This is a genomic window from Rhodanobacter ginsengiterrae (genome assembly GCF_050026815.1).
In the GTDB taxonomy this organism is placed as follows: Bacteria; Pseudomonadota; Gammaproteobacteria; order Xanthomonadales; family Rhodanobacteraceae; genus Rhodanobacter; species Rhodanobacter ginsengiterrae.
Genome location: NZ_JALBWO010000050.1, coordinates 1 through 56,302 on the forward strand (window position 1 = coordinate 1; position 56,302 = coordinate 56,302).

A 56,302-nucleotide genomic window follows, 5' to 3' on the forward strand; every position below is an offset into this window, starting at 1 on the left:
ACACGCTCTTCGCCAAGTCCACACCCAGGGTTATAGTGCTCATGGAGACTTCCTCTTCTGTTGACGGTTGTGTTGCAACACCATCATGGCCCTCGAGGCCAAAGGGGAGGAAGTCTCTTTTTACTCGTTCAAGGCGGAGGGCTGCATCGCCGCCTAACAAGCGTTAGGCCGCACAAGGAACACCATGCCCACGCAAGCGCCGATTCAAGACCTCAATCGCTTTTGGAGCCAAGCGCGTTTGCCCGTGGTCTTCCAACGTCAGCGCCCGGCGCCACTTCTTGTTCGCCTTCCGTACGCCGTCGACAATAAGGTCTGGTTGCGCGACGGCCAGAGAAACAAACCTGCCTGGGATAAAGAGCACGGCGCTTGGGAAGTGCCGCAGGCTTGGTTTGAGCGAACAATTCGCCTGTCGTTTGGCCGATATATGGCCTGCTATGTGATTCAACTCTACAGGGAGAAAGAGGTATGCGCTCCCGCATGTTGGAACGCGTTGGGTGCCGACTGCGAATGTTCCTGTATGGGTGCCAATCACGGGTCAGGCCAACCCAGCGGACGCTGGTATGAGGTCGGCGAAACGTTTGCTGTAATGTGGGGCGTACAGCGCTACTCGGTCCGCCTGCTCAAGGTACCGGGCGCGGCCTAGCCATTCATCGAAGCGGACGGCTCCGCCGCCGCTTAATTCCAGCGTTAGAGGGCACACGTGACGACACCCAGCGACCGACACTGCGCTGCTCTAGAGAGGAACCTTGCGGAGCTTCAGAAGGCCATCCTCATCCGCACAACCATGCTGGGCTATGAAGATGCGCAACATTTCGGGCACATGTTCCTCCGTGTCTCCTACGACGCCCTGTTCAACGCATATATGGCGCACTGTCTGCGTGTGTTCGAGCGCGGCTCAACTGCTTCCTTCTGGTACATGCAACGCTCGTGGCCAAACCTGATCGGCAAGTACCTATCTGAGAACGGCTACGCCATATCGGCGCTCGAGGACGTCTCCGACAAGCTCAAGCACATCCGCGATAAGACCCACTTCCATGTCGATGCAAACGCGGTCTTAGACCCGGCCGCTGTGTGGCATCACGCAGCCATTCGAGGCAGCGACCTTTCCCGGGCGGTAGACGCCGCCTGGGGAGCGCTATCCGCGCTCGCTCCACATCTAGGCTATGGCGCCATCGCATTGCCCGATTACACTCGCAAAGACTCGCACGCGGCAGTGGTCTTGGTGGAGTCTGGGCCGCCGCATGGTGCACTTTAACCATTCGTCCAAGCGAACGCGCGAAAAGCCGTGCGCCGCTTAACTCCAGCGTTAATTCTCACGGCAATGGCTGCTTTTCGGCATGCATTTGTAGCAGGCGACCGGCCGTTGTTGGCCGATGTCTGCCAGCTGCGCACGGCTTTCGCCAGAAATGCTGGGAAGTGTCAACGTGCTGGTGATGATGGGCGGCGTTGTCGCCAGTCATGGTTAGCATCGCTGGCGAAGCTGGAGGTTGCTGTGGCGAAGACGGGCCAGCGTCCGGCCGTCGCTTGAGTCACGTAAGACCAGTTCATCGGAAGCGTAGCGAGCGGCAGGGCGGTCATGCGTTGGCCTGAGCGGGTGAGGGAAGCAGTGAATCGCGGAGCCATCTCAGTGAGTGAGATAGCTTCGAGTGACTCTGGCGCTGAAATCGCCTTCGAAGGCGAATGCGATCACCGCGCTAAACCCTTGATCTGTCTCAAGCAATCTGGCGAGGCTTTTTTATTTCTTTCATGTTCACCTATTTAGGTGAAACTATACGAACTATGACCATCCAGATCACGCACCGTCAATCGAACGTTCTTGCCTTCATCCGCGCCCGGATTGCGCAGGACGGACAGTCGCCTACCCTCGAAGAAATCGGCGAGGCATTGGGGATTGGCAATGTCAGTGCGGTGCTCAAGCATGTTCGGTCGTTGGAAGCGAAAGGCCGGCTGACGATCGAGCCCAACCACGCCCGCAGCATTCGGCTGGTGCGCGAGTCTGACCCGATGGATGCCGATACCTTGGAGCTGCCGCTGATCGGGCGCATTGCGGCCGGTGAACCGTTGTTTTCGGAGTCAAGGGTCGATCGGAGCCTGCGCGTCTCCCGTTCGCTATTCCGGTTGCGACCGGACTATCTGGTGAAGGTGGTCGGCGATTCGATGCGCGACGAAGGGATTCTGGAAGGTGATCTGGTGGCCATCCATGCCACGTCGGTGGCGAGGCACGGGCAAGTTGTCGCCGCGCGTGTGGATGGTGACCGCTTCACGATCAAGCGACTGCATTGGAAGGGCGATGTGATTCGGCTGATGCCGAACAGCCCGGGTTTCAAACCCATCGACGTCGACCCCACCGAAGACTTTGCGATTGAAGGTCTGTTTGCAGGCCTGCTGCGGGGCAGCTGATGAACGCCGTGGTTCCACTGTCCGCGTTGCTCGACGCCCGTCAGGTCTGGCGTGGTCGTGCTCCCGAGGTGCCAGTCGGTGATTACCCCACCGGCTGGCGCGCACTCGACGAGGTATTGCCCGCAGGTGGTTGGCCCGAGGCCTCGCTGTCCGAGATCCTGTTGCCCGTCGATGGCGTGGGTGAACTTCGCCTCGTGCTCCCGACGCTCGCACGGTTGACCCAAAGCCAGCGCCATGTGGTGGTCATTTCGCCACCGTATGCGCCGTGTGTCGCTGGCTGGCGCCAACAAGGCGTGGACATGCGCCGTGTCGAATTCGTGGATGCCGGCGAGAAGGATGTGCTTTGGGCTACCGAGCAGTGCTTGCGATCAGGATGTTGCGCCGCGGTGTTGGCATGGCCGCATCACGCTGACGATCGCGCCTTGCGTCGTCTGCAGGTCGCCGCGGTCACCGGACAGGCCCTCGCTTTCGTCTTCCGCGATCGCTCCCATCTTTCCAACGCATCGCCTGCCGCGCTGCGTCTGGAATTGGAAGCGCCGCCGCGTCCACAGATTTGGGTGCGCAAATGCCGAGGCGGGGCCGTGCCCGCCCACGCCATTCCCTTGCCGCGTTCAGTCCATTGATGGCATCCAGACATGCTTTGGGCCTGCATCAACCTGCCGAGTCTGGCGTTGGATGGGATTCTCCGACGCCGTCCCCCGGACGAGCCGTTGGTGCTCGTCGACGGGCCAATCAACGCACGCACAATCGTTTCGGCCAATGAAACTGCCCGAGCGGCAGGTTTGCATGTCGGGCAGCGACTGAGCGCTGCGCAAGCGCTGTTGTCGCAATTCGAAGCGATCCCCTATGACCACGCGTCGGTGGAGCGGTGGCACCGGTTTCTGGCCGCCGTGGCTTACCGCTACAGCTCCGAGGTCAGCCTGTTACCGCATGCGATCGTGCTGGAGGTCAGCAAGAGCATGGGCTTGTTCGGGCCGTGGCCACGGCTTGAATCCATGCTGCGGGCGGACTTCACCGACCTGGGATTTCGTCATCGCATGGCGGCCGCGCCGACGGCTCATGCCGCGCATGTGCTGACCACGGTTTCGGATGGGCAAGCAGTGCTGTCATCCGACACGTTGCGCAATGCCCTGCAGCGGGTGCCGATTGCGAAGAGTCGGTTACCCGCGAATGCCATCGCAGCGTTGCCGAGCATAGGCATTCGCACCTTAGGTCAAGTGCTGGCGTTGCCGCGCGATGGGCTGCGTCGACGTTTCGGTGCGGAACTGTTGGCGTCACTGGATCGACTGACCGGAGACCTTCCATCTGGCCTGGAGTTGTATCGGCCGCCGGACACGTTCGATCTGCGCATCGAATTGCTTCACGAGGTGGAGAACCAATCCGCACTGATCTTTCCGGTGCGGCGCATGGTCGATGATCTGGCCGCGTATCTGGCCGGCCGCGATGGTGGAGTGCAGCGCTTCTTGCTGCGCTTGGAGCACCGCGAGGGTCGTTTCACCGACGTGCCAGTGGGCTTGCTGGCCTCGGAACGCGACGGTGCCCTGTTGTTCGAGTTCGCACGTGGTCGGCTGGAACACGTGACGCTGCCTGAGCCGGTGCTGGCGTTGCGCCTGATCGCCCGCGATCTGCCGGCGTTCGTGCCCGCGGGGCGAGATCTGTTCGACGAACGACCCGCGAATGCACTGCCGATCGAACAACTGCGTGAACGATTGCGTGCGCGGCTGGGCGATAGGGCGGTCTATCGGTTGGGCAGCACACAGGACCCACGGCCTGAGCGTGCGCAGCGTGAAGCGACGCATGATGAAGTGCCGATCGAGCCGCACCCGCGACCCACGTGGTTACTGACCCGACCCATTCCCCTGTGCGGTGGGAACCCGATCATCTTGGCCGGTCCGGAGCGCGTCGAAACGGGGTGGTGGGATGGCGGTGAAGTCTGTCGTGACTACTACGTCGTCGAGACCTCGTTGGGGCAGGAGGCCTGGGCGTTCTGCGCGCCCGACGAGCAAACCGGCTGGATGATTCACGGGTGGTTCGCATGACTGCCTACGCAGAGCTTCACTGCCTGTCGAACTTCTCCTTTGGTCGCGGCGCATCCAGTGCACGCGAACTGTTCGAGCGTGCGAAGACGTGTGGCTATGCCGCCCTGGCGATCACTGATGAGTGCTCATTCGCCGGCATCGTCCGCGCGCTGGAAGCCTCGCGACAAACGGACGTCCCATTGATCGTTGGTTCGGAGATCCAGCTCGATGATGGCCCGAAGATCGTGGTGCTGTGCGAAACGAAGGAAGGCTACACGTCGTTATGCAGTCTGATTACCACGGGGCGACGCGCATCCGTGAAAGGCACCTACCGCCTGACGCGCGCCGACGTGGCCACCGGTTTGCCAGGCACGCTGGTCCTGTGGGCACCTGAATTGGTCGTCGACATGAATCACGGTCACTGGGTGCGACAGACCTTCGGTGATCGTGCGTGGCTGGCCGTCGAGCTGCACCGTGGACCGAACGATGCACGGCGGGTGCGTGAACTGGATGCGATCGGTCGCGAGCTGGGTCTGCCCTTGGTCGGGGCGGGCGACGTGCATATGCATGTCCGGCGACGGCTGGCCTTGCAGCACACCCTCACGGCGATTCGGCATCGCGTGCCCGTCGCGGAGGCGGGTGCATTGATCGCGCGCAATGGCGAACGGCACCTGCGTCGCCGGCATGTGCTCGCGAAGCTCTACCCCCAGGCATTGCTCGAAGAGAGCGCACGGATCTCGGCGCGGTGCACCTTCACGCTCGACCAGCTGCGCTACCGCTATCCAGCAGAACTCGTTCCGAAGGGCCATAACCCCACCAGCTGGTTGCGCCAGCTGGTGGAGGAGGGTGCGCGATGGCGTTGGCCCGAAGGCGTGTCAGAGAAGGTGCATAAGCAGATCGAGCACGAGCTGGGGCTGATCGAAGCGCTGCGCTACGAGCCCTACTTCCTCACCGTGCACGACATCGTGCGTTTCGCGCGAAGCCAGGGAATTCTCTGCCAAGGTCGTGGCTCGGCGGCTAATTCTTCGGTGTGCTTCGTCCTCGGTGTGACCGAGGTGGACCCGATGAAGATGAGTCTGCTGGTCGAGCGGTTCATCTCGAAGGAGCGCAACGAACCGCCCGACATCGACATCGACTTCGAGCACGAGCGCCGGGAAGAGGTCATCCAGTACATCTACCGAAAGTATGGGCGGGAGCGTGCCGCTCTGGCGGCTACCGTCATCTGCTATCGCGGCAAGAGCGCCGTGCGGGATGTGGCCAAGGTCATGGGGCTGCCGCTGGATCAGGTCGACCAGTTGAGTCAGGTGTTCGCGTGGTGGGATGGCGACGAGTCACTCGCCGAACGGTTGCTTGAGCGAGGCTTCGACCCGGAGAGTGCGGTCATCCGGCGCATCATCAAGCTGACGGCGGAGATATTGGACATGCCGCGTCACCTGTCGCAGCACGTCGGTGGATTCGTGGTCTCCGATGCGCCATTGAGCGAACTGGTGCCGGTGGAGAACGCCGCGATGCCCGACCGCACGATCATCCAGTGGGACAAGGATGACCTCGACACGATGAACCTGTTGAAGGTCGATTGTCTGGCCTTGGGCATGCTCACGTGCGTGCAGAAATGCTTGAACATGCTGCGCGATCAGCGCGGACGGGATTACTCGATGGCCACGTTGCCATCCGAAGATCCCGCTACCTACGCGATGATCCAGCGGGCAGACACGGTGGGCGTGTTCCAGATCGAGTCACGCGCGCAGATGGCCATGTTGCCGCGACACAGGCCCGAGAACTTCTTCGATCTGGTGGTGCAAGTCGCGATCGTTCGACCAGGCCCCATCCAGGGCGACATGGTGCACCCGTATCTGCGGCGACGAAGGGGCGAAGAGCCCGTCGACTACCCCTCGGAAGAATTGAAGGAAGTGTTTGAGCGCACACTGGGTGTGCCGCTATTCCAGGAACAGGTCATGAAGCTCGCCATGATCGCGGCTGGCTACACGGCCGGAGAAGCGGATGGGCTACGGCGCGACATGGCCGCGTGGAAGCGGCGTGGCGGCTTGGAGAAGCACCGCGAACGCATCCTGACCGGCATGACCGATCGCGGCTACACCACGGCGTTTGCCGAGAAGCTGTTCGAGCAGATCAAGGGCTTCGGCAGTTACGGATTTCCTGAAAGCCATGCGGCCAGTTTCGCTGGCATCGTCTATGCGAGCTGCTGGCTGAAGTGCCATGAGCCCGCGGCATTCGCCTGCGCGCTGCTGAACAGTCAGCCCATGGGCTTCTATGCACCGAGCCAGATCGTACAAGACGCCCGTCGTCATGACATCGACGTTTTCCCTATCGACGTGCAGTGCAGCAATTGGGACAACGCGCTGATCACTCGCGAAGAAGAAGCTCCAGCGATCCAGCTTGGCTTGCGCCAGGTGCGTGGGTTCAGCGAAGAAGCCGCACGACGGATCATGGTGGCCCGCGCACAGCGCCCGTTCGCAGACATCGCCGACCTCTGCGCGCGGGCGGCCGTGGACAAGCGGCACCAGGACTTGCTGGCGCAGGCCAGTGCCTTGCGGAGTCTGTCGCGGCACCGGCACCATGCACACTGGGAGATCGCCGGTGTAGAAAAGCAGCTGCCGCTCTTCGGCAATGTCAGTCCGGCAGAGATCGAGGTGGCGTTGCCGAAGCCGACGCAGGCTGAGGACACCCTTGCGGACTACGCGCGAACCGGCCTGACGTTGGGGGTGCATCCCATGGCGCAGATCAGGGATCGGTTGCGCGCTGCTCGGTGTACCGACTCACGAACGCTGCGCAAACGACCCCATAACAGCTATGCGCGTGTCGCGGGCGTGGTCACGATGCGCCAGCGACCCCAGACGGCCAGCGGGGTCACGTTCCTGACGATGGAAGACGAACACGGCCTGGTCAACGTCATCGTTTGGCGCGATGTCGCCGAAACCCACCGACGGGTGCTGCTGGAGTCAGAGCTGCTCGGCGTCGATGGAAATTGGGAGGCGGTCGATGGCGTATGTCATTTGATTGCCAGCCGCCTCCTCGACATGAGCGAGCTGCTCGGTGGACTGGACGTGCGGTCACGAGATTTTCATTGAGACATCGCAGACATCGCGGTTGGTGACTGAAATGAACAATACGCCGCAGTTGCGAAAAGCGCTGAATTCGATCAGCAGAACCGAACGTCTGCGATCAGCTCGCTGGCATACTGATCAGTTTCAAGCCCAGCGGCTGCAGCCGGCGGCGGAAACGGTCATTCGAGAAGAAGAGCTTTCGGCCCACGGTCTTCTTGGAAGCGTCCACGTCAAAAGGGTTAGGCCCGACACGTACGAAAGCTTGCAAAGCTGCTTGACGTCTGACTGCGCATCGGAACAAGCGGTCAGTGATTGAAAGAGGCTATGACCGAGGCTAATACGCGTCCAACCAGTTGACATCTGATGCGCTAGGTCACTCTTTGCCGCGGAGCTCGGGCGGAAAGTCATCAAGGGTCGCGAGATCTAGTTCCAAGACGGTGCGGCCATCGTCGCACTCCACGCCAACGACGAAGGCATCCGCTGTGCATATCTCGGTTTGGGCTCGTGAGCCGACAGCGTCGACCTTGATGATTGGCTCCACAAACGTTGGATGAAGGTAGAAGGTGACTCTCCCTTTCAACGGGTCCTTGACGGGGTCGGTGCTCCATACGGAGAGCGTCACATCGACGCCCCTTTTAGTCACCTTGCGAATGGCGGCCGACATAGTCCGCGTGGCAGTACTACTTGCACCACCAAATTTGCCTTGGTTGAAGTCGGTGTTCCAGATCTGAGCACGGCTCATGCCCTTCATCTCGCCGAGCCATGGTGCTTCGCCAATGGGACGAAAGGTAGGGGGCGCCGTCGCAGCCGCGCCACCAGCATTGAGGGCGCCATCCTGCCCCAGGGTCTTTTGCGTGGACAGTTCATAAAACCCGCTATCTCTGCGGGGTTGATTGATCTCCTTTTCCCGATCATCTGGGTCGCCAGGCTGCTCTGCTCTGTTGAGGAGCCTCGGAAGCTCGTTGCGCGTCCACAGGTACATGGATATGAAACCTCCGACGAGACCTGTGGCAGCGGCCCCAACGACCAAGCTCGCTCCAGCAGCCGGGTTGTCCTGGCCAAACGGGAGCATGCTCTTCGCGAGCTGCCATACGGCTTTAAGCGCACCCTGCAGACCGACCAGTGTGGCGCCGACAATGACCTTGGTCAGCCAGTCTGAGATCTCCTCGAAATTCGAGTTCCCCCCATAACCCATCGGCGCAATGCCTGCGCCGATGGGTTGCTGGGCATTGCCATTGGCGTTGGCACCGGCGTCCGCCGCACCCTTGCGGTCTCTGTTCCTTTTGGGCACGCCAAAGAGGAGGCCAAGAAAAGCACCACACCCAACGCCAGACACGAGCCACACCACTACCAAGCCGATAAAGCGCGCTCGCGTGCCGGCAAGCGCGATCAGACCTCCGGCGAACACAATCAGGAGGGCGAATGAGGAGATCTTGTAGATTGGCTTAAGTAGTTCGCGAGGCGATACGTACGTAGCCGCGGTTTGGGCTTTTGCTTCGTCTGCCATATGGACTCCAGATGTCTCCTTTCGGACGCCCAGGAGCACCCGAGCGAGTAGGGCGAACATTGACGGGCGCGCCGCTGGCCGCCTGGTGGCCCAGGCAAGTCCCTCAGGCGTTCGTGGCCACCTGCACGAGATTTTTTGCGGCAGTGAAGGCCAAAGCGGCGCCGGCGGCTCCCCCGGTGGCTATCCCCGCGTAGACCGTGACCGCCGCCGTGGCGATTTTGAACACCTTCTCGACTGTCTGGAGGTTAGCTACGGCATTCTTCATCGCCGCCGTTGATGCCGCGATCGCATTGGTCGGCAGGTCTGCAAGCCTCTTAGCCATGTCGTCGTTGAGCAAGTCGTTGGCTTTGCTCATCAGCCCTGAGGCGTTTATCGCAATGGAGTAACGCTGGTCTGAACTCAAATCGATGTAGTGGTCATAGACGTACTGAGTCATTGCAGTCGAAAGCACGCTGAACTGATTTGACAGCGCAAAGAGTGTGGTCGGATCGTTGGGGTCCAACGGGTTGTAACGCATCGGCGCCGGCGGAGCGGCGGCATCGGTGTTCTCTGACGCGGCTACTGCGGCGGGATTGCCCCGTGTCTTGTCGTTCATGCGGCACCTCAATGTTGGGTGGCAAACGCATCGTCTACGGTCTTCCACACTGGCGAAGCGGTCTGGTAGAAGTCGTTCGCTACCTTGATGGCGTCCGCACCAGTCAGGTCGTTCGCCTGGTGCATCAGCTGCGTGTTCGTCTCACCGATTTTCTTGATCTGTCCGGCCAATGCCGCGCTCGAAGTCTGCTTGGCAGAGTAGTCGGCTTGTCGCTTTTCGAGGTAGTCATTGAAAAGCACGCGCACGGCATAGGGCGGCCTGCTCTTGGAATCCCCTTCACCCAAAAGTTGGAGCGTGGGGATGGCATCGACGTGATTTCTGTAGACCTTCGATATTTCAGTCATGAAATCCGCGATAGCGGCCGAAACATCGACAATCTGCGCATTGCTGGCATCGAGGGCTTGGCGAATCTTCTTTTCACGATAGCCTTCTTCAGCCCAGTGGAGCATCAGGTCACTCAGAGCGCCTACCGCATCAATGCGCACCTTATCGTTCGCAAACCCTGGCAGGTTCTCGGCCGCGCCGACAACGTCCGCCGTCTGACCTTTGTACTTGACACCTTCGCTCGCACTCAGCGCGGATAAGGCGTCCGCATACGCAGATATGAAATCGGCCATGGTATTGAAGGGACCAGCTAGTTTGGCCACATCCTTGCACTGCCACTTCTCTTGAGTGGCGTCCGAGTGCAAGAGGGGTAGCTGCCTATCGCCACAATCGTCGACGTAGTCCTTCACGACAGGCTTGGCGCGCTCTATCGTCTGCTTTGTCGTGTCCGCGTATTGCTTAACGGACGATGGCGCCACACAGGCGCTCAAAAGCAATACGAGAACCGAAACAAGACACAAGCGACGGGCCATATCCCTTTCCCCCACGTAGCGTATCCGCTGGCTTGAGGTGGCTTATACGCCCATTGCGCTCGCTTGCCTATCGGGGAAATTTCGTATGTACCCTATCGCCTCCCGTCGAGTCCGCGACCGGCAGAAATGGTGACTTCGGCCAGTTTCAGCTTGCCCGGACGGCATCGCGCCCGCGAGGTCCGTGATCGACCCGTAGGAGACGGTCAACGCTGCTTGAGTAGGCAGCGGCCTCGCCGTGCGCCTTGGAATTGTTAGCCGTGATGTGCCTTTTGGTGGTCATATTCGAAAGTCGCAAACAACGTACCCGGAATCTTGATCTTGAAGCAGTTCTGGGAAGCGACATTTGAAACCGCTTGCTGAGTGACTCCGGGCGCGAGTGAGAACTGATTCTCCAGTGCTGCATAGTCGACATGCACGTCGTCCGGAAAGTAGCCGGTCGCCTTTGGCCACCATGAAGCGACGAGCGAGGATGCGTCGGCGATGCCATGCACAAGTGACTTCGTGGGTGTGAGTGCAGGCTTGGGTTTACGCCTTGGGCGTATATGCCAAAACCCAAAGGCGGCGCTAGCGACTAGCAATAGGAGCAGCCACGCGGGCAGGACAATAGGTGACGCGATGAACCCCACTGCTTTGGAAAAGCTAGCCGAGCTAACTGCTTTCCATATCCCAAGAGCCGTGCCGATAATGGCTGCCGAAATGACCTTGCTCCATACGGGGTCTTTCCATGCCACTTTCGCTCTTTTCACAATGAGTGTCTTCATGGTTCCGATGTTGTGTGTGACTAACGATCTGATAGTTGGACCTTGGTCTTTGGATCGTCATTGATCCGAGATTCAGCCGGCTAGTCCAGTTGAGCCGTGTGATGTTGTTCAATCTGAGTGGGCTAAACGCCCGGAGCAAACTCCGACAGAGATCGTCGCACACTAAGCCTCACCGAGTCGCCATACATCGACCTCCCATCCGGCGGCTTTGTGTCGGTTCAGGCCGTTGACCTCAGCTCCAGCCTGGTCCGCTCACACGGTGGGCAGCACTGGCACAGTGGTTGGCAATTGGCGGAACAGGTGGTCAGTCAGACCGGAATACATAAGGAACGCCTCCGCGCGCCGCCCGGGTGCATCCAGGCATTGGCTGCATAGCGTCTTACTCCCTCGGCGGTCGGGTCGGTTTAGGAAAGCATAGATGCCCCAGATAAGCGCGGGAAGGACGGCAGTGATGACGACATCCAATCTGTCCAGCATCAGCTTCGGGTTGTCGCGGTAGGAAGCAGCAATCTACTTCTGCTGCACCAGCTGATGTTCGTAGTAAGGCCGTACCCGTCGGTCGAGGATCGCATACAAGGTCGCGTAGTGATTCGGGCTTGGACCGAGCCATGCGTCGATGTCTTCTTCCTGAATCGGAACGGGACAGCGGTCGTGGCCCGCTTCAACAACCTCAAAGGGCGGGTCATCGGTGATCGCGGCGAATGTGTAGAACCCCGGATCGTCGCCAGCTGCCTCGACATAGGTCCAGAGACAGGCAACGAAGAGGCTTTCACCGGTCGATGGCGAAAAGAGGATTTCAACGCTCTGCTCGCGCTCACCCGGTACTAGCGGCCGTTGCTGCAGATTGTGGAGATACACGCTTTCGTAGAACCGATCCACGATCATGATGCCGTGGTTGTAGCCGAACACCTTTCGCCAGACGGTCGAAAGCTTGTCGCGCCGCGCGTTGTACGTGCCCGGCTTCTCCATCTCGTCGGCCTCTGTCCAGCCCGGCAGGCGGCAGCGGTAGCGCATCGGGACGACCATACGCCCGCCCGTTTCAGGATCACGAATCAGCACGGGAGCGAAGTAACCAGGCCAAATTCTGTCGATGCCATCGGCCGATGCTGGTAACGCCAAGTCTTCCAGCTTCTTCCTTCCTGCCTCAATCTTGTTGGTCGCGACGCGGCGATCGTTGTCGGCCTTTTTGGTCGGCTTGCTTGACGCTAGTTTCGCGTTCGCTTCGAAGAGGCGCGCTTCCTGGACGCCAATCTCGGACGCGATCAACGCGATTGCCTCATTTTCCGCTTCGCGCGCCAATTCGATCGTGCCAATGTTCAGCACGGCACTCGTGGCGTCGGTCATGGCGCGTCGCATCGCCTTCGGGACAACCTTGACCCAGTTGCCCTTCTTTTTGGTCCAGCCCGCGAGATTGGTGAATTCCTTGATGGCGAGCTTTCCGCCAAAGCGCTCGTATTCTCTGAAGTCCGCCAAAATCTGCGCCGAGTAGCACATGTCGAAGCCTGCTTGATCTGACGGAGCTAAGCATAGTGCCCAAGACGCGCTGTCACCTCCCTGCCAGATCAGTTCCGCTGAAACGCCCACTTGCCGCCCTAAATCGCCCGCGGCCGAACGGACGATTCGAGTGAGGAATGATCCGCATACAGCCAGAGAAGATGAGCGAATGAACAAGCCAGCACCGCCGAACGGCCCGAGCAAAGCCGGTCAGCCATCGGGTCCGGCACGTGGAAATAGCCCGAACCGTCCAGGAGCACCACCAGCGCCAGCACCCAAGGGCGGCAAGAAATAGCCCAAAGGCCGGCATTGCCCCGGCCTTTGGGACGTCGGGGAACCTTCGATGCACACACCGATGAAGTTGATCACCCGAACCAATCTGTTGTGATCAGCGCGTCAACATCCTGATCCGCGTTTGCCCACGGGCCGCAACCGGCCACGAACCGTCGTTCCCGCAAGATCGTCAGTCAGAATTGTCTGCATCGCCAGCGACGTCTGGCAGCTTGTTCCACAGCGACCCCGTGTCCTTACTTAGCTGTGCTAACCGGGGCGTGGTTACGGCATGAAGTTGGTGGATGTCAGCCCGGATCTCGGCCTCCGTTCCGCCAAGACGCCTTAGCTCGGTCGCTTTCAAGCGCTCCAAGTAGTCGGCAATGAACGGGCCAATGAAATTCTGCTCCGCGGCTCGATCTTGGAAAACAGCCTGCGTTGTCAACGTCTGACTTTTCTGTTGTATTGCCTGAAATCCGCCGGCCATGAACGCGAGCATTCGTATTGTTGGAAAATGGTACGCATCGGATTGCGCGGAGAATGCCTTTAGGGCTGTTGCCAAGAGCAGCGCAGCAAGAACCAATCTGCCTGCTGCGGCATGCCAGTCCGACTCGACGGGTTGAACTACTCCTGCGATGTGCCAAGTCGCGAATGAAAGGCCCGCATGAAAGTCGGCCTGATACTCCAGGGCGCGTCGGTCTTGCGATGGCATCAATTCCCAGTCGAGCAGGCAATGGCTCCATAGCACGTGTGAGAGTTCATGAAAGTAGAGAAGCAATGTCGCATCTTTGGCCACCAACTGAGCCTGCTCGCCAATCTCACCCGTTCTCATCGCTCCGTTAAGTATTGCTTCTTCAGATAGGCCCTCTGGTGGCGCTCCCGTCGACATTGTCCAGATTTCGTGTGCCATCGCTAGAAGGATGAGAGGTGCACCCACCGTAATAGTGATCAGATAGTCGTGCCGCGGGCCTACCTTAATGGCTGCTGCGTCGAATGACTGACTTCCTCCCCAGCCTAAGTTGATGGACCCCCGTTCACGGAATTCGCGCGTCGCGAGTTGCATTAGGTGATCTAGCTCTTTCGATACTTTGTCCATCATCGCGACCGCGACTTCCACTTGGTGCGGCGGCAATTCCTGACGCAGCGCGGATGCGATGTCGGAAGCAGAGAGCGCCTTGAGACGATTCGATACCATGGCGTGGCGACCTAATCCACTCTCAGTGATCATTGCTTCGCCTCAAAATTTGCAAGAGAGATACAATTTGGGTCACCGACCCGTCTGCGCTGCAGCGGTCGTGGCTCTGCTAGTCGCGTCGTCGTATATCTGCGCAAGACCGAATCTTTGTAACTCAGCGGCAACCGTGCCCATCGCCGCAACAGCAGGCAACACGCATTAGATAGGAAAATTACCTTCCTGAAAACGGCCGTTGGCGAAGGTCTCTTTAGGGCAACGCTGAAAAAGTCTCTCGCGCCTGCGAAAATAAACCCGTACTGACAATCGAGCGGGATCGATACGATGAAGCAGCCGACATTGGCGATGGCAGCAGATCAAGGCGAGGGTTTTGAGCAACATCGCCGAGCGACGCGTCGAGATGTGTTCCTTTCGGCGATGGAGCAGATCGTGCCGTGGTCAGCGTTGTGCGCCGTGATCGAACCGCACTATCCGAAGGCGGGCAAAGGTCGTCCGCCGGTGGGGCTGGAGCGGATGTTGCGCATGTACTTTGTGCAGCACTGGTTCAATTTGGCCGACGAAGCGTGCGAGGAAGCGCTCTTGGACAGCACGGCGCTGCGCCGATTTGTAGGCATCGATCTGGGTCGTGAACGGGTGCCGGATGGAACGACATTGCTGAAGTTTCGCCGTTTGCTGGAGAAGCACGAACTGGGCGCGGCGTTGTTCGCACAGGTCAACCAGAGTCTGCAGGATCGGGGTCTGAAGGTCGGCACGGGAACCATCGTCGACGCCACGATCATCGGTGCGCCAAGCTCGACGAAGAACGCCAGCAAGGCCCGCGATCCCGACATGCACCAGACCCGCAAGGGCCAACAGTGGTACTTCGGCATGAAGATGCATATCGGCGTGGACAGTCGTACCGGCCTGGTGCACAGCGCGGCGGTAACCGCGGCCAACGTGCACGACAAACATCTGCTGGAAGACCTGCTCCACGGCGAGGAGCGACGGGTCTATGGCGACAGCGCCTACGCCAGTCAAAAGGCGCTGATCCGCGAGCACGCGCCGCAGGCGAAAGACTTCACCAATCAACGCATCCGCAAGCATGGTGACGTCGACGAAGCGGAGCGTTCGCGCAATCGCAACAAGTCGCGAATCCGGGCACGGGTCGAGCACGTGTTCGCGGTAGTGAAGCGATTGTGGGGGTTCAGCAAAGTGCGCTACCGAGGTTTGGACAAGAACGCCAACCGCAGCTTTGTGGCCCTTGGGTTGGCCAACCTGTACCTGTCGCGCACCCGAGTACCGGCATGAGGGCCCGTTGAGGGCCAACAACACGCCTCATGGCGCGAAAAGGGTGAAATTCTCCCGCAGAAAGCCGTGATCTATCAGGTTGATCAGACGCGAAACTGATCAGACCAGCAGGTTGATTGATTGCGACGGCTTATTCAGCGTTGCCTTAGGGTCGGTTTGCGACGGTCGAAGTGGGCTTGCAGTTGATCATACTGGCCGGTGGCCCGGTCAACGTCGACAGGTCTTGCGATGCATTCGCTCCGGTGCACGCACTTCGAAGCAAAACCGCAGGTCGGCACCTACACGTTTCCAATCCATTCACCGATTCACTTAGCTGGTCTGCATTACCACCATTACCTTGCCGCGTGAGTCTGGCCCGAGCCGACTAGGTGTCCAGGCGAGAGCCGACCCAGAGTGTCAGGTGGAACCGACGAGCGAGGCATCCGTTAGAGATCCGGATTCAGCCAAACCAAAAAAAGAGTTTCAGGGTTGCGGAGATGAACATCTAGTTTAATCAATGGGATATGCTCCAAATGCTGTTGATGATCGACAACTGTCATCGGCATCCATGTATATCCGCGGCAGTCCACGTATTCGCATAGAGCACCCTAGAAGCAAGGTGCGGTCCGCCGGCAAGCCTTTGTGCTCGGCGTACATGCGCAGGGTCATCGTGGTGCACGCGGCGAGGCCGGCGGAAACCAAGTCGTAGGGCGTTGGGCCGGTGCCCAGGCCGCCGGCGCTGACCGGTTCATCGGCGAGAAAGCGGATGCCACCGGCATGGATCGCCAGTTGGAAACGCCCGGCGCCGGTTTCCTCGGCTACCACGTCGCCCTCCTGTCCATGCGCACGTGTTTCCGGCACCTGCTGCAGATAGCGGGCTGACCAGCTGACGATGATCGCTGCCGCATAATCCACATCGGCCTGACGCGACAGCAGATGTTCGGCGTCGTCGAGTGAGACCAGACTCTTGGGATAGCCCGCGGCCATGAAAATGCGACTGGCGTTGCCGATGTCGACGATCTCGTCGTGCGGCGCATGCATGATAAGCAGTGGTCGATTCGGTCCTGCGATGCGACTAGCCTGATCATGTTTGCGCAGATCGTCGATGAAGGCCGCGCTCACGCGGAACGGACGGCCTGCCAGCCGGACCTCGGCTTCGCCGTATCGCTCGATGGCCGCGAGCGAGGCGGGATCGAACAGCGCCAGCTTGTGGGTCACGTCGAACGGGGCGGCGATCGTTGTCACCGCGCGGATATTCGGCATGTCGCCAGCGGCAGCTAGCGCCGCAGCACCACCAAGGCTGTGTCCGACCAGCAGCGATGGCGGCATGGCGGCATCGCGCATGGCTTGGTTGGCGGCGACCAGGTCGCGGACGTTGGCGGCAAAGGTGCTGTCGGCAAAATCGCCACCGCTGCCGCCTAAGCCAGCGAAGTGGAAACGCAGCATGCCGATGCCAGCATGGGCCAGCGCACGGCCGATCCGTACGGCGGCCAGGTTGTCCTTGCCACAGGTGAAGCAGTGCGCCATCAACGCCCATCCGCGCACCGGTGCATCGGGAAGCTCGATCCGGCCGGCAAGCATGTGGCCGGTTGGACTGGGAATCTCGAAGGGCTGGGTTGGCACCGGCGGTTCTCCTGCGGATGAACGTCAGACGCGCTGGAGCAACGCCACGGTGCCTTGGCCGCCGTCGGCGCAAAGCGATACGATGCCGTAACTGCCCGATGGCAGCGCCGTCATTTCCTTGGCGGCCTGGCTCAGGATGCGCGCACCGGTAGCAGCGAATGGATGTCCGATGGCCAGCGATCCACCATGCGGATTGACTCGTGCCCAGTCGAACGCGCCTAGGTCGAAGTCGACGCCGGCCCTGTGGCGACGATAGACCGGGTCCGACGCGGCAGCGATGTTGGCGAGTACCTGCGCCGCGAATGCCTCGTGGATATTCCACGAGGTGATCTCCGCAAATTGCAATCGGTGTCGGGCGAGTAACCGGGGGATCGCCCGCGCCGGTGCCATAAGGATGCCCTCGTCACTATGGCGGAAGTCCATCGCCGCGATCTGCCAGTCGAGCAACCTGACCGCTGGCTCACGGCCCAATCGCGCCATTCCGGCTTCATCGGCCACCCACAAACCTGCTGCGCCATCCGTCAGTGGCGACGAATTGCCCGCCGTCAACGTGCCTGCGGGATCGAACGCCGGCTGCAAGTTCGCCAGTCGCTCGGGCGAGGTATCACGACGCGGAATCGCGTCCCGTTCGATCCCGTCGAACGCCACTAGCAGATCATCGAAGAAGCCCGCGTCCTGTCCCGCGATGGCGGCGCGGTGGCTGAGCAGGGCGCGCTCGTCCTGTGCCTGCCGCGAGATCTTGAAATGGCGTGCCGTGTCCTCGGTGTGCTGGCCTTGCGAACGGCCGCTTTGCCTGTTGGCCCACGCCTGGCGCGGCAACTGGAAGTCTGCTGCCGTCGTGGCTGCGATCATCTCCGTGGCAGCGCGCGGATTCTTGGCAAACCCGGCCACGATCCGATCGGCGGCGGCCATGTTGAGTGCCAGCGGTACATGGCTCATCGTTTCCGCGCCACCGACCAGCGCCAGATGCGTACCACCGCTGCCGATCATGCCCGCAGCCTCGATCGCTGCCATGAAGCTGGTCGAGCAGGCCAGCACCGTGGAAAACGCCGGTGTCTCCGGATCCAGCCCAGCCTCGAAGACCAGCTCCCGCGCTATGTTCGACACCGTCACGTCGGGAATGACCTGACCCCAGACCAGAAAGTCCGGTGCGGCCAAGTCCGCCATGGCTCTGGCTACTGGCATGGAAAGCTCAAGTGCACTGTGGCGGGCGAACGGTCCGCCCGCCTTGACGAACGGAGTGCGTACGCCGGAAGAGAGATAGACAGGCAGCATTGTGGATCTCCTTTCAGTGAACAGCTTGTGGCTCGCGGTGCAGCGAAATCATCAGCGTGGAGATCGAGGCGGTCCTTGCGCAATGGAGACGGCCTGTTCGGCGTTCCGATCGCCGTCGCCTTGTCTAGTGCGATACCAGCCCGAGCTGTTGCATGAAGGTCAGGTTGTCTTCCAGGTGCCAGTTCTCGGCAATGCGACCGTCGCTGATGCGGTAGATATCGGTGGCGATGAAGTCGATGGTTTGGCCGTGTCCCTGGGTCTGGTTGAAGCGCCCGCTGAAGTGCCCGCGAAAGTGCAGATGGGCGACCACTCGATCGCCAGCGACGATCATTTGTTCCACATCGCAACGCAGGTCGGGTACCGCCGTGCGCACGAACTTCGAGGCTGCCAGCGGTCCGGCGACACCTTGGGCACGGCCCGCGGGCAGAGTGCGGTCCATGAAATCCTGCGCCAACGCGGCACGCGCCAGCGCTTCGTCGCCGTTGTTCCAGAAGCTGTCGTAGCGACGGGCGGCGAGTACCTGTGCTCGCAACTGCGCGGCGGGCAGGCTGTGATCGACGATCAGTATCTGCGGCGTGACCAATCCTGAGTCATCGGCACCGGTAGCGGATGCGACGCCGCACAGCATCAATGCGGCGGCAAAGCTGCAGGACAAAGCATGGCTGGTCATGGTGTTCTCCTCGTCGGAATAGAGACGGGTGAGGTTTCTGGCAATCCGTCGATACAGGGGCGTTAGCTGGCAACGTCGATCACGACCTTGCCTTGCGCCTGGCGGCTCTCGATAAGTGCGTGGGCGGCATCGACTGAGTTCAGATCGAACCGGCGTGCGTCTACGCGTGGGATCAGCAGGCCCGATTCGGCCAGGTGAGTGGCTTCGTGCATGATTTCGCCGTGGCGAACCTTGCCTTCACCAGTCAGCAAGGGCAGCAGGGTGAACACGCCAGAGTAACTTGCCGCGCGGAACGACAGCGGCGCCAATGCATGCGTGCCCCAGCCCAGCGAGCTGAGCACATGACCAAAACGTGCGACGGCCTTGAACGAGGCATCCAGGCTTGCGCCGCCGGCAGTGTCGTAGACGATGTCGAAGCCGCGGCCGGCAGTGTGTGTGGCGACGTACTCTTCGACGCTGACTTGGCTGCTGTCGATGGGAATGGCCCCCAGCTCTTCGACGAGCGCGGCGCGACCGCCGCCCTCGGTGGCGTAGACGGTCGCGCCAAGTGCACGTGCGATCTGGATGGCCATATGCCCGACGCCGCCAGCACCGCCTTGCACAAGTACGGTCTGGCCCGTGCGGACGTTGGCGCGGTCAACCAAGCCTTCCCATGCGGTGATGAACACCAGCGGTAGGGTGGCCGCTTCCCGCATGCTGAAGTTGGATGGCTTGCGCGCCAGCAGCGCGGCATCGACCGCTGCGTACTCGGCCAACGATCCCTGCGCACCACCGACACCGCCTGTCATCCCGTAGACCTCATCGCCGGGGTGGAAGGCACTGACGCCAGGGCCAACGGTTTCGACCACACCGGCCAGGTCGATGCCGAGGATCCCGGGCAACGGATGCCGTGCGTGTGCCGCAGCGCCACCGCGAATCTTAAGGTCAAGCGGGTTGACCCCACTGGCGATCACTCGCACCAGCACCTGCCCTTCGCCAGGTACCGGGCGCGGCAAGCTGGCCACGCGGAACGAGGCATTGGGGGTCTCCAGAACGGCGGCTTGCATGGAAAGGGTCATGGTCATTCCGGGGTGGTCAGATACGGCAATGGATGCGGCGAGTAGATTCGACTACGCCAAGAGAATCGGGTCGAGGAAGGTGTGCATGAGTTCTCCGATCTCTTCGGCGTGGGTTTCCAGCGCGAAATGACCAGTGTCGAGCAGGCGGATTTCGGCATTCGGAAGATCGCGTCGGTAGGCCTGTGCGCCGGCGGGGATGAAAGCTGGGTCATGCTTTCCCCAAGCAGCCAAGAACGGCGGTTGGTGCTCGCGAAAATAGGCTTGGAACTCAGGGTACATCGCCACGTTGCTGCGATAGTCCAGGATCAGATCAAGCTGGATCTCGTCCGCGCCCGGGCGGGTCATGTAGGCGATGTCCAGCGTGTAGCCGTCCGGCGAGACGCGTTGCGGATCGCTGCCGAGCAGATATTGCCAATCGCGGATCGTCGCGGGCGACAGCGAGTCGCGGCAGGCTTCGCGATGTTCCGGCGTCGGCTCGCGCCAGTAGGTTTGCCATGGACCCCAGGCATCGCTGAGTCCTTCCAGATAGGCGTTGCCGTTCTGGCTGACGATGGCGGTGACGCGCTCGGGATGCGCCATCGCCAGACGGAAGCCGGTCGGCGCACCGTAATCGAACACGTATAGCGCATAGCGATCCAGCTTCAGCGCCTCGGTGAAGTCGTCGATGACGCGGGCAAGGTTGTCGAAGGTGTAATCGAACGCACCGCGTGCGGGTGCCTGCGTGTGGCCGAATCCGGGCAGGTCCGGCGCGATCACGCGATAGTTCCGGGCCAGCAGCGGGATCAGTTCGCGGAACATGTGGCTGGCGGTGGGAAAGCCATGCAACAGCAGGATCACTGGTGCATCGACGCGGCCGGCTTCGCGGTAGAACACTTCGACGCTGCCGACGGTTTGAGTGTGATATGCGACGTGCATGGTCGAACCTCGAATGACCCGGCCAAAAGTGAACAGTCACAAAGACGGCGGGATGGGTTGATGTGTGCCGGAGGTGCTTCGGCGGGAACGTCGACTGACGACCTCCCGCAGAATCCGTGGCGATCCTGCTCGCAGGCACCTCCGCTTTCCCCTGTGAGGCTATGGCAGGCTCGCTGTCATTTCCATTACACCAACGAGTAGGTTTCTCTAGCCATTTCAGGTGATCGCGAGCGCGATTCCTGTTGCTAGCATTTGCCACGCCGATTTCGCCCGCCATGTTGCGAGAACCCCGATGCCCACTGGCATGACGCGCCCGCGGGGCGGTACCGGGGTTGCCGGGCATATGGGTTTGGTGAGCGAGCAGTGCCGCTGGATGGACTCACATCAGCGTGGTCATGAAGTGCATGAGTTCCGCATCTCGCACCGAGAAAGGCGATGGACACCGAACCAGGCACAGCCATCGCAACGCGCCTTAGCGGACGCAACACCCCCTTCTTTCGAGGAAATCACCCATGAACAGCAAACTGCAAACACTGCTCGGCACATTTTCGCGCACCGAGAGAGTGGGTCTTGCGCTCATGAGGTTCGCGATCGCCTTGGTCTTCTTCTGGATCGGCGGCCTCAAGTTTGCGCCGTACGAGGCGGACAGCATCACTCCGTTCGTCGCGAACAGCCCCGTGATGTCGTTCTTGTATGCCCACCCGGAAGCGTACAAGGTGCACCTCACCCACGAAGGCGAACTTGTTCCGGCAAAGCGTGAATGGCAGAACAGTAACCGTACCTACCGCGTCTCGCATGGACTTGGCGTGGTGGAAATACTCATCGGTCTTCTGGTGCTCTCGTTCCCGCTGTCAAAACGCCTTGGACTGGTGGGTGCCATTCTGGCGTTCGTGACAACGCTGGTGACGTTGTCCTTTCTTTTCACTACGCCGGAAGCCTGGGTAGCCGCCCTGGGCGATGCTCAGCACGGATTTCCGTATTTATCGGGCGCAGGAAGGCTGGTTCTGAAAGACAGCATGATGCTTGCCGGTGCATGGATCATCGGCGTGGACGCAGCAAGACGGATTGTTGCTGAAGGTGCCAGCGAGTCTGCGCGCCGCGGGATCTAGGGCGCTCGTGGTTGCAGTGCATGATTTCCTGCCCGCACCGTCAACGCATGCAGCGGTGATGCGATTGAGCGGCGATCAAAGTGAAGTGGCGTATCTATCTTCAAGTTCGAAGGTGGATATTTTCGCACAGCAATTCTTTACGCAGGAGTCGCGCTCTTGGCTATATCACTACCCCATGTGATTGCGGTCTTTTTCCAGGTCAGCAATGGTCTGGAAACGGCGAGTCTCGCCGACTGCTTCATGCAGGACGCCACCGTGCTTGACGAAGGCGAAATGCATCAAGGTCACGAAGCCATCCAGTTGTGGCAAAGGGAGGCGCAACGCAAGTATCAATACAGCGTTGACCCTTCAAGCGTATCGCGGCAAGGCGATTGCGTGACGGTCAGTGCAGCGGTTGTCGGAAATTTTCCAGGCAGTCCGGTTCAACTCGATCATGTGTTCAATCTGGTCGGTGACAAAATTCAGTCGCTGGAGATCGGCTGATGTCCATGAACATGGAACTGGAAGGAAAGCGCGTGCTGGTGACTGCTGGCACCAAGGGAGTCGGAAAGGCTGTCGTCGACCTGTTCTGCGAGCTTGGTGCCAAGGTGCTCGCGACGGCGCGCGAGCGACCGGCCAAAGCGTCAGCCGACATCTTCGTCGCTGCCGACCTGACCACCAGTGAAGGCTGCGATGCTGTGGTTGCGGGCGTCATGAACCATCTCGGCGGTGTGGACGTCATTGTCCATGTTCTGGGCGGTTCGTCGGCACCTGCTGGGGGATTCGCCGCATTGGGCGAAGAGGAATGGCGACGGGAATTGAACCTCAACCTGTTCCCGGCCGTGCGCCTTGATCGCGCCTTGTTGCCAGGGATGCTGGCTCGGCAGGAAGGCGTCATCATCCATGTCACCTCGATCCAGCGCGAGCTTCCTCTGCCGGAATCGACCACGGCCTATGCTGCGGCCAAGGCGGCGCTCTCGACATACAGCAAGAGCCTGTCGAAGGAAGTCACCCCCAAAGGCATTCGTGTTGTGCGGGTAGCGCCCGGGTGGATTGAAACGGAAGCGTCTGTCGCACTCGCCGAGCGGCTTGCTCTGCAAGCCAATACTGATTACGAAGGCGGCAAACGGATCATCATGGATTCACTTGGTGGCATTCCGCTGGGGCGGCCGTCAAAGCCAGTGGAGGTGGCAAACCTCATCGCATTCCTGGCGTCGCCGCGTGCCGCGGCGATCACTGGTACGGAATACGTGATTGATGGCGGGACTATTCCCACTGTCTAGCGCGGCAATGGAAGCAGCGGAAGATTTGGTGACGGTCGAGAACATCACCGCTGCGTGCAAGGCGTACGACGGTGCAAGGACACTAGCTACGGATCTCAAAAACGATATTCGCCTGATTGGGGATACCGCCGCTCGCGCCGGGGGATGTCGATGTCACGACGACTTTGGACAGGCGGAGTTCCCTCCTCGACGAGTCGGGTTGGAGGTCACCAATGAACTGAGGCGAGATGTCCAGATGGGCACCCGCTGGTGCAGCATGCGTGCGAGCGTCGAAAATGCTTTCCCTCGGATGAATTGCATCGAGTCGGCACATTTTTCGGCGCTTTCCCAATCAAGTTCCTTGACGGTTATCGAGCCCCTGCCGATCCCTGCGAATGGAAAGCGTCGGTGATGCTCCACTCGTATTCTTGAAGTGCTTGAATCGCGAAAGTACCGCAGAGAACTGAAAGAATCGATGCGGCAACATTGATTAACGTCTGCGCACCAAGAAATCGGGAGCAGACCAATGTTCGCGACGCGCTTCAAGACGACCGGCTGTCTCTCGCCATGCGGGCCGAGCTCCAAAATTTTGCCGGCGCTGTGTCTCGCCATCCTCGTGGCGATTGGGTTGCCCGCCAAGTCGGCGTGGGCTGGGGAAAGCGAGGGCGTAGTTGGAAGCACAACCGCCACAACGCTGGATGTGGTGAATGTTGTCGGACACCTGGAAGAAATTCAGCCCCAAGAATTGGCTCAATACGGCGTCAAGGTCGATGTGATCACCAGCGAACAGATCCAGGATGGTGGCTATCAGGATGTCGCCAGCGTGCTTCAGGCGCTGGCACCTGGCCTGTATGTCGCATCGAAGAATGGCCCGTTTGATTATGTCACTGTTTCGCTGCAGGGCTCGCGCACGGAAGACGTGCTCTGGTTGCTGGACGGGGTGCGCCTCAACAACCGCCTGTATGCAGGAACCACACCGTTGGACACGCTTCCAGCGAGCATGGTCGAACGCATCGAGATACTCGATGGAGGCCAATCTCTTATCTACGGAACTCAGGCCGTCGCCGGTGCCATCAACATTGTCACCAAGAGCTATTCGGAAATCACGCAAGGCGCCGTGACCCTGGGTTCCGACAGCCATGCCGGTCGACATCTTGATGCCTGGTTAAGCGGGTCCACCGGCAAGCAGCAATTCGTGTTGTTTGGCTCCAGCGATAAATCTGATGGCTACCACGCATTCCGGGAACAGGACTATCAGCCCAGCAACACGGATCGCGATCGCGGCTACGATGTGCAGACAGTAGGCATCAAGTACGGGTACTGGTTCAGCGACTTGTTGCGCCTGGACTTGACCTATCAGCATACCGATGCGGATCTCGACTATTCCCAGCCATACTTGGTGGCCAGAGACCAGAACGATCGCAAGGAAAACATCCTTACTGCCAAACTCGACTACGACGTCAACGACTGGTTGTCGCTCTACGCCAAGGCCTACGTGCACCGTTGGGATACCCACTACGACACCTACTACAACAGTCTTTCTGACCCCGGAACGATAGATGTCCTGTATGACAACGCGTTCTGGGGCTACAAGGATCGCGGCGTCAATATTTTCGCCCGATTGAGATTCCAGCGTGGCGTGGAATACAACGTCGGCTTCGATCAGCAGAGCTATGGTGGTCGCGACGAAGTGTTAGTCATAGGCCAGCACAGCGAGCATACCGGTGCCTTGTTCGCGCAAGCGCGCACTACGGACGACATGTTCACCCGATTCAAGCTGTCTGCCGGCGTACGCTACAACCACCCGAGCGATGGCCGCAGTGCACTGGTCTGGAATGTCGGTAGCGCGTTGGACATCAACCAGTCGTTGTATATACGTGGAACGGTAGGCACCGCATTTCGTCTGCCCACGGCCGAAGAACTGTATGCCAACGATCCGCAGGACGAGCGCGGCAACCTCGACCTCAAATCTGAGCGCAGTTCCAGTGTCAATCTTTCGATTGGCGGAAAGCTTCCCGGCACAGGTGGCATGCACTGGGAACTGACCGGGTTCCGTCGTCGCATCAATGATCTCATCGACTATGCGGCCTACGACGAGACAACAGGCCAGGATGTATTCGGCAATATCCCTGGCATTGTTACTGTCAGGGGTGGGGAAGCTGATTTGAGCGCATCGTTCGGCGCGGCGATTTCTGCAAGCCTTGACTACACCATCAACCACTCCCGAGCCTCGGGTAGCTCGCGGCAGATAGCGGACATCCCGGTGCAGCAAGGCAAGTTGCAGCTGGACTGGCATCCGACGGCGTTGCCTGTCGGTGCGACCCTCAGTGTCAACCACGCGGGCGATCTTTACACCTCCGACAGCTTCTATTCCGGACGCAAACGGTATGGCAACTACACCGTAGCCGACTTTTCTGCGCGCGTGTTCCTGGATCATGACCGCCGCAGCCGCGTTGATTTTCACGTCTACAACCTGTTCGACCGCCGCTACGCCACCAGCCTGAAGCGAGGTCAGGCGGACGCCGGCGGTTACTACACATACTGGAATCTCGGCTTGCCGCGCACGCTCAACGTGACCTACAGCTACGCGTTCTAAGCAGCATGGCGACGATGGGACAAAACGCGTGAAGTGGCCGGGCATCCGCGTTCTCTATCTTGCCCATCGCTGGATCGGCATCGGTACCTGTCTGCTTTTTGTGCTCTGGTTCGTTTCCGGGCTGGTGATGATGTACGTGCCGTATCCGTCCTTGTCGCCACGAGTACGGTTGAGCCACCTGTCGCCTATTGTCTGGAGCCGGATCCACATTGGCCCGGATCGCGCGTTGGCGATTGCTGGCGCACGTAGTTATCCCTCCGACTTTCACTTGGAAATGCTGGGTAATGTACCCGTCTACCGGTTGCAGGTTGCAGGAGACACGGTGACCATCGATGCCGGTGATGGAGGCCGGATCACCACCGTTGATATTGCCGGTGCATTGAGAATTGCCGGATGCTGGTCGCATGCGAATGTGCCAACGCTGGCCGGAACGATTGTGCGTGACCAGTGGACGGTGGCCGGCGGCTACAACGAAACGAGACCGTTCTACCGGATCCAGCTCAATGACGCAGAAGGCACCCAGATCTACGTCTCGGCGCGCAACGGCGAGGTGGTTCTACAAACCACGCGCAGGCAGCGTCTTTGGAACTGGGTGGGGTCGGTACCGCATTGGATCTATTTCACTGTTTTGCGACGCGATGCTTCATTGTGGCGGCAGGTGGTCCTGTGGGTTTCGGGTACTGGTATTGTCGGTGCCTTTGCGGGTTTCTGGATCGGCGTGCTGCGGTTACGCTTGCGCAAACCCTATCGCGGAAAGAACCGCACGCCCTACACGGACTGGAAGCGCTGGCACCATATCGCCGGGCTGCTGGGGGGGATCTTCCTTTGCACGTGGATGATCAGCGGTTGGCTTTCGGTGAATCCGATGGGCTGGCTGACGGGCAACGGCGAGACGACCGTTCCGATGGCGCGCCATGGAGGACATCAGGAGCCTTCCATAACGAGGATCATTCCGGCGGCAGCGACAGCCGTGACAGGCGTGACTGAAGTCGGCTTCGTCTGGCGGGGCGACAAGGCCATGCTGGTGCTGGAAAACGGCTTGGGCAATCGCCAGCTGGTTGACGCTCACACCGGGCAAACGGTTCATCAGCAGGTGAGAGATATCATTGCTGACGCACGTCGGCTGTTGCCTGGTTCGGCATTGATTGCAGTCGCGCGACTGGATCACGAGGATGATTACTGGTACTCGCACCATGCGCCACGTCACCTTCCGGTACTGCGTGCCCAGTTTGCCGACGCTGCGCATACATGGTTGTATCTCGACCCTCAAACCGGCAAGGTCCTGCTCCGCCTGGAGCAGGCGGACCGAAATTATCGCTGGTGGTTCTCTGCACTGCACACGCTGGACTTTCCCTTGCTGTTTCGGCATCGCCCGGCATGGGATCTGGTGATGTGGCTGATGATGCTGACGGGGTTGACCCTATCCGCCAGTGGCTGCGTCATCGGCTGGCGCCGGTTGCGGCAATAAGATTTGGTCGGGTGCCACTGTCTCAGGACACCGAATCAGAATTGAGCTCAGGATGATTGAACTCGACACATTCCGAGCCAGTCCATCATGGCGAGCTTGTTCGCCGCGGAAGGCTCGACAAGTGAGATGTGCAACAAGTCGGCGACACCGCTTGGCCGACAGCATTACTGCAATGAAGCTCGCAGCAGCGTCGAGGAAGCTTGCGCTGGCGGACATGCCATATCACGGTGCGATGCGCTTGCCCAAGCGAGCTGTTCTCTGGCGATGTTCACCGGTGATTGGTCAATGGGCGAAGGCGCTGCCGCCGAATTGGAAAATGAGGCGACCAACCATTCGCTTGATCCCTGGAAAGTCCTTGTACAGTGTTGGAAAGCTGCGCTGCTCGTCAGGCGCGGCGCGTTTGATCCTTGATCTGGCCTGGTTCAGTCGAAGAGCTCGCAAAGGCTCGACGCCATGCGCTTGGACTGATACCGACCGTCCGCGTGAACACTCGGGTGAAGTGACTTTGCACGCCAAAACCACAGGACTGCGCAATCTGCACAAGCAGTGCGCGGGTGTTGATCAGCAACCATTTGGCGTGTTCTATCCGGCGTTCCATCACCCAATGGTGCGGAGGCAGTCCAGTGGATTGTTTGAACGCTCTGGAAAAATGAGGTGGGGAAATACGGCATGCCTCCGCGACCTCTGCCACAGGAGCCGGAGCTTCGAGCTTTAACCCAAGCAAAGCCTTGGCCTTCCGCAGCTGCCACGACGCCAGGCGGCCGGAATGGATGGTGTGCGCAGGGCGCTCTTGAGTCCGTGATGAATGGATGTACTCCTGAAGTGCAAGTTCGATATGGCGCACAAAGCACTCGGTATAGGCTCCGTTGCCTGTCATTGCACTGCGAATAATTTCGCTGAGTACGCGCAACAGGTCGTCGTGAGGATCGGCATTTGCGGTACCGGCAAGGTTGGCCGGGCGCGGTGAGTGGAAAATTTCCAACACGGTCGGCATCTCGCTGCAAGACTGCCCGTCTTCGATGCTTCCCGATCCATGCATGGTGCCTGCCCCGCCAAACGAATCCGACAGACAAATGCTCGCTTTCATGAGGTACTCCTTGATGCGGCAGATCAGGCAATGAATGGAGACTGCTTGGCCATAGGACGCGCGGGTGCCGTGATGAACCAACTCCGAGGGGCGTGAAGCAATGACTTGGGACGCTTGGTCCCTGATCCAGGATGATCAAACGATCAGTGGCGCGTACGCCGCATCATGTGTCAGCTTGGTCTCCCCATTCCGATCGACCTCGATGCTATTGGCTGCAGCATGGGAGCACATCCCTAAAAGCGGGAGAGCGCCGACTACCGCTTTCGGGTAACGCCGCTCGGTCGCTCCCATTTAGGGTTAGTCGCCACTACACCCATCCCGTGATTTCACTTTGGACGCGCCGAAATAGAATCCAGGCTGCAGGCGGAAGCGCCGCCGTGAACTGTCGCGGCGACTACCCATGGGGAAGCCAGCGTCAAGTTTTGGATGAAAAGTCCGGGAGAGAGAACGTGAGTGTCGTCGAAATGTCGCAGCTTCATCGTGCGTCGCGACCAGCACATGAATCAACGGCTGGGCGATTCACTTCCGATAGTCTGCGGGAGATTCCAGCCGGTGACGCGCAGCGGTCCCACAGGTTCTGGCAATCATCCCGGGATGGTCACCATGTCCGTATAACGCCCTGTGGCAAGAGCGTGGTAGTCGGTTACAGAAGCTCGCGATCAACCTCGTTCGTTTACGTGAAGTCACAGGAAGTCGACGGCGACAGCGTTGCCTGGTCGGCCGCACGCGGCGGCGCGGCGTTCGCGAAGCCTGTTCAGGACATCGATGCCTTCGCAGCCCTCAGCTGGATTCTCTCCAGAAGCTTGGCGGCTGCACGAATGACAGATGAGATTTTCATACAACACGTGGCCATCGCGCTTTGCGAAGTTGCGGAGCAACGGCAGCTGAGCGTGAGTGCGTCAAGACAGAGCGATCGGAGCGGGCTGACGTTGTGGCAAGAGCGGCGCGCCAAACAGCTCATCGAGTCCTCGCTTCAAAAGCCTGCTTCGGTCGCCGACATGGCGACTGCATGCGGCCTGTCCGTCGCTCACTTCAGGCGTGCCTTCAAACTGACGACTGGCGTACCCCCACATCGTTGGCTCCAGGACAGACGCGTTGCGCGAGCCAAGGATTTGCTGAAGGACGGCATGCTGCCACTTGTTGAAATCGCTGACCGGTGTGGATTTGGCGATCAAAGCCATTTCACGAGCGTGTTTAAGAAGCATGTCGGCCGGAGCCCGGGGAGCTGGCGTCGGGCAAGTTGCGCGCTGGGAAATCGAGAGACCCAAGCGGATTTTACACCGCGCTTCTGAGCTCGTAGCCGCGTCACGCGCAGTTGCACATCCTGCGTGCGGTGACGCCCGATGCATACACAGCTTGCTGGTTTGGTTATCCGGCACAAGATGTTCATTGAAGTCAATCCTGCGCGTTTCAAGAAAGATCACAGTCCGTTCGGGTGCGAGCATCCTGCATGAAGAGGCGGCCGATCATTTGCGGCAGCCCTCCACCACTACCCCACGCGTGCGGAACGCTCGACGCTTTTGCCGCGCTTGGAACGGTGCAAGTCGGTCCTTCAAGGTGCATCACTCATGCAACACAACGCACAAGAACCTCATGCAAGCCTGCCAGGCGTGGTATTCGCGGCTGGCGAGTCGCCGATCTTCGCGCTTGATGACTCGGTACGGATTCTGCAGCGCCAACCGATTGGTCACTATCGAGTGCCCACATACCTGCGCGGAAAAGTCGGCACGGTCGTTCAGATCATCACACCGGTTGGCATCGACAACGAGGAAGAAGGTTTCGGCCGGGATGCCGGCGTCAAGTTGCACTACTACCGCATTGCCATCCCCATGAACGAACTCTGGCCTGAGTACACCGGTTCGCCGCGCGATGGATTGCGCATCGAAGTCTATGAAACATGGCTGGAGAGGATCTGACAATGCAAGATTCCAATGACCATGGCCACCCCCATGCGGAGATCAGCCACGCTGAACGCCCCGGCTACTACGAGATCATGGAAACGGCCGTCCGCGAGCTGCTGGTCGAAAAGCAGCTGATCGGTCCCGGAGAGATACGGCGACAGATCGAAGTACTTGATTCGCGCACTCCGGCCCTGGGCGCAAAGATCGTGGCACGGGCTTGGCTCGATCCGGACTTCAAGGCTCGCCTGCTGGAGAATGGCCGTGCCGGTTGCGAGGAGCTGGGCATCAGCTTCTACGACGACACCGGGCTCATCGTGCTGGAAAACACCGAGAAGGTGCACAACCTCATCGTCTGCACGTTGTGCTCGTGCTATCCCCGCCCCGTGCTTGGCCTTCCACCAGACTGGTACAAGCTTAAGCCTTACCGATCGCGAGCCGTTTCGGAGCCGCGGGCGGTTCTGGCCGAGTTCGGCACCATCATTCCCGACGATGTGGAGATCCGCGTGAGCGATTCCACCTCCATGGTGAGGTATCTCGTCCTGCCGCGTCGCCCCGAAGGAACAGAGGGATTCACGGAAGAGCAACTGGCGGCCCTGGTCACCCGCGACGCCATGATCGGCGTCATACCTGCCAACAGCCCAGCGGCGGAGAACGCACCATGACCGAGACAAGAGCACTGGTGGAACGACTGCCAAACGATATTGGCGGCGTCAAATCCGCGCCGATCCAGCAGGTGGAGCACGAGCTGCTGCCCTGGGAGAAGCGCTGTCATGCGCTCGCTGATGTTCTCGACTTTCACAAGATCATCAACACCGAGGAAAAGCGGCGCGGCGTCGAGGCACTCGGCGCAGAGATGGTCAACGCCCTGTCCTACTACGAACGCTGGATCGTCGCGTTCGCGAATATCCTGTTCCAGAGAAGAGTGCTGACTCCGACCGAGGTGGCACGAAAGATGGACGAGGTTGCGGCCCGGTCAGATGACATTTCGCAGGCCGCGAAAGCGTAGTGCAGCGGAGATGAGAACCGCCGACCGATTCGACATGCACACGTGCTTCTTCGAGCACGATCCCGGGTTGGCGCTGTTTCGGCGTGCATCTGCCGAATTCGTCGGGACGCTGTTCCTGGTGTTGGTCATCGTTGGCTCCGGCATTCTGTCCCGCCGCCTTGCCTCGACTCCGGAGCTCGCACTCGCGGTAAGCGCAATGGCCACGGCAAGCGCGCTTGCTGGCTTGATCGCCGCGCTGGGCAATGTTTCCGGAGGCCACTTCAATCCCCTGATTACTTTCCTTCAGTGGCTCGGAGGCGAGCGGAACCTGGGTTGCACGCTGGCGTACATCGCGGGCCAGTTTGTCGGTGGCATCCTCGGTGCGTTGCTCGCAGACGCGCTGTTTGGATCCGATTCGGCCACGACCGTTTCGCCCCATGCGCTGGTGACGCTCGGGCTGAGTGAAATTGTCGCCAGTTGCGGCCTCATGATCCTGGTCTTCGGGTGCAGTCGGAGCGGGCGCGCTTCGAGTGGGCCGTTTGCCGTCGCCGCATGGTTGATGTCAGCCATCGTGGCGACCCCCTCGGCTTCCTATGCGAATCCCGCTGTAACGGTTTCGGCCACGTTCGCCTTCGGTCCGGTAGCACTACCCTCCGGGCTCGCAATCCTCTACCTGCCGGCGGAAGTGGCCGGGGCGCTGATCGCGTTCGCGATCATTGCTATCTGCTATCCGCGCGTCGCAACGACCGTGCCGGCTGATTACACGGAGGAGAGCAGTCATGAGTGAAAGGGGGCTGATCCGTCGCTCAAGTCTCCACGGCTTCGACAAGACCATCGAGTTGCTGACGATCGCCATTGAGAAGGGCGGCATGCGGCTGGCCGCCAAGATCGACCACTCCGCCGCCGCCCGGGCCGCGGGGCTCTCATTGCGCGGTACCGTCGTGCTGATCTTTGGCAATGCGCAAGCCGGTACCCCGCTGATGTTGAGGAACCAGGAAGTGGGCATCGATCTTCCGTTGAAAATCCTGGTTTGGGACAATGCGGAAGGCATGGCGCATGTTTCGTACAACGCACCGGCATGGATTGCCGAGCGTCATGGGCTGGTTGGCATGAAGGCCATGCTGGCTGTTCTGGAAAGGGCTCTTGCAGAGGTCGTGGAAGGCGTCGCATCGCCGGATGGAGCGGAGTGTCCTCCGTCATGATGCGCCTCAGCAGTGCGCCAGAACGGAAACCACCGAAAAGTACGTCGGTTTCGACATTCGGCGGGATTTTCATCAGCGCGCGCGGCGATCTCAAGGCCAGGATCGTTTTGCTCTATACGCTACTGCTCGTGCTCAACGCCGGGGCATGGAGCTGGGCCATTCTGGCGTTCAGGCACATGCCAGCGCTTCTTGGCATTTCATTGCTTGTCTACGGGCTCGGCTTGCGTCATGCGGTCGACGCCGATCATATCGCCGCCATCGACAACGTGACGCGCAAGCTCATGCAGGATGGGCAGCGCCCGGTCGCAGTAGGCTTCTGGTTTGCCATGGGGCATTCGGCGATTGTCGTCCTGGTAGCGACCCTGGTGATGGGTGCGACAAGTCTGCTCGGGCGATTTGAAAGTCTTCGCGCCATTGGCGGCACGATCAGCACCAGTGTTTCCGCCATCTTCCTGTTCGCCATTGCAACGATGAACATCATCATTTTTTGCTCGATTTACAAGAGCTATCGGCGGGTCAGAAGCGGGGGCACATACGACGAGGAAAACATCGACCTCTTGCTGAGCGGGCGCGGCCTGATCTCGCGGATGCTTCGGCCACTCTTTCGGCTTGTTGCCCGCAGCAGCCACATGTTCATGTTGGGGCTCCTGTTTGGTCTCGGCTTTGATACGGCGACGGAAATAGCGATGTTCAGCATGTCGGCGCGCCAGATCTCGGCGGGCGTGCCTTTCGGCGCCATCCTGGTGTTACCCGCATTGTTTGCCGCTGGCATGGCGCTGGTCGATACGACAGATGGCGTGGTGATGCTCGGCGCTTACAAGTGGGCCTTCGTCAAGCCGATTCGCAAGCTCTACTACAACATGACCATCACCCTGATTTCGGTCTGCATAGCCATTCTGATCGGCGGCATCGAGACGCTCGGGCTGATCGGAAACAAGTTCGAGTTGAATGGTGCTCCCTGGCGATGGGTTGCCGAACTGAACTCCAATTTCAATAATCTTGGCTTCGCCGTAATCGGGGTGTTCGTGTTTGCATGGATGCTTTCCTACATCGTCTATCGGGCCAGACGACTGGATGATCTGGTGGTGGAAGTTCCTGCCCGGCAGTCGTGGAACTTGTTGGAATAGGTCGAGGTCGTCCGCGCCGGAACCCGTTTGCAAGCCGATGTTCCACCTCGGCACGTCGGGCTTTCGGGCCGCAGGACTTCTGCTTCGGATGATGCGCGATGGGGCGAGGCCGCGAACTGATGTCACCGGGAGGCGAATGCCGAGCGGAACCAGGGAAAATACGAGCGACGGACGTATGCGCGTGATGACGGGACGCGCAGGATGACGCGGGTCCCTACCTGACCATGGTTGCTGACTACTTCAATGCTTCCGCCGATGCGCTCCATTCGCTCATGCATGCCTTGAAGGCCCCAGTGGTACGAGCGGCCGCCGGTCGCGAGTACAACCTGGTCGATGCCTTGGCCGTCATCGCAAATTCGGATGGAAAGCTCGGTGCGTTCGTATGACACCACCAGGCTTACCTTTTGCGCATGGGAATGGGTGACGGCATTCAGCAAGGCCTCGCGTCCGGCGGAATAGAGTTCATCGATGACCAATGGGTTGACGGGCCTTGCCGCACCAACTGCGCTTACGTCCAGAGCCGGAAATTCCCCGTCCTGCAGCTCACGGGTGATATCCGTGAAAACACTCTGCAGGTTGGAACGATCCTGGGCGATTTCGCGAAGTTGATGGACGCGTTCGCGCCCCTCGATTATCACCTTGTCCGCGACATCGAGTGCCTTAGCCAGGCTCTCCCGGGCCTGGCCTTGAGGCAGTCCTCTGCTTGCTGCGTGTACCTTGAGAACAAGTCCCTGCACCGCCTGCAAAAACGTGTCGTGCAATTCCCTCGCTATGCGTGTGCGCTCGCGATGACGTTCTTCGAGACGCTGATGCAGCCGCGACGTGATCTGTCGAAGATGAATGGAGTAGGCAATCCAGAGCAGGAGAATCGTGGCGAATATGCACAGGGCCAGGAACCAGCCAGTCTGGAAAAAAGTGGGTCGGATCGAAAACGTGATGCGCGCCCCTTCGCGGCTCCACAAGCCATCCTCGTTGGAGGCCTTGACATGAAAATGGTAAGTGCCCGGTCCGAGGTTGGTGTAGAACGCCTCACGGCGGTTGCCTGCTTCTTGCCAGCCAGGATCGACGCCATCAAGTCGATATCGAAAATTCGCCTTTTCAGCGTCGCCAAGCTGAAGTGCTGTGTAGTCAATCCGGAGATTCCGTGTGCCGGCAGCCAAGGGCTTCATCGCGGCGGGATCATACTCGTGGCCGGACACGACGATCGCACGAACCACCACATTCGGCTCGGTGGTGTTGCTTCTGATCGTCTTGGGGTCCAGCCACGACAGGCCCTCTGTTCCTGCAAACCACAGTCGTCCATCCGTACCTTCAACCAGGGTAGGCAAAGGCAGATTCTGTTGTGCTGTTCCCGGATAACCCTCGGCGGTTCCATATAGGCGCACGGGAACCTTGTAGGCGGGATCGGTGATGGCATGTTCGAGATCGGCTGCCGCAATGCGTGCGGCACCTTTCGCTCCATTGAGCCATAGCGAGCCATCACGCAAACGAACCATGCCGGAGATATCGGTTAGTGCGTCCGGATCCTCGGCCACAATGGCATGGAACCGGTTGCCGTCGAATGCTGCGAGACCATTTTCGCCAGCGACGAGCGGCACGCCATCAGGGATGATGGCGGCGATCATGACCAGGTTCAGGCCGTCAGCACGGGAAAATGCGCGCGCGTGATCGCCGTCAACGATATACAAGGCATTGATATAGCCCAGCCACAGCCGCTTGTGGTCGTCCGCCACGGCCCGCAGCAGTCCACCGTTCGGCAATGCGTCGATGCCGCCCTTGGCCACCCATTGGTCGTTGTCGAGCCGGTAGATCGGCCAGCCGCGTACTGCGACCCAGAGATGCCCCGTGCCATCGCGGACAATCGCTTGCGCGTCATTGTCATGGGACCAGACCGCTGGCTTCGACAGCACCGCGAATTGTCCCTGGGCATATCGGCGAACCCTGCCACCGGCACCTCCCAGCAGGAAGCTTCCATCGGTGTCACGGTAGATGGCGGTAGTGGCGTGGGGTTCGTATTCGATCGAGTTGCCCTGGCGGCCAGTATGCCCCCACAAATAATCCGCGTGCGTGCCTGCAGCATTTCCCAGCCAGAGCTCGCCCGCATCACCAGCCGCCATGGCGAAGTTGAAGTAGCCCGGTGGCAGCTCCACCTTCGAAAACGGGCTGCGACGGAAGCGTTCCAATCCGGTTGCGGTACCCACCCAGACGGCACCCTGCCGATCTTCCAGTATCGTCACAGCCCGTGCCGACGACATGTGATCCAGGCCTGGCCGGACAGGCCCCGCCCCCTTGCTTACCGCATGCAGGGCGGCGGCATCGGAATGTGCCGTCCGGCAGACACCGACGTCCGGGCAGCGGGTTGTCCAGATGCCGCCGTTCTCATCGAACACGTTCGAATGCGAATCGTGTTGCGTCGGAATTTGCATCCGGCCTGGCCGAGGTGTGCCGGGGAGGTCGAGCACGACCGTATTCTGCATGTTGTCCAGCCAGATCTGCCCATCGGCAGTCAACCCCAATTTGCCGTTGCCACGGGTCGAGGCATCAACCAGATCGAAGTGCGACTGGCCCCGCTTGAGCCTGAAGATGCCAAGACCCGTCGTCGCCCACAAGATGCCGTCACGGTCGGTGACGGCGTGGTAGATAAGGGCACCATGGAGCCCCCAGCTTGCTTCCACTTCGCGCCAGCCATGCTGGTCGAGACGATAGGTTCCGTGCGCCGTGGTCACCCACATCCTGCCGTCGCCATCCTCGGCGAAAGAGTCGATCGCCGAGCCGGCCGACGTGCCGGTGACAAGGTGGGGATGCTCCGGGTCGTTGGCTGGCCGTACAGCGATGAGCCCGGATTGATAACCCACCCACAGATCACCACTCGTAGAGACGAACAACGTGCTTGCCGATCGCGAAGAGGTGCTGCCCTCGGGGAGCATGTCTCGGCGTTCAAACGTGAGGCCATCGAAACGATACAGGTCGGACGGTCCGACCACCCAGATCCAGCCGTCCGGTGTCTGCGCAATATGCAGGATGACTGGGGGAACGCCGTCGCTTTGAGTCCACACGGTATGGATGTAGTCCGATCCGCCGCTTGAGACGATGTCTGTCTGGGTCGCCTTCACGGCGATACTCACGATCGCGAAAACGACGAAGCAAGCCCTTCGGGTCAACCAGCGACACAGCGTGTCTCGCGAACAGGGGCGCGCGCGCGAAAGCGTTGCCCGCCACCGGGACCCCAGTTGTTGGCTCCAGAGCAAATATCGCGGCATCACGATTTCACCGGCATGTCCCCGTGCACCTGAACCGGACGCCAGCTACGTCCGGATGCGCTGCTTCGCCAGGTTTGCGCCAATTGTCACCATTGGGCAGCTCCGACGAACGACGTCTACTTCTTCCTTCGTGGCGCTACAAGTATGCGCCTGCCATAAAGCACCGTGTCCAGCGAATAGGCACCTGGGCCCAGCAAACAGATGGCGGCGGCGGTGAGGATAGGTGGTGCCACGCACCCCGGGTTGGGGATGGTGCCGTGATACAAGGCCAAGCCGCAGCACAGCACACCTGCTCCCGCCGCCACGGGCGTCAGCAGGCCTGCCACAAGGCAAGACACGATCGCAAAGAGTACGGCGGCTCCTGCACCAGGTGGCATCAGCGCGGCTATCGGATCGCGGATATAGATGATGGAAGCAATCAGGGAGAGCCGCAGCAGCAGCAGACCCAACCCTGGGGCACCCACTGGAAACATGGAATAGAGGCGTTGCACGGCCATATGGATCAGTCGACCTGGTTAGCTCATGATTCCACGCCGGTGCCGGTGCGGCGATAGCCATTTCGGGTGATGTCCCGTCTTGAAAAGACGCGTATTCAGCCTGTCTGTGCCGGGCAGGAGATGAGATGGCGATCTGGTGGCAGCTTTGCCTTGGAAGGCATGCCTGGCATGTCGTGATGGTCTGTGCCCTTCTTGCGTCCTGTGCGGCTTCCAGTCTTGGCTCCCCAAGCGTGTCTGCTGGCGAGCCTGGGTGCGTTCACTCGACCGCGGGATGTGCGCAAGCCGATCTGGGCTACAGGCTCACCGGAAAAAGCTCTTCGCGCCTCAAGGCCGCTGATCGGTCACCGGGAATCGGAGGCTCTGGGGTTCAACTCGTGTCCCGCGAGAAGCTCTTCTCGCCGCTTCCATGGCTGACCGTTGGCCTGGTTCTCTCACTCGTGCTGGCAAGGCCATGGCTGGAGTGGCGGATGAGGCAGGCACGGAAACGCCGGGAAGCACTTAAGGAAAAGAGCGAACGGAGTGCCCGTGAAAGCCACGACATCCTGCTGCAGGAACTCCAGGGACTAGTGTTGCGCTTCGAGGCGGTGGCCAGGCGTATGCCCGCCCACGATCCGCTTCGGGTCATGATGGACACCGTGCTGGAGCGAGCGGATCAGGTGGTGCTCGATGGGCGCGATCGTGTTCGTGCCATGCAGGCGGCCACCGAGCAGAGCCTCGAACTTTCCAAAGCGCTTGCGACGTTCGCCAATGATTTCGTTACCGATGACCCGCCAACTTTCTGCCTCGTGGTGGAGGGTAAAGAACGCAGCCTGGAAGGACGCGTTCACGCGTGCGTATACGCCATTGGCAAGGAAGCGATACGAAATGCGTTCCGGCACGCCAGGGCAAGTCACGTCGAAGTGGAGATCAACCATGGCCTGGATCGGTTCCGGTTGCGTGTTCGTGATGACGGGATCGGCATTGATGCGCGGATCGTAGGCGGGGCGGAATGCCCGAAGCACCGCGGTCTGACCGTCATGCGCGAGCGTACACTGCAGGTCGGAGCAGAATTGGCGATCTGGGGACGGGATGGCCTGGGCACCGAGGTGGAGTTTCAGGCGCATTCTGCGATCGCTTACGAAACCGGACGGAAAACATTCCTCGGCAAACTGTGTCGGCTTATGGGGGGAGGGAGGTACAAATGAGCGCAGGCAATCCCGCTATTCGGATACTCATTGCCGACGACCATCCTTTGCTTCGCGAAGGTGTGGCGGCCGTGCTTGAACAGGAACCGGATATTGAGCTCGTGGCTGAGGCGAGCGACGGCCTGGAGGCCGTGGAGCAATTCAGACACCACCGTCCCGATGTAACTCTCATGGACTTGGAGATGCCTGGCATGGGCGGAATCGAGGCTATCGAAGCCATCCGCAAAGAGTTTGAGCATGCCGTGATCATGGTGCTCACGACCTACAAGGGCGATGCCCAGGCGTTGCGCGCACTCAAGGCAGGCGCCCGGGGCTACATGCTCAAGAGCGCGGTGCGCAAGGAACTGGTGGACAGTATCCGCCTGCTTCATGCAGGCAAGCGCTGCATCCCGGCAGAGATAGCCACCGAGATCGCCAGCCACGCCGTCGATGATGCTCTGACATTGCGCGAGATGGCAGTTCTGAGGTGCGTTGCTGCAGGCCAGTCAAACAAGGTCATCGCCAGAGAACTCTCCATCTCTGAAGACACCGTCAAAGTTCATATGAAGAGCATCCTGTCCAAGCTGGATGCACGGGCGCGAACGCACGCAGTAACGATTGCACTGCGAAGAGGCATCATCGGGCCTTGAGCCGAGGGCAGTCTGTGCCGATTGCCGCCCATGAGTACGGGAAGGATGATGCCCCTGTGCCTCACGGGGACATGCAAGTTGGCGTTTGCTGATTCCCTGATAGCTGCTCCATCGATCTGCGGAACGTCCAATAACTTTCGAAGACACCGGCTTAGCCTTTTCTTGCGAGCGCAAACTGGGGCTGGCTCCGCAGTGCACGGATCTGCATGAAACGTCTGCATGGCCCATGGATGCATGCCGGAACTTTCCCCTGATTGCTTCCGCGATATGCGGCGTTCGCACCATGCCAAACGCCAACCCGGCGCTCATCAGAGGAAGCCAACATGCATTCAACACTGACAGGATCGAAACGCTGTATCGCGGCCACCGTCGCCTTGCTGATCGCGCTGATCTTTTCTGCACGTTCGCCTGCTCAGGCCACTGGCCCATTCGAGGTCATCAATCACGCCGCGGCGCAGAGCAACGTGCCGATGCATCACCTGCGCGGCAACATGTACGCGCTCGAAGGTTCGGGTGGAAACATCACGGTCCTGAACGGTCCGGACGGGAAATTCCTTGTCGATGCCGGCATCGCCCTTTCCAGAACGAGAATCCGCAAGGATCTGGCCGATGTCGGCAAGCAATCGGTGAAATACGTGGTGAATACCCACTGGCACTGGGATCACGCCGATGGAAATGGGTGGCTGCGTGATGGCGGTGCTGCCGTCATTGCCACGCCACAGACGCTGAAGCATTTGAGCGAAAGTACCCGCGTGGATGCGTGGAACCACACCTTTGCACCCGTGCCGACGAACGGGCGACCGACCATTCTGATCACCACTGAAAGGACGTTCGACATGGACGGCGAGAAAGTCCATGTCATGCCGATCCAGCCCAGCCATACCGATGGCGATATCGTCGTCTATTTCGAAAAGAATAATGTCATCGCCACCGGAGACGTGTTCTGGAATGGCGTCTATCCCTTCATCGATGACCAACAAGGTGGTGGCATCGATGGAACGATCGCCGTTGATAACCGACTCATCGGCATGAGCGACGACCAGACCGTCATCGTGCCAGGTCATGGGCCCGTGGCTACACGCGCCGACCTGATTGCGTTCCAGGACATGCTCAAGAATACCCGCGAAAAAATTGCTGCGCTCAAGAGCAAAGGGCTATCGGTCGACGAGATCGTTGCTGCCAAACCGACGGCAGCATACGACGCAAGATGGGGTGGCTCCATCATTAATCCCGCGACGTTTGTCAGGGTTGTATATGACGGCCTGAAGTAACGGTGGCCGCGTCAGGAGCGGCCGTATTCGGTGCGTGGGCTGCCCCGCGAAATCCGCCTGCAAGCGGCCAACCGCTCTTTCGATGCAGCGCCATATAGCGGACGCACCGGAGATCCGCGAGCTGGCCTGCAATGTGCACCATTTCACCAGATGGATCGATTCAATGATTGATGAGCTGGTGGTCTACGCCACCCCGAGCCGGCCGCGATTCCAACGCATCCTGACTTCGGCTTTCACGTTTGAGGAAACGCTGCAGCGACTTCGGCAGGCCATCGCGGATGCCGATCTATGGGTGATTTACGAGATCAACCCCCAGATGCTGCTGGCGCGTGGCGGGTTTCGGATCGACTCATCGAGACAGCTGCTTTTCTTTCATCCAAGGTATGTGGTGCGCATTCTGAAGCGCAATCCCAGTGCCTTGATCGAGATTCCCCTGAAGGTCCTCGTGATGCAGATGCCGGACGGATCGGTGACGGTGCGGCAGAACGACGTGGAGGCGATGCTTCGTCGCTATCCTGAAATGAGCGAGTTGGCCATCGAGCTCGCTGACCTGTCCAGGCGGGTGACCGCTTCGGTAAGCGGGAAGTCCGGGACTCGCGAAGAATCAAGTCAATCGCCATCTGGCTTGCCATCTCCAGGATCGGCAGTGTCGGGCCTTCCGGGGATATGGTGAATGACCCGGGATGCTATATCCGCTACAGATTCAGGCCGGCGGAGTGGCCGTCGGCATCACCCCACGGTACGCGCCGCTTTCCCACTCAACTGCCGAAACGGAACATCTCATGTTCACGCCATCCACCACAGGGCCGTTCTGGCCCGACAACACCCGCCTGGTCATTTCGATCTCGATGCAGTTCGAAGCCGGCGGCCAGCCTCCCAAAGGTACCGACAGTCCGTTTCCTCCAGTCGATTTTCCCGATAGCGTACCGTCCGATCCGGCGACCAATACCTGGTTCGCCTACGGCTATCGGGAGGGTATTCCGCGCATGCTGGATCTGTGGGATCGGCATGAGGTAAAGGTGACCTCACACATGATCGGCGAGGCCGCCCGAAAGCACCCGGACCTGGCGCGTGAGATCGTTGCGCGCGGCCATGAAGCGGCAGCGCATGGCCCGCAATGGCGTTCGCAGTATGCGATGAGTCGAGAAGAGGAGGAGCATTTCATTGCCGATGGCACGCGGATGGTCGAGGAAATCACCGGCCAGCGGCCGAGCGGCTACAACGCCAACTGGTTGCGCCGTGGGCCTCATACGCTTTCGCTACTGCAGAAGCTTGGTTACAGCTATCACATCGACGACCTGAGCCGCGATGAGCCCTTTATCGAGCAGGTAAACGGCATGGACTTTGTAGTTGTACCTTATACCCTGCGCAACAACGACATCCTGTTGGTCGAAGGTCGCAACTACTCGCCGGATATGTTCTTGGCACAGGTCAAGCGTGACTTCGATGAGCTATACCGGGAAGCAGATGCACGCCGACGCATGATGTCGATCAGCGCCCACGACCGCATCAGCGGCTCGCCGCAGATGGTCGGTGTCTGGGACGAATTCATCCGCTATGCCAAGAGCAGGCCCGGTGTTTCCTTCATGCGCAAGGACGAGATCGCCAGGTTCGCGTTGCAAAGCCCGCTGACGCTGCGCGAAAGCGAAACCATCTGACACTTTCGCGGGTACCGGTCATCGGTAGCTGCCTCCACTGCAGTGAGACATGCGATGAATATGCGGATCGCGTCTTATTGATGAGGTGTTGCGGTATTCGCAAGCGTCGGCGCGGCAGCATGCGGCGGTAGAAGTCGCCCCTGCAGCAAGCGGATCAGCGTGCCGATTACCAGTACTGCCATTACGGCGTTGGCCAGAATGAAGACGGCTGGTGCCAGCAGCGGTATGGCCCCTTGGACGCCGCGCAACGTCATCTGCATGGCACCGATCGCTATGGCGGTGACGCCAAAGCTGAAAGCCCAGTAGGACGGTGCGAACGGTTGATGAACGACCCACGGTATCAGCCGTGCCAGCATCAGCAACTGAAACAGCCCATAGCCCCACATTGTCTGCACAAACGGATCAGGCAAACCATGCGTGTTGGCAAGCCACGCAACCGTGGCGACCGCGGGCGGTGCCAGTTGAATGCCCAGCGTGGGGCGCAATGGATCGGCCAGCGGCGGCCCCATCCACAGGCGCATCAGGATCACCGATTCCATGACGACCCAGTTGAAGAAGCCGATGCCGAAAAACAGCAGCCCCCAGGAGCTGAAGCCGAGCACACCGGCAACGATGGCGCTGATCAGGTTGCCTGCCACGGTTGGCAGGAACAGCACGGGCGTGTTCATGGCGATATCACGCCCACCACGCCACATGCCACCAGAATGAAAAACCCCGAAAACCAGCTGCCCGGCTGCACCGATGGTGAGTGCTGCCACTGCAATACGATGCGCATGCGGTGCCAGCACGATGCCCATGAGTGAAGTGGAGGCGGGAAGCAAACCGATGAAACAGCACTGGATGGCATCGTGCGCTTCGTCCAGTGCATCCGCACGAGCAAACCACCACTTGCCGAGATAGGCGATGGTGATCGTGGCCCAAATCAGGGCACCGACCACCATGATGACTTCCCCGACCATTGCAGGAAGTCCCCACAAGGCAGTGCTGGCGCGCCACGCGCTACCCAGTGCGACCATGCCGAGCACCATGCCGAAGTACGCGGCAGGAATCGTTCGGAAGGCACGCATGCGGTTCTCCTCGGTGGTCGCGTCGGGTCGGCGAATTTACGTGGCGCTATAAGCCTCCACGGCGTCCATCACCCGGGAGGAATAGACCATTGCCGCTCCGGCATTGAGCGCCACCGCGACACCGAGTGCCTCGGCAATCTCCTCGCGCGATGCTCCATGCTTCAGCGCCTCGGCGGTGTGCACCGTGATACAGCCATCGCATTGACGGGTGACGGCCACGGCCAGTGCGATCAGCTCGCGCGTCTTCGCATCCAGCTGGCTGGTTTTGTGGCCGGCTTTGGACAAGGTCTGGTAGCCGACGAGCGTGTCGGGGCTGAGCTTGCCGATCTCACCAATGCGGCCCATCAGTTGTTTGCGGTAGTTCTGCCAATCGAGCATGGGGGAATCCTCGTGGTGCGTGCGGTGGCCGGCGATTTGCCTGACCAGGTGCGCGGAGTATCACGCGCTGTCTCGGTCCAACCAACACTCGAAAGAGGTAAGGTTTCGCACCACGTCAGAGCGGAGATATTCGCTCGCCAGGCAGCTTCCAGGTAAGCGCGATCTTCATTTCGAGTAGGGCGCTCGCTGGCGATGGGCCAATCGAATGAGCGACTTGCGGATCAGTTCCGGTTGCCCGGATGAGCTGCTGTTCCAGGCGAGGCATCTGCTCAATCGGAAACCGGGCTTTTGCGCCACGCTCCTGGAGTAGTTCCAAGCCATTTCCTGAATACCCGGCACATATGCGCCTGTTCACAGAATCCGCATTCCAGTGCTATCTCGCTGAGAGGAAAGTCGGTATCGCGCAGCATCGTCTTTGCCGCTTCGATGCGTTGCCTTGTCAGCCAGCGATGCGGTGGCAGGCCGACAGACTCCTTGAACAGGCGGGCAAAATGCCCTTTCGACAACCTGCATGCGGCGGCGGCATGCGATACAGGACAGTATTCGTCCAAGGCGTGAGCCAACAGTGCCTGCGCCTTGCGAATCTGCCAGGTTGCCAACCCGTAAGCCTTGGCCTGGAAAGGTGCGGACATCGGCTGGTCGGGCCTGTCTACCGACGCGGTACCGATACCGCGCAGTATCACTGGGGCCGGCAAAGGCAAACGTGCTTGATCGCCATCTCGACGACGCCAATACGGCAATGACCCATCCGGGATGACTGGGTCGGCGATGCTTTTCTCTGCACACGTCTCGATGCGATGACGGCCGGTTCTTCGATGCGAGGTGGCTGCGGGTGGCCTGCGCTGGAACCGCTGTTTACCCGCTTCAACATGCAGGTTGTCGAGGCACTTTTCATCGGGCATGGCGACATCTCGCAACTGGCGTAAGCGGAAGGGCCTTTCAGGAAAGCTTTACCCACTGTTCGGGCTTTGCTTGTCCGGCACGTCGACGATAGATGTGATCGACGTGCTGCCGCGTCACCACTCGGATGGGTACGCCACTACTACCAAAGAGTCATGAGGAGATGTCTGCTGCCGAGTCTCTGTACTTCGACCTTTCGGTGGGATGGCCGCGCATCCATCGACACGTCGTCCAACGATGTGCGAATCGTCCAATAGCTTTCATCACTGCCGACCTAGCATCCGCATGTGGTTCGGAACTTTCGCTTGATCGAAAGAAAGCAAGGCGACGCATATCGCCCATGACCTGAGGAAACGACTATGCCCTTTGTCAACGTAAAGATCGTGGATGGCGTCTTCACCAGTGAAGAGAAGCACGCAATGGCGAAGGAGCTCACTGAAGTGATGGTGAAATACGAGGGTTCCGAAGCCTTCCGTGAAGTCGTGTGGGTCCTTATCGAGGAGCTCCATACGGATGGCTGGCATATCGGCGGCCGTCCGTTCGCCGGACCGAAATCACTGATGGAGAACCTCGGCAATTCGAAGAAGATTTTCGAGATGATCGATGGTGCCCCGGCAAGCCGCGAGGAGTTCGCTGCGGTCATGCCTGCCCGAAGCAAATGAGGCGTGCGGACATGAGCGCTGGTTCTCATCCAGAACGCATGCAAGCACACATGGGATTCCGGCTGCCGTCCGTCGCGAATTCAGAAGGGTGTGAGAATTTCTGGCTCACATCAACGAGAGCTGGATCGGCCTCTTCGCCTGATGATCTCCTGCCCGGGCGAATTCGCGTTGCGACGCGGGTCATGTCCATCGCATTGGCCTGCGCCGTTCCGACTTTTGCGTTGGCTGGCGGCAGTGGGCACTCCGCTTCAGGAGAGAGAGCTCCAGCTTCCCATGCCTTGCTGAAGGCACATAACGAGGCCCCGTTCCTGGCGGCGAACGATGCCGCCATGACAAAGATGATGGAGGGCATGTCGGTACGGCCGAGTGGCGACATCGATCACGACTTCGTGGCGATGATGGTGCCTCACCATCAAGGTGCCATTGACATGGCGGTTGCCGAGCTTCGCTACGGTCATAACGAACGGCTCAGGCGGCTTGCGCAGGAAATCATCGTGACGCAGCAACAGGAGATTGCCGCGATGCGCCTGGCGATCGGCGAGAAGCTTCCGCCCTCCCTCGCTTCACCCACCCAGCCCCCACCCGTGCCCGATCACTAATGCATGCGGCGGTGTTGGATCCATGCATGTTCGAGCCAGTTTGGACGAGGAATCGATTATGAAACCCGTGGTTCTTTCAATGGCGTTGCTCGCCGGCGCTTGTCTTGCCGGACTGCCCTCCGCTCGTGCGGGTCAGGCTCCCGGCTCGGCAAGCGATCGTGACATTCCCATCAGCCATCGCGATCGCGTCTACGCGGCCGAGCAGTTCTCCAATACGGTATCGGTGACGGATCCTGTCGACAACCGACTGCTTGGTGTCATCCGCCTGGGAGACCCCCTGCCGGGAAACCTGAGTGCGCTTTACAAGGGGCAGCTGTTGGTACACGGGATGGGGTATTCCCCGGATCACCGAACGCTAGCGGTCGTATCGATCGGCAGCAACTCGGTGACCTTTATCGACACCACCACCAATGCCGTGAAGCACACCACTTATGTGGGACGCTCGCCGCACGAGGCATTCTTCACGCCGGATGGTCGCGAGGTCTGGGTCACCGTCCGTGGTGAGGATTACATCGACGTACTCGACGGCAGCACCTACGCGGAGAAAACGCGGATCAAGGTTCCGGCCGGACCCGGCATGCAGATTTTCTCGCCGGACGGCAAGTATGGCTATGTCTGCTCATCTTTCAATCCCGAGACAGACGTGATCGCAGTCGCCGATCACACCATCGTCGGCCGGGTCAAGCAGGCAAGCCCTTTTTGCCCCAACATCGCGGCAACACCCGATGGAAAGCAGGTGTGGTTCACGCTGAAGGATATAGGCAAGGTGCAGGTCTTCGGCGCCCGCCCACCGTTCGCGCTTCTCAAGACACTCGATACCGGACCGCTCACCAACCATGTGAATTTTGCACGCACAACGAAGGGCAGCTTCGCCTACGTGACGATTGGTGGCCCGAACCAGGTCAAGGTCTACCGTACGGACGATTTCGAACAGGTCGCCACCATACCCGTCGGCAAGCTTCCGCATGGCCTGTGGCCTTCCGGTGATGGATCGCGGATCTATGTTGGTCTGGAGAACGGCGATGCCGTGATGGTCATCGATACGCTGACCAACAAGGTCATTGCGACAGTTCCGGTGGGGCAGGCCCCGCAAGCGTTGGTTTATGTCCCTGATGCGGTCCCGACGGGCGAGGGCACACAAAACCTCCAGCCGCTGGGTCTGGCGGGTCAAGCCACGCATCTCATGCTTGCGTCACGCGCTGGCCATGCCGGCAGCGGTGCCGAGGCACCGACCAGCGTGTCCCTGTTCGATCAAGGGCTGACGCAGGTGCTTCAAGCGGTGGTCACTGACTTGCCGCCCAAAAAACCGTATGTGCTCGCTCTGGCGACACAAGCGGATGGCACCGGTGCTCTGGTTCCCCTGGCGGTATTCAAGACCAATCCGGCTGGCTCCGCCGTCGTCAATGCAGTGGGGCCGATCCGCCAGGTCGTACAGGAAGGTGTTACCGCGGTGGATCGGCGCTACCTGGTGATCGTCCCTGGAACCGCTGCGGTTCACGGTGCTGCGGTGCAGGTACAGGTTTCCAGGTAAGTATCTAGCGACAAGGCCGCGACATCCGTGCCGATACGGAACGATGCATGTTCCTGCTAGATCTCTCCGCAGCAGAGGAAAAGGAATGGAGGGAGGCGCAAGCCGCTGCCACGACCTGCTCGACTCGGGCGATATGGCGGCGTGCTGGCCAGCGTAGAGGTGCCAAGCTGGTCAAATGTTCCTGGTCAGGTTGACGGAGGGCGCACACGCCGCATGGTTGTGTTGTGCGGCGATCCGCATAAAGGCCGGATGCTAGGGCCGCACCACCGCAGGCTCGCGGATATATTGCGTCGAACCGCTTCGACTTGCCTCCTCAATTGCCGCGAGCAGTCGATGACGGCGCAGAGCGTACTGGAAATCTGGCACCGTCTGGCTTCCCTCGCGAATGTCATGGGCGAGATGAGCGTAAGTGCGCAGTACGTTCGCGCCAATATCACCCGACAGGCCACCCGGTTCGTGCGCATAGCTCTCGGGCAGTTCCATCCGCGCCACTGCTGCCTGTTTACCCGAACCACCCAGCAACAACAGATCGGCAACTTGCAGGTTTCCGACGGAAGAAGTGATGACCAAGTCGCCCTCCGTGCCGTTTATTTCCCAGCGCAGATTGTCGCCGCGCGAAACTCCGCCACGATAGAACACCGAGGCGATGGCACCGCTCGCCAGCGTGCCCGAAATGGCAATCTGATCCGGAGTGGTGACGGCAATGTCATGGCGGTCTTCCGCGATTTGCACCGTCGTACGTCGTACGCTGGTGGAGGCAGCTATCGAGACGAAATCGCCGAGCACGAAATTGACCGCCTCCAGCGCATGAAGGGTGGGTACCGACAGTGTCGACACTCCATTTGCAGCGTCGAACATATAGGCGTGCGCACGGTCGGTGACACCGCCCCAGGCGATGCCGGAGCCGACCAGTGTCGTGCCGAGTACTTCACCAATATAGCCATCGGCAACCAGCGTACGGGCATGCCGGACGGCTGGCGCGAAGCGTGCCTGCAGTCCGATCGCCGTTCTCGTATTTACCCTTCGTGCGCGGTCGGCCAGATTGATCGCTTCATCCAGATTTTTGCCCAGCGGCCATTCGCTGAGCACCATCCGGCCAGCATCCAGCGCTGCCGAAATCAAGGCGTGATGATGCGGAACCTTCACCGCGACAACCACCAGATCGACGCCTGGATGTGTAATCAGATCGGTGGGATCGGTGAAAGCTGGCACGCCAAAAGCTTCGGCGGCCGCGCGTGCCGACTCGGGCCGGCTGGTGCTTACCGCGCGCAGCTCATAGTCCGGCAAGGCCTGGATGGCCGGGATATGGGCGGCCATCGCCCACCCGGGGTTCGAGGGGCTCGCGCCGATCACCCCGACGCCGATCGCGTTCTTGATGATGCTCATGATCTATTTCCGGTCAGGTCGTTTTCAGCCGTTTGCCGCATGGCGATATTGGCGTTGCAGATTCTGCGCAGTATTGCGCGCCACCCCAAGCCGTTGAATACTCGAAAGAGGTAGGTGTCCCCGGCATCGCCGAGGGCTTTAACGATCGCGATCCCCTCAAAAGGGGACCTCTCGTGATCGAGAATCAAGAGTTGGCAATCGGCGACCACCGCATGCGTGGCCTCAATGGCGGCCTTGATCATTCCCGTTCCGGGTGGGTCGTCCAGCGCGCCTGCGATGGTGGCTTCAAAGTGCAGGGAAGGGTCAAGTCAGTGCAAGAATGGAAAAGCCCGCAAGCGTCGCAATGCCTAACCTCGTGCTATATCGAAGCGAGGGCACACCGATGCATGCCAGCCGTGCAACCCAATCCAGCACCAACATTTCCTTGCGAAAATTGCTGTGTGCGGCCTACCTGGCCGACCCACGCGACCAATTGATTTCGCCGATCGGCGAGCGTGATTACAGCACCCTATTCGGCCGTATTCCGGTGGCATTGGCCGTACTTCGGATGGCGGCGCAGATCGAGATGGATCCGGCTGTGGCAATGCATTGGTACCGCCACACCCGCATTTCCGAACTCGGGTATCTCACTGCTGAACAATTGGTCGCGCTGGGCCGTGCGGAAGCGGTGATCGCGTTCCTTCGCTCGGTGCGCGATGGCCAGCGCGACTGAGTCCGTACGAGTGGCTATCCCCACTGCCCAAGGTCGCAGGAGAAGTAGACCCATGCGCAAGCCACAGATCCGATTTCAGAACATCGCTGACGAGATTGCCCGCATCAATGCTCAGCGCGACACGCTGGTACTTGGCGCGTTTGAGGCCTTGGAATGTCGACATGCGTCCCTGGTGCAAGTGCTTCTGGAAAGGATGGGTAGCCGGCAACGGGCGGCGTACTGGATGTGTTCGCATCAACGCGCACTGAGTGGCAGGAGTGCTTACGAGTTGTTGGCCGATGGGGATGACGACAGCTTGTGGGATCTGTTGTCGGGAGTGGAACAGGCCGATACTTCAAGTTCGCTACGAGTATTCATAGCCGGCTGAAACTCCGCCCGTACAGCCAGCCAATATCACACCGTGGCGACATCGCACTGCGAAAAGTGTGCTTGATGGTGGATATTCTGGCGACAGCATTTTTCGGTACTTCTCATTGGAGTTCGGCAAGCCCACTGCCTGATGACGTTATGCGCTGTCCACATAGCTGGAGGTTCCATGAGTCAGTACTTTGATGCGGTTGTGATCGGTGCCGGACAGGCGGGGCCACCACTCGCCGAGAGACTGGGCAAAGCGGGCAAGCGCGTTGCCGTGATCGAGCGGAAGCTCGTGGGTGGTACTTGCGTCAATACCGGTTGCATCCCCACCAAGGCGATGGTGGCCAGCGCCTATGTGGCGCACATGACGCATCGCGCGCATGAATACGGTGTACTGCAAGCCTCGGATTCACAGGTTGACGTGCAGCGGGTATGGGAGCGCACGCAAGGCATTTCCGGCAAGGCACGCAACGGCGTCGCCAGCTGGCTACGCAACATGGCCAATGTAACCCTGCTTGAAGGGCACGCACGGTTCGATTCAGCAACAACCCTGCGTCTGGGCGAAACCCTTATCGAGGCGGAATCGTTTTTCATCAATGTCGGCGGTCGTGCATCCGTGCCGGCATTTCCCGGCATCGATTCCGTGCCGTTTCTCACCAACACCGGGATGATGGGTCTGCGCGAGCTGCCGGAGCACCTGATCATCGTCGGCGGTAGCTACATCGGCCTGGAGTTTGGCCAGATGTTCCGCCGCTTCGGCTCCAAGGTAACCATCGTCGAGCGGGCAACGCGTCTATTGCCACGAGAAGACGCAGACGTCTCCAAGGCCATTCTGGAACTGCTGCAGGACGAAGGCATCACCGTTCATCTGGGTGCCGATTGCATAGCACTGGCAGGAAAGGCCGGCGCAGTGAAGGTAAAGGCCGAAGGCAACCAGCTTTGCGAGAAGGCAGTGGGAACACATTTGCTGCTCGCCGTGGGGCGTCAACCCAATACGGATGACTTGGGCCTGGATATGGCGGGAATCGTGGTCGATGCCCGCGGTTACATTCAGGTGGATGAGCAGTGCAGGACCAATGTGTCAGGGATCTGGGCCATGGGCGATTGCAACGGGCGTGGTGCCTTTACCCACACGGCCTACAACGATTTCGAGATCGTCGCAGCGAATGTGCTGGATCAAGATCAGCGCCGCATTTCCGAGCGCATCCTCGCCTACAGCCTGTTTACCGACCCGCCGCTGGCGCGGGTCGGCCTCACCGAACAGGAGGCACGGCGATCCGGGCGTGAAGTTCTGGTCGGTGTTCGGCACATGTCGCGGGTGGGCCGCGCCATTGAGCGCGGCGAAACGGTCGGCTTCATGAAGGTGATAGTCGACTGCGCCACGCAGGAGCTGCTTGGCGCAGCGATTTTCGGAGTGAATGGTGACGAGGCCATCCATTGCCTGCTGGATGTGATGTACGCCAAGGCACCGTACACCGCAGTATCCCGCGCCGTGCATATCCACCCGACGGTGGCTGAGCTGTTGCCCACAGCGCTGCAAAATCTTCATTCTTAGGCGATATCCGGGGCGCATCGCGACACGAGGGGGCGGTCCCGAGCCTTGCGATGAGTGATAAGCGATGTATCACTACTCTCTGTGCGGAAGTCGGCAAGAGATTCCTATATCTGGTGGCAATGCGACAGTTGAATCGGTTGGTGATTGCAAATGCCGAGAACTCGCTGAATGGGGTAGGGGAGTTCTTGGTCCCAAGCGGCTCGCCACCGTGAACCGAGTTTCAAGAAGGGTGTCCGTCATGGCACTTTATTTGGTGCCTAGGCCGGCCCGACGTGATGGCACCTGAGCAGCGGCGCAACGTCTTTTCGGCCACGCGCCGTGGCCGATACGCCAAGGATCGGACAGCTCAATCGCGCTCACACCCATCTGCGAACGCGGCTCGCGCTGAAGTGACTTTGATTTAACGAAATTTCAGATCCATATTACTTTTGTGAAGTCCGCGGTCACTGCCTTCGCGCTTGTGCGCTTCGCTTCGCAGCGTCCGCTATGGGTAATCGATGACATGAGCGTCAAAACTCGACACGGTCTACTGCATCCTGGTCGTTGCTGCCGCAGTTCTGGTTGGTATCCTCAATGCGCCAGCTTCTACGCTCCCTGATCCATTCCGCCACAAGTGCAACGCACAAGGCCCGGCATGTCCGGGCCTTGTGCGTCAATGCCGCCAACTAAAGTCTCTCGCAACCCACGCATAAGGCCCGGCTTGATCGCCGGGCTTTATGCCTTCTTGTGCCCCCTAACAGGAGTTCGTCATGCATCTCGCACAATCTATTGTTTGCACGCGCTACAAGCTTTCGGGCGGGACGACAGAGCAAGACGTACTCGCCGCAGCCGAAGGTATCTTGAAGGAAAGGCTCGAACGGCAGGGCAGCATCGGCACCCCTACCGATGCCAGCGCCTTCCTTCGCATGCGCTTGGGTGGGTTGCCGCATGAAGAGTTCCACGTGCTGTGGCTGGACAACCGCCACCGCATTCTGAAATGTCAGAAGCTCTTCACCGGCACTGTCGACGGTGCCAGCGTCTATCCACGAGAGGTTGTTCGGGCCGCATTGAGCATCAATGCCAGCGCCGCCATTCTCGCGCATAACCACCCCAGCGGCGTTGCGGAACCCAGTGCCGCAGACCGGGCTATCACCAACGAGCTCCGCGACGCATTGAGGTTGGTAGGCGTACGGATTCTGGACCACATTGTCGTGGGCGATGAGTGCGTCAGCATGGCAGACAGAGGGCTTATGTGATGCCGATGCTCACGAGTGGTATCCCGTTCGCGGGATTCTACGGCTCCCAGCACGATGCCGAGTTGGACTACGCCATGGAGGCGATGTTCTCCAATGACCAGGGTGACCCGAATCGTGGTCTGACTGATCGCGTAAGCAGTACCTGCCACTGGTCGGCGGTCCGCCGCGTGTACGCCAAGGAGTATGCAGAGTCCTTTTGCGAGGAAGTTGGGATTCGCCATGCCCGGTTCGAGTCAATGGATTCCCCAAAGTTCTACAACTTTGAGACGGATCGCGTGTTCATGGAGCTGCCGCTGGAGGAGGTACAGAGGCTGATGCGTGAGACGTCGACTGCCTCACTCGACCAGGTAGCAGCTGAGCGTCACACGTGCCGCAGCGGCTTCATTTCCTTCTACTCGCCCGATTGGCGAACTTGGGGTGATGCGATGTGCTGGGACCACAATCAGCTCCAAACTTTGCTGGAGGCGTATGTACGCGACACCCATGGTGAACTGGAGGAGGCCAGTCTCATGGGGAGTACACGGGGAAACGGGCGGATGGAGGATTGGATTGCTGACAACACACCAGGGATCGATAGGCTCTACCGCATTCACGACTACTTGCGCGCGCGAGAGGCCTGTGCACGAGTGAATCCGATTTAACGAAATCTCAGACCCATATTACTCATGTGAAGTCGTTGGTCATCGGCTTTGCGCTTGGACGCTCCGCTTCGCAGCGTTCGCTATGGGTACTCGACGACATGAGCGGCAAACTCGATACGGTCTACTGCGTCCTGGTTGTTGCTGCGGCAGTTCTGGTTGGCATCGTCAAATGCACCAACTGCGACAGCTTCAAAGCCCCCTGATCCACTCCGCCACAAGCACAGCGCACAAGGCCCGGCATGTCCGGGCCTTGTGCGTCTATGCCGCCAACTTACGAGGAAACGACAATGCATTTGGTTGAAACGATGGCTTATGTCGGCGAGAAGCCGTGGCATGGTCTTGGTAACAAATTGGCCGCGCAGCAATCCATCGACACGTGGAAGCAGCAGGCGGGTATGGACTGGCAGATCGAGCAATCCGAAGTCCGCTATATCTCCGGCAGCAACCATCTGGGCGTGATCAATGCCTTCCCGGAGCAGAAGGTGTTGTATCGGTCGGATACCAAAGCAGCGCTGGCCGTGGTGTCCAAGCGCTTTCACGTTGTGCAGCCGGGCGAGATTTTGGAGTTCTATCGCGACCTGACGGCCTGCAACGGCTTCGAACTGGAGACGGCCGGCGTCTTGCGCGAGGGCCGCAAGTTCTGGGCGCTGGCGAAGACCGGGCAGAGCACCTCGCTCAAGGGTCGTGACCGCGTCGATGGCTACCTGCTGCTGGCCACCGCCTGCGACGGCACGCTGGCGACCACGGCACAGTTCACGTCGGTGCGTGTGGTCTGCAACAACACCTTGTCCATTGCGCTGGGGAGCGCCAACGGTGCCATCAAGGTTCCGCATCGCAGCCAGTTCGACCCCGATGCGGTCAAGCGCCAACTGGGCATCACGGTTTCATCGTGGGATGGCTTTGTCGCCCGCATGAAGGCTCTGGTGGAGCGTCCGGTCGATCCCGATACGGTCGAAGGGTTGCTGCGCCGGGTGCTCACCTACGCCTCTCCGGACGGTAAGGCCGTTGTGGTCAACGAACAGGCGCTGGCCACCGTCCGCTCACTGTACGAAGGCGGTGGCCGCGGTGCGTTGATGACGTCCAGTCGGGGCACGGCATGGGGTGTGCTCAACAGCGTGACCGAGTTCGTCGACCACCATCGGCGGGCACGCAGCGACGATCACCGCCGTGATGCGGCGTGGTTCGGCCAAGGGGCGCAGATCAAGCAGCGTGCCTGGGACGAAGCGATGAAGCTGGTGGTCTGACGGAGACCTGCGATGGGACTGGATATGTATCTGGAAGCCAAGCGGTACGTGGCCCCCTGCGACGCGCAGACGGAACCGATGCGCCGTGCCATTGGCGCGGCCATCGGCTATGTGCCGCCGAAAGAAAAGCCGGGCCAGGATGCCTCCCTGCTGGAAGTCAGTGGCGTCACGGTGCGAGTGGGCTACTGGCGCACGTTCGATGCCCTGCACCAGTGGTTTGTGAGCAACGTGCTGGAAAGCCATGACGACTGCCGACCAGCGTTTGTTTCTGTGGATACCTTGATTGATCTGGAGGAAAGGCTCGAACAGGTAGGCGATGACCCGGCGAGTGCAAGCGAGCATTTCACCACCGACGAAGATGAAACGCTGGACGAAGACGACGTCGATTACACGTTGAAGGTTCTTCATCACGCCAAGCGACTGCAGGAGCAGGGCTGGGACATTTACTACCGCGCCAGTTGGTGAGGTCAGTCTGATGCAAACGTCATAACGCCCGGCCCTTTGGCCGGGCTTTTTCTTTGGGAGAACACCGATGAAGAAGCGATCTGCCTTGAGGCTGGTCGATACGCGAACGCTCGACCGCGGGCAATGGCTGGCGGTACGCCAAGGTGGCATCGGCAGCTCCGATGCCGCCACGGCCGTGGGTCTCAACCCCTACAGGAGCCAACTGGAGCTTTGGCTGGAAAAAACCGGACGGGCGACAACGAAGGAGGAAACCACCGGCATGGATGATCCGTGCTACTGGGGCACGCTGCTCGAACCCTACGTGGCGACGGCCTACCAACAGCACACCGGGCGCAAGGTGCGGCGCGTTAACGCCGTGCTCCAGCACCCGACCTTCAACTTCATGCTGGCGAACCTCGACCGGGAAGTCGTGGGGAGTCCTGATGTCCAGATTCTGGAGTACAAGACGGCGGGCGAGTTCGGCTCGCGGCTGTGGAAGGACGGCGTACCGGAGTACGTGCAACTACAGGTGCAACACCAGCTTGCCGTGACGGGCAACACCGCGGCGGATGTGGCTGTCTTGCTATGCGGGCAGAAGCTGGAGATCCATCGGATCGAGCGCGACGACGAGGTGATCGCGCGCATGATCTTGCTCGAAGCAAAGTTCTGGGCGTGCGTGGAGCGGGACATCGAGCCTCTTGCCGATGGCAGTGAGTCATCCGCACGAGCCCTGTGTCAGCTTTACCCTGGCAACGACACGACACTGGACTTCGGTCAGGACGAATCCCTGTGCGAGATGTTCACGTCACTGTCCGCGCTCAAGGCCGAGCTGGAAGCAAAGGAACGACTGGCTGAACAGTGCAAGCAAACCATCCAGCAGTCGATGGGCGACGCCTCCCGCGCCGTGTTCCAAGGTGGCGAAGTCACCTTCAGACGGTCGAAGCACAGCACCAGCCTAGACGCCAAGCGGCTGGCTGCCGACTACCCCAATCTCACTGCGAGCTACACCGTGATCCGTCCCGGCTCGCGCCGGTTCGTGTTGTCCATTGCCTCCGATCAGTAAGCACAGGAGTTCACCATGTTGAAAGGTTTGGCTATCACCCCGCCCGTGATCGGGCGGATTTCCATTGGACGCATGGTCGAGCGCAACGGCAAGCGACTGCCGGAGAAGGACGACCAGTTCACCGTCACCAGCCAAGTGCAGGGCCGCGAAGGGTGGCTGCTTCACCCGCTTGACGAGAAGCTGCGCAAGGAAGCGGAGGGTCACAAGCTGCGCGCGATACCGGTGCGCCTGCTGTTCAACGACCCGGCGCTCAACCTGCGCGCGGACTACTCGCTATTCGACCGCACCACCGGCAGGCCGGTGTGCGTTGGCAATGGCGAGACCTGTCGGCGTACAGGCAAGGACGGTAT

Annotated in this window: 57 protein-coding genes (1 of these 57 cut by a window edge); 38 read left to right on the top strand and 19 right to left on the bottom strand. The window is 60.1% G+C overall.

The window, feature by feature from the left end; all coding sequences use genetic code 11:
* Positions 1–184: 184 nt before the first annotated feature.
* From ACQGNJ_RS06330 to ACQGNJ_RS06360, 7 genes are all read left to right on the top strand, one after another.
* Positions 185–643 carry a hypothetical protein gene (locus tag ACQGNJ_RS06330; protein ID WP_426688397.1) on the top strand — a complete coding sequence of 153 codons (459 nt, stop codon included), beginning with the start codon at positions 185–187 and terminating at the stop codon, positions 641–643.
* A gap of 57 nt (positions 644–700) precedes the next feature.
* Positions 701–1,255 carry an AbiU2 domain-containing protein gene (locus tag ACQGNJ_RS06335; RefSeq protein WP_426688398.1) on the top strand — a complete coding sequence of 185 codons (555 nt, stop codon included), beginning with the start codon at positions 701–703 and terminating at the stop codon, positions 1,253–1,255.
* 524 nt (positions 1,256–1,779) lie between these two features.
* Positions 1,780–2,400: a transcriptional repressor LexA gene (gene lexA, locus ACQGNJ_RS06340; protein WP_056767414.1), complete on the top strand. Its 621-nt coding sequence runs from the start codon at positions 1,780–1,782 to the stop codon at positions 2,398–2,400.
* The gene (gene imuA / locus ACQGNJ_RS06345; protein ID WP_426688399.1) at positions 2,400–3,023 is read left to right on the top strand and encodes a translesion DNA synthesis-associated protein ImuA; all 624 of its coding nucleotides are present in this window, start codon (positions 2,400–2,402) and stop codon (positions 3,021–3,023) included. The genes lexA and imuA overlap by 1 nt, the downstream gene beginning before the upstream one ends.
* Positions 3,024–3,035: 12 nt before the next feature.
* Entirely contained in the window at positions 3,036–4,439 is a 1,404-nt protein-coding gene (locus ACQGNJ_RS06350; protein ID WP_426688400.1) for a Y-family DNA polymerase, read from the top strand.
* Positions 4,436–7,507 carry an error-prone DNA polymerase gene (locus ACQGNJ_RS06355; RefSeq protein ID WP_426688401.1) on the top strand — a complete coding sequence of 1,024 codons (3,072 nt, stop codon included), beginning with the start codon at positions 4,436–4,438 and terminating at the stop codon, positions 7,505–7,507. Before ACQGNJ_RS06350 ends, ACQGNJ_RS06355 begins: the two co-directional genes overlap by 4 nt.
* A 31-nt stretch (positions 7,508–7,538) precedes the next feature.
* A complete protein-coding gene (locus ACQGNJ_RS06360) occupies positions 7,539–7,799 on the top strand; it encodes a hypothetical protein (protein WP_426688402.1) in 261 nt (86 codons plus the stop codon).
* 57 nt (positions 7,800–7,856) lie between these two features.
* Here ACQGNJ_RS06360 and ACQGNJ_RS06365 read toward each other — a convergent pair whose 3' ends face one another.
* The 6 genes from ACQGNJ_RS06365 to ACQGNJ_RS06390 form a co-directional block, all read right to left on the bottom strand.
* Positions 7,857–8,990: a pYEATS domain-containing protein gene (locus ACQGNJ_RS06365; RefSeq protein ID WP_426688403.1), complete on the bottom strand. Its 1,134-nt coding sequence runs from the start codon at positions 8,988–8,990 to the stop codon at positions 7,857–7,859.
* Positions 8,991–9,093: 103 nt separating this feature from the next.
* Complete coding sequence (locus ACQGNJ_RS06370; RefSeq protein WP_426688404.1) at positions 9,094–9,585, bottom strand: hypothetical protein; 492 nt, start codon at positions 9,583–9,585, stop codon at positions 9,094–9,096.
* Positions 9,586–9,593: 8 nt separating this feature from the next.
* On the bottom strand, positions 9,594–10,442 hold the full coding sequence (locus ACQGNJ_RS06375) for a hypothetical protein (protein ID WP_426688405.1): 849 nt from the start codon (positions 10,440–10,442) through the stop codon (positions 9,594–9,596).
* Positions 10,443–10,693: 251 nt separating this feature from the next.
* Positions 10,694–11,203 carry a hypothetical protein gene (locus ACQGNJ_RS06380; RefSeq protein ID WP_426688406.1) on the bottom strand — a complete coding sequence of 170 codons (510 nt, stop codon included), beginning with the start codon at positions 11,201–11,203 and terminating at the stop codon, positions 10,694–10,696.
* Between the two features lie 510 nt (positions 11,204–11,713).
* On the bottom strand, positions 11,714–12,697 hold the full coding sequence (locus ACQGNJ_RS06385) for an SOS response-associated peptidase family protein (protein WP_426688407.1): 984 nt from the start codon (positions 12,695–12,697) through the stop codon (positions 11,714–11,716).
* Positions 12,698–13,160: 463 nt separating this feature from the next.
* Complete coding sequence (locus tag ACQGNJ_RS06390; protein WP_426688408.1) at positions 13,161–14,195, bottom strand: hypothetical protein; 1,035 nt, start codon at positions 14,193–14,195, stop codon at positions 13,161–13,163.
* Positions 14,196–14,483: 288 nt separating this feature from the next.
* Between ACQGNJ_RS06390 and ACQGNJ_RS06395 the strand changes: the two genes are divergently transcribed.
* Positions 14,484–15,446, top strand: coding sequence for an IS5 family transposase (locus ACQGNJ_RS06395; RefSeq protein ID WP_426688409.1), 963 nt, complete (start codon positions 14,484–14,486; stop codon positions 15,444–15,446).
* Positions 15,447–15,935: 489 nt separating this feature from the next.
* Here ACQGNJ_RS06395 and ACQGNJ_RS06400 read toward each other — a convergent pair whose 3' ends face one another.
* The 5 genes from ACQGNJ_RS06400 to ACQGNJ_RS06420 all read right to left on the bottom strand — a co-directional run bounded on the left by ACQGNJ_RS06400 (position 15,936) and on the right by ACQGNJ_RS06420 (position 20,966).
* Positions 15,936–17,048, bottom strand: coding sequence for a bifunctional alpha/beta hydrolase/OsmC family protein (locus tag ACQGNJ_RS06400; RefSeq protein ID WP_426688410.1), 1,113 nt, complete (start codon positions 17,046–17,048; stop codon positions 15,936–15,938).
* Positions 17,049–17,072: 24 nt separating this feature from the next.
* Entirely contained in the window at positions 17,073–18,323 is a 1,251-nt protein-coding gene (locus ACQGNJ_RS06405) for a thiolase family protein (RefSeq protein WP_426688411.1), read from the bottom strand.
* Between the two features lie 124 nt (positions 18,324–18,447).
* Positions 18,448–18,993, bottom strand: coding sequence for an ester cyclase (locus ACQGNJ_RS06410; protein WP_426688412.1), 546 nt, complete (start codon positions 18,991–18,993; stop codon positions 18,448–18,450).
* A gap of 62 nt (positions 18,994–19,055) precedes the next feature.
* Positions 19,056–20,051, bottom strand: a complete 996-nt coding sequence (locus ACQGNJ_RS06415) for a zinc-dependent alcohol dehydrogenase family protein (RefSeq protein WP_238530866.1) — start codon at positions 20,049–20,051, stop codon at positions 19,056–19,058.
* Between the two features lie 51 nt (positions 20,052–20,102).
* Positions 20,103–20,966, bottom strand: coding sequence for an alpha/beta fold hydrolase (locus ACQGNJ_RS06420; protein WP_007804292.1), 864 nt, complete (start codon positions 20,964–20,966; stop codon positions 20,103–20,105).
* Positions 20,967–21,478: 512 nt separating this feature from the next.
* On the opposite strand from ACQGNJ_RS06420, the gene rclC reads away from it, so the two are divergent.
* The 6 genes from rclC to ACQGNJ_RS06450 all read left to right on the top strand — a co-directional run bounded on the left by rclC (position 21,479) and on the right by ACQGNJ_RS06450 (position 27,791).
* Positions 21,479–22,075 (top strand): reactive chlorine resistance membrane protein RclC, encoded by a 597-nt coding sequence (gene rclC, locus ACQGNJ_RS06425; protein ID WP_426688413.1) that lies wholly within the window; start codon positions 21,479–21,481, stop codon positions 22,073–22,075.
* Positions 22,076–22,231: 156 nt separating this feature from the next.
* The gene (locus ACQGNJ_RS06430) at positions 22,232–22,558 is read left to right on the top strand and encodes a nuclear transport factor 2 family protein (RefSeq protein ID WP_007804295.1); all 327 of its coding nucleotides are present in this window, start codon (positions 22,232–22,234) and stop codon (positions 22,556–22,558) included.
* A complete protein-coding gene (locus ACQGNJ_RS06435) occupies positions 22,558–23,337 on the top strand; it encodes an SDR family oxidoreductase (RefSeq protein ID WP_007804298.1) in 780 nt (259 codons plus the stop codon). Before ACQGNJ_RS06430 ends, ACQGNJ_RS06435 begins: the two co-directional genes overlap by 1 nt.
* A gap of 505 nt (positions 23,338–23,842) precedes the next feature.
* Positions 23,843–25,912: a TonB-dependent receptor plug domain-containing protein gene (locus ACQGNJ_RS06440; RefSeq protein WP_426688414.1), complete on the top strand. Its 2,070-nt coding sequence runs from the start codon at positions 23,843–23,845 to the stop codon at positions 25,910–25,912.
* Between the two features lie 28 nt (positions 25,913–25,940).
* Entirely contained in the window at positions 25,941–27,380 is a 1,440-nt protein-coding gene (locus tag ACQGNJ_RS06445) for a hypothetical protein (protein WP_426688415.1), read from the top strand.
* An 87-nt stretch (positions 27,381–27,467) separates the two neighbouring features.
* Complete coding sequence (locus ACQGNJ_RS06450) at positions 27,468–27,791, top strand: hypothetical protein (protein ID WP_157581768.1); 324 nt, start codon at positions 27,468–27,470, stop codon at positions 27,789–27,791.
* Here ACQGNJ_RS06450 and ACQGNJ_RS06455 read toward each other — a convergent pair.
* Positions 27,766–28,467, bottom strand: coding sequence for a helix-turn-helix domain-containing protein (locus ACQGNJ_RS06455; RefSeq protein ID WP_157581770.1), 702 nt, complete (start codon positions 28,465–28,467; stop codon positions 27,766–27,768). The two genes, ACQGNJ_RS06450 and ACQGNJ_RS06455, sit on opposite strands and share 26 nt — an antisense overlap.
* Before the next feature lie 677 nt (positions 28,468–29,144).
* Here ACQGNJ_RS06455 and ACQGNJ_RS06460 point away from each other — a divergent pair.
* The 7 genes from ACQGNJ_RS06460 (at position 29,145) to ACQGNJ_RS06490 (ending at position 33,682) form a co-directional block, all read left to right on the top strand.
* Positions 29,145–29,759 (top strand): helix-turn-helix domain-containing protein, encoded by a 615-nt coding sequence (locus ACQGNJ_RS06460; RefSeq protein ID WP_426688416.1) that lies wholly within the window; start codon positions 29,145–29,147, stop codon positions 29,757–29,759.
* A 276-nt stretch (positions 29,760–30,035) separates the two neighbouring features.
* Positions 30,036–30,383, top strand: coding sequence for an SH3-like domain-containing protein (locus ACQGNJ_RS06465; RefSeq protein WP_426688417.1), 348 nt, complete (start codon positions 30,036–30,038; stop codon positions 30,381–30,383).
* Between the two features lie 2 nt (positions 30,384–30,385).
* Complete coding sequence (locus ACQGNJ_RS06470) at positions 30,386–31,030, top strand: nitrile hydratase subunit alpha (RefSeq protein WP_426688418.1); 645 nt, start codon at positions 30,386–30,388, stop codon at positions 31,028–31,030.
* A complete protein-coding gene (locus tag ACQGNJ_RS06475) occupies positions 31,027–31,374 on the top strand; it encodes an SH3-like domain-containing protein (protein WP_007804312.1) in 348 nt (115 codons plus the stop codon). The genes ACQGNJ_RS06470 and ACQGNJ_RS06475 overlap by 4 nt, the downstream gene beginning before the upstream one ends.
* A gap of 10 nt (positions 31,375–31,384) precedes the next feature.
* The gene (locus tag ACQGNJ_RS06480) at positions 31,385–32,140 is read left to right on the top strand and encodes an aquaporin (protein ID WP_007804314.1); all 756 of its coding nucleotides are present in this window, start codon (positions 31,385–31,387) and stop codon (positions 32,138–32,140) included.
* Positions 32,133–32,555: a DUF302 domain-containing protein gene (locus ACQGNJ_RS06485; RefSeq protein WP_007804316.1), complete on the top strand. Its 423-nt coding sequence runs from the start codon at positions 32,133–32,135 to the stop codon at positions 32,553–32,555. The genes ACQGNJ_RS06480 and ACQGNJ_RS06485 overlap by 8 nt, the downstream gene beginning before the upstream one ends.
* Complete coding sequence (locus ACQGNJ_RS06490; protein WP_007804318.1) at positions 32,552–33,682, top strand: HoxN/HupN/NixA family nickel/cobalt transporter; 1,131 nt, start codon at positions 32,552–32,554, stop codon at positions 33,680–33,682. The genes ACQGNJ_RS06485 and ACQGNJ_RS06490 overlap by 4 nt, the downstream gene beginning before the upstream one ends.
* A 122-nt stretch (positions 33,683–33,804) precedes the next feature.
* On the opposite strand, the gene ACQGNJ_RS06495 is transcribed toward ACQGNJ_RS06490, so the two are convergent.
* Together ACQGNJ_RS06495 and ACQGNJ_RS06500 are read right to left on the bottom strand one after the other, a co-directional pair.
* The gene (locus tag ACQGNJ_RS06495) at positions 33,805–36,795 is read right to left on the bottom strand and encodes a sensor histidine kinase (RefSeq protein WP_426688419.1); all 2,991 of its coding nucleotides are present in this window, start codon (positions 36,793–36,795) and stop codon (positions 33,805–33,807) included.
* A gap of 263 nt (positions 36,796–37,058) precedes the next feature.
* The gene (locus ACQGNJ_RS06500) at positions 37,059–37,439 is read right to left on the bottom strand and encodes a hypothetical protein (protein ID WP_426688420.1); all 381 of its coding nucleotides are present in this window, start codon (positions 37,437–37,439) and stop codon (positions 37,059–37,061) included.
* Between the two features lie 374 nt (positions 37,440–37,813).
* Between ACQGNJ_RS06500 and ACQGNJ_RS06505 the strand changes: the two genes are divergently transcribed.
* From ACQGNJ_RS06505 to ACQGNJ_RS06525, 5 genes are all read left to right on the top strand, one after another.
* Positions 37,814–38,623, top strand: a complete 810-nt coding sequence (locus tag ACQGNJ_RS06505) for a sensor histidine kinase (protein WP_426688421.1) — start codon at positions 37,814–37,816, stop codon at positions 38,621–38,623.
* The gene (locus tag ACQGNJ_RS06510) at positions 38,620–39,252 is read left to right on the top strand and encodes a response regulator (protein WP_426688422.1); all 633 of its coding nucleotides are present in this window, start codon (positions 38,620–38,622) and stop codon (positions 39,250–39,252) included. Before ACQGNJ_RS06505 ends, ACQGNJ_RS06510 begins: the two co-directional genes overlap by 4 nt.
* A gap of 323 nt (positions 39,253–39,575) precedes the next feature.
* A complete protein-coding gene (locus ACQGNJ_RS06515; protein ID WP_426688423.1) occupies positions 39,576–40,523 on the top strand; it encodes an MBL fold metallo-hydrolase in 948 nt (315 codons plus the stop codon).
* Between the two features lie 163 nt (positions 40,524–40,686).
* Positions 40,687–41,196, top strand: coding sequence for a DUF302 domain-containing protein (locus ACQGNJ_RS06520; protein ID WP_426688424.1), 510 nt, complete (start codon positions 40,687–40,689; stop codon positions 41,194–41,196).
* A gap of 109 nt (positions 41,197–41,305) precedes the next feature.
* Positions 41,306–42,181, top strand: a complete 876-nt coding sequence (locus ACQGNJ_RS06525) for a polysaccharide deacetylase family protein (protein ID WP_426688425.1) — start codon at positions 41,306–41,308, stop codon at positions 42,179–42,181.
* A gap of 74 nt (positions 42,182–42,255) precedes the next feature.
* On the opposite strand, the gene tehA is transcribed toward ACQGNJ_RS06525, so the two are convergent.
* The 3 genes from tehA to ACQGNJ_RS06540 form a co-directional block, all read right to left on the bottom strand.
* Complete coding sequence (gene tehA, locus ACQGNJ_RS06530; RefSeq protein ID WP_426688426.1) at positions 42,256–43,248, bottom strand: dicarboxylate transporter/tellurite-resistance protein TehA; 993 nt, start codon at positions 43,246–43,248, stop codon at positions 42,256–42,258.
* Between the two features lie 36 nt (positions 43,249–43,284).
* A complete protein-coding gene (locus ACQGNJ_RS06535; RefSeq protein ID WP_426688427.1) occupies positions 43,285–43,626 on the bottom strand; it encodes a carboxymuconolactone decarboxylase family protein in 342 nt (113 codons plus the stop codon).
* A 269-nt stretch (positions 43,627–43,895) separates the two neighbouring features.
* The gene (locus ACQGNJ_RS06540) at positions 43,896–44,528 is read right to left on the bottom strand and encodes a helix-turn-helix domain-containing protein (RefSeq protein ID WP_426688428.1); all 633 of its coding nucleotides are present in this window, start codon (positions 44,526–44,528) and stop codon (positions 43,896–43,898) included.
* Between the two features lie 357 nt (positions 44,529–44,885).
* On the opposite strand from ACQGNJ_RS06540, the gene ACQGNJ_RS06545 reads away from it, so the two are divergent.
* From ACQGNJ_RS06545 to ACQGNJ_RS06555, 3 genes are all read left to right on the top strand, one after another.
* A complete protein-coding gene (locus ACQGNJ_RS06545; RefSeq protein ID WP_007804338.1) occupies positions 44,886–45,188 on the top strand; it encodes a tautomerase family protein in 303 nt (100 codons plus the stop codon).
* 182 nt (positions 45,189–45,370) lie between these two features.
* Complete coding sequence (locus ACQGNJ_RS06550) at positions 45,371–45,787, top strand: DUF305 domain-containing protein (RefSeq protein ID WP_426688429.1); 417 nt, start codon at positions 45,371–45,373, stop codon at positions 45,785–45,787.
* A 58-nt stretch (positions 45,788–45,845) separates the two neighbouring features.
* A complete protein-coding gene (locus tag ACQGNJ_RS06555; protein WP_426688430.1) occupies positions 45,846–47,318 on the top strand; it encodes a YncE family protein in 1,473 nt (490 codons plus the stop codon).
* 252 nt (positions 47,319–47,570) lie between these two features.
* On the opposite strand, the gene ACQGNJ_RS06560 is transcribed toward ACQGNJ_RS06555, so the two are convergent.
* Together ACQGNJ_RS06560 and ACQGNJ_RS06565 are read right to left on the bottom strand one after the other, a co-directional pair.
* Positions 47,571–48,704 (bottom strand): Gfo/Idh/MocA family protein, encoded by a 1,134-nt coding sequence (locus ACQGNJ_RS06560; protein WP_426688431.1) that lies wholly within the window; start codon positions 48,702–48,704, stop codon positions 47,571–47,573.
* Positions 48,701–48,946, bottom strand: coding sequence for a hypothetical protein (locus ACQGNJ_RS06565; protein WP_426688432.1), 246 nt, complete (start codon positions 48,944–48,946; stop codon positions 48,701–48,703). The genes ACQGNJ_RS06560 and ACQGNJ_RS06565 overlap by 4 nt, the downstream gene beginning before the upstream one ends.
* A gap of 140 nt (positions 48,947–49,086) precedes the next feature.
* On the opposite strand from ACQGNJ_RS06565, the gene ACQGNJ_RS06570 reads away from it, so the two are divergent.
* The 9 genes from ACQGNJ_RS06570 to ACQGNJ_RS06610 all read left to right on the top strand — a co-directional run.
* On the top strand, positions 49,087–49,416 hold the full coding sequence (locus ACQGNJ_RS06570) for a hypothetical protein (protein WP_426688433.1): 330 nt from the start codon (positions 49,087–49,089) through the stop codon (positions 49,414–49,416).
* 52 nt (positions 49,417–49,468) lie between these two features.
* Entirely contained in the window at positions 49,469–49,783 is a 315-nt protein-coding gene (locus ACQGNJ_RS06575; protein ID WP_426688434.1) for a DUF2384 domain-containing protein, read from the top strand.
* Positions 49,784–49,951: 168 nt separating this feature from the next.
* Complete coding sequence (locus tag ACQGNJ_RS06580; RefSeq protein WP_426688435.1) at positions 49,952–51,325, top strand: FAD-containing oxidoreductase; 1,374 nt, start codon at positions 49,952–49,954, stop codon at positions 51,323–51,325.
* 749 nt (positions 51,326–52,074) lie between these two features.
* Positions 52,075–52,560, top strand: coding sequence for a JAB domain-containing protein (locus ACQGNJ_RS06585; protein ID WP_426688436.1), 486 nt, complete (start codon positions 52,075–52,077; stop codon positions 52,558–52,560).
* Complete coding sequence (locus tag ACQGNJ_RS06590; protein WP_426688437.1) at positions 52,560–53,201, top strand: hypothetical protein; 642 nt, start codon at positions 52,560–52,562, stop codon at positions 53,199–53,201. Before ACQGNJ_RS06585 ends, ACQGNJ_RS06590 begins: the two co-directional genes overlap by 1 nt.
* 287 nt (positions 53,202–53,488) lie before the next feature.
* The gene (locus ACQGNJ_RS06595) at positions 53,489–54,445 is read left to right on the top strand and encodes a DUF932 domain-containing protein (protein WP_426688513.1); all 957 of its coding nucleotides are present in this window, start codon (positions 53,489–53,491) and stop codon (positions 54,443–54,445) included.
* A gap of 12 nt (positions 54,446–54,457) precedes the next feature.
* A complete protein-coding gene (locus ACQGNJ_RS06600; RefSeq protein WP_426688438.1) occupies positions 54,458–54,910 on the top strand; it encodes a hypothetical protein in 453 nt (150 codons plus the stop codon).
* 67 nt (positions 54,911–54,977) lie between these two features.
* Complete coding sequence (locus ACQGNJ_RS06605) at positions 54,978–55,952, top strand: YqaJ viral recombinase family nuclease (RefSeq protein ID WP_426688439.1); 975 nt, start codon at positions 54,978–54,980, stop codon at positions 55,950–55,952.
* 15 nt (positions 55,953–55,967) lie between these two features.
* Positions 55,968–56,302, top strand: partial view of a recombination directionality factor gene (locus ACQGNJ_RS06610; protein WP_426688440.1) — the beginning only. The gene runs 571 nt beyond the window's last position; the window shows 335 of its 906 coding nt (coding positions 1–335); its start codon is at positions 55,968–55,970; the stop codon falls past the right edge of the window.

Bases quoted from the DNA above. Each gene is read 5' to 3' on its own strand.
- ACQGNJ_RS06330 (WP_426688397.1), top strand. From the start codon at position 185: ATGCCCACGCAAGCGCCGATTCAAGACCTCAATCGCTTTTGGAGCCAA.
- lexA (WP_056767414.1), top strand. From the start codon at position 1,780: ATGACCATCCAGATCACGCACCGTCAATCGAACGTTCTTGCCTTCATC.
- imuA (WP_426688399.1), top strand. From the start codon at position 2,400: ATGAACGCCGTGGTTCCACTGTCCGCGTTGCTCGACGCCCGTCAGGTC.
- ACQGNJ_RS06350 (WP_426688400.1), top strand. From the start codon at position 3,036: ATGCTTTGGGCCTGCATCAACCTGCCGAGTCTGGCGTTGGATGGGATT.
- ACQGNJ_RS06355 (WP_426688401.1), top strand. From the start codon at position 4,436: ATGACTGCCTACGCAGAGCTTCACTGCCTGTCGAACTTCTCCTTTGGT.
- ACQGNJ_RS06360 (WP_426688402.1), top strand. From the start codon at position 7,539: ATGAACAATACGCCGCAGTTGCGAAAAGCGCTGAATTCGATCAGCAGA.
- ACQGNJ_RS06365 (WP_426688403.1), bottom strand. From the start codon at position 8,990: ATGGCAGACGAAGCAAAAGCCCAAACCGCGGCTACGTACGTATCGCCT.
- ACQGNJ_RS06370 (WP_426688404.1), bottom strand. From the start codon at position 9,585: ATGAACGACAAGACACGGGGCAATCCCGCCGCAGTAGCCGCGTCAGAG.
- ACQGNJ_RS06375 (WP_426688405.1), bottom strand. From the start codon at position 10,442: ATGGCCCGTCGCTTGTGTCTTGTTTCGGTTCTCGTATTGCTTTTGAGC.
- ACQGNJ_RS06380 (WP_426688406.1), bottom strand. From the start codon at position 11,203: ATGAAGACACTCATTGTGAAAAGAGCGAAAGTGGCATGGAAAGACCCC.
- ACQGNJ_RS06385 (WP_426688407.1), bottom strand. From the start codon at position 12,697: ATGTGCTACTCGGCGCAGATTTTGGCGGACTTCAGAGAATACGAGCGC.
- ACQGNJ_RS06390 (WP_426688408.1), bottom strand. From the start codon at position 14,195: ATGATCACTGAGAGTGGATTAGGTCGCCACGCCATGGTATCGAATCGT.
- ACQGNJ_RS06395 (WP_426688409.1), top strand. From the start codon at position 14,484: ATGAAGCAGCCGACATTGGCGATGGCAGCAGATCAAGGCGAGGGTTTT.
- ACQGNJ_RS06405 (WP_426688411.1), bottom strand. From the start codon at position 18,323: ATGCTGCCTGTCTATCTCTCTTCCGGCGTACGCACTCCGTTCGTCAAG.
- ACQGNJ_RS06410 (WP_426688412.1), bottom strand. From the start codon at position 18,993: ATGACCAGCCATGCTTTGTCCTGCAGCTTTGCCGCCGCATTGATGCTG.
- ACQGNJ_RS06415 (WP_238530866.1), bottom strand. From the start codon at position 20,051: ATGACCCTTTCCATGCAAGCCGCCGTTCTGGAGACCCCCAATGCCTCG.
- ACQGNJ_RS06420 (WP_007804292.1), bottom strand. From the start codon at position 20,966: ATGCACGTCGCATATCACACTCAAACCGTCGGCAGCGTCGAAGTGTTC.
- rclC (WP_426688413.1), top strand. From the start codon at position 21,479: ATGAACAGCAAACTGCAAACACTGCTCGGCACATTTTCGCGCACCGAG.
- ACQGNJ_RS06435 (WP_007804298.1), top strand. From the start codon at position 22,558: ATGTCCATGAACATGGAACTGGAAGGAAAGCGCGTGCTGGTGACTGCT.
- ACQGNJ_RS06440 (WP_426688414.1), top strand. From the start codon at position 23,843: ATGTTCGCGACGCGCTTCAAGACGACCGGCTGTCTCTCGCCATGCGGG.
- ACQGNJ_RS06450 (WP_157581768.1), top strand. From the start codon at position 27,468: ATGGCGAGCTTGTTCGCCGCGGAAGGCTCGACAAGTGAGATGTGCAAC.
- ACQGNJ_RS06455 (WP_157581770.1), bottom strand. From the start codon at position 28,467: ATGAAAGCGAGCATTTGTCTGTCGGATTCGTTTGGCGGGGCAGGCACC.
- ACQGNJ_RS06465 (WP_426688417.1), top strand. From the start codon at position 30,036: ATGCAACACAACGCACAAGAACCTCATGCAAGCCTGCCAGGCGTGGTA.
- ACQGNJ_RS06470 (WP_426688418.1), top strand. From the start codon at position 30,386: ATGCAAGATTCCAATGACCATGGCCACCCCCATGCGGAGATCAGCCAC.
- ACQGNJ_RS06475 (WP_007804312.1), top strand. From the start codon at position 31,027: ATGACCGAGACAAGAGCACTGGTGGAACGACTGCCAAACGATATTGGC.
- ACQGNJ_RS06480 (WP_007804314.1), top strand. From the start codon at position 31,385: ATGAGAACCGCCGACCGATTCGACATGCACACGTGCTTCTTCGAGCAC.
- ACQGNJ_RS06485 (WP_007804316.1), top strand. From the start codon at position 32,133: ATGAGTGAAAGGGGGCTGATCCGTCGCTCAAGTCTCCACGGCTTCGAC.
- ACQGNJ_RS06490 (WP_007804318.1), top strand. From the start codon at position 32,552: ATGATGCGCCTCAGCAGTGCGCCAGAACGGAAACCACCGAAAAGTACG.
- ACQGNJ_RS06500 (WP_426688420.1), bottom strand. From the start codon at position 37,439: ATGGCCGTGCAACGCCTCTATTCCATGTTTCCAGTGGGTGCCCCAGGG.
- ACQGNJ_RS06510 (WP_426688422.1), top strand. From the start codon at position 38,620: ATGAGCGCAGGCAATCCCGCTATTCGGATACTCATTGCCGACGACCAT.
- ACQGNJ_RS06515 (WP_426688423.1), top strand. From the start codon at position 39,576: ATGCATTCAACACTGACAGGATCGAAACGCTGTATCGCGGCCACCGTC.
- ACQGNJ_RS06520 (WP_426688424.1), top strand. From the start codon at position 40,687: ATGATTGATGAGCTGGTGGTCTACGCCACCCCGAGCCGGCCGCGATTC.
- ACQGNJ_RS06525 (WP_426688425.1), top strand. From the start codon at position 41,306: ATGTTCACGCCATCCACCACAGGGCCGTTCTGGCCCGACAACACCCGC.
- tehA (WP_426688426.1), bottom strand. From the start codon at position 43,248: ATGCGTGCCTTCCGAACGATTCCTGCCGCGTACTTCGGCATGGTGCTC.
- ACQGNJ_RS06535 (WP_426688427.1), bottom strand. From the start codon at position 43,626: ATGCTCGATTGGCAGAACTACCGCAAACAACTGATGGGCCGCATTGGT.
- ACQGNJ_RS06540 (WP_426688428.1), bottom strand. From the start codon at position 44,528: ATGCCCGATGAAAAGTGCCTCGACAACCTGCATGTTGAAGCGGGTAAA.
- ACQGNJ_RS06545 (WP_007804338.1), top strand. From the start codon at position 44,886: ATGCCCTTTGTCAACGTAAAGATCGTGGATGGCGTCTTCACCAGTGAA.
- ACQGNJ_RS06550 (WP_426688429.1), top strand. From the start codon at position 45,371: ATGTCCATCGCATTGGCCTGCGCCGTTCCGACTTTTGCGTTGGCTGGC.
- ACQGNJ_RS06555 (WP_426688430.1), top strand. From the start codon at position 45,846: ATGAAACCCGTGGTTCTTTCAATGGCGTTGCTCGCCGGCGCTTGTCTT.
- ACQGNJ_RS06560 (WP_426688431.1), bottom strand. From the start codon at position 48,704: ATGAGCATCATCAAGAACGCGATCGGCGTCGGGGTGATCGGCGCGAGC.
- ACQGNJ_RS06565 (WP_426688432.1), bottom strand. From the start codon at position 48,946: ATGATCAAGGCCGCCATTGAGGCCACGCATGCGGTGGTCGCCGATTGC.
- ACQGNJ_RS06570 (WP_426688433.1), top strand. From the start codon at position 49,087: ATGCATGCCAGCCGTGCAACCCAATCCAGCACCAACATTTCCTTGCGA.
- ACQGNJ_RS06575 (WP_426688434.1), top strand. From the start codon at position 49,469: ATGCGCAAGCCACAGATCCGATTTCAGAACATCGCTGACGAGATTGCC.
- ACQGNJ_RS06580 (WP_426688435.1), top strand. From the start codon at position 49,952: ATGAGTCAGTACTTTGATGCGGTTGTGATCGGTGCCGGACAGGCGGGG.
- ACQGNJ_RS06585 (WP_426688436.1), top strand. From the start codon at position 52,075: ATGCATCTCGCACAATCTATTGTTTGCACGCGCTACAAGCTTTCGGGC.
- ACQGNJ_RS06590 (WP_426688437.1), top strand. From the start codon at position 52,560: ATGCCGATGCTCACGAGTGGTATCCCGTTCGCGGGATTCTACGGCTCC.
- ACQGNJ_RS06595 (WP_426688513.1), top strand. From the start codon at position 53,489: ATGCATTTGGTTGAAACGATGGCTTATGTCGGCGAGAAGCCGTGGCAT.
- ACQGNJ_RS06600 (WP_426688438.1), top strand. From the start codon at position 54,458: ATGGGACTGGATATGTATCTGGAAGCCAAGCGGTACGTGGCCCCCTGC.
- ACQGNJ_RS06605 (WP_426688439.1), top strand. From the start codon at position 54,978: ATGAAGAAGCGATCTGCCTTGAGGCTGGTCGATACGCGAACGCTCGAC.